This window comes from Ensifer sp. B1-9 (assembly GCF_050474445.1).
Classification (GTDB): Bacteria; Pseudomonadota; Alphaproteobacteria; order Rhizobiales; family Rhizobiaceae; genus Ensifer.
The window spans coordinates 394,416-452,086 of sequence record NZ_JBCHVG010000003.1; the positions used below are offsets into that span (position 1 = coordinate 394,416).

Consider the following 57,671-nt stretch of genomic DNA (forward strand, 5'->3'; position numbering starts at 1 on the left):
CGCACTATCTGGAGCGCTTGGGGCAGGTCGCGTCGGGGCGAGATCCCGGGCCGGATCCATGGCTCGGCCGCGACGGCGGCAGCAGCTGACCACTCTCCCCGATCAGACACATCGGCAAAAGCGCATCCGGCGTGACATCCGCCGCCGACGCGTACTGCATGTCTCCTTAAATCGACCTCGATTTAAGGACGAAGACATGCAGCAAATCAAAGTGCTACAGCGACCTTTGCGCGTCTGATAAGACGCGCGGCGCTGTAGGTATGACGGCCTTCGTCGGCATTGTAGCGCTCGGCGAAATACCGGCACCGGCTCCCGCAGGTCGTGGAGGGAACGCTACTTCTGCGCCTGCTCCGCAGGCATCGGCTTGACCGGAGCGCCGGGGAAGATCTTCTGCAGGTTTCCGGCGATCACCCGATCGCCCTCCGAAACCCCCGACGTCAGGCCGATGAGGCTGCCGCTCGTCGGGCCAAGGGAGACCAGCCGCTGTTCGACCGTGTCGCCCTTGCCGACGACATAGACGTATTTGCCGAGCTGGCTCGAACCGAGCGCCGTTTCCGGCACCATCAGCACGTTCTGCTCATCCCTGATCTTTAGCCGCACGCGGACATATTGGCCTGGGAGCAGGGTCAGGTCCGTGTTGTCGATCGTCACGCGCGCCACGACCGTCCCGGTATTGCCCTCGACCGAGTTGTTGATGAAGCTGAGGTCGCCGCGATAGCGCGGCTCGGTATCGCCGGGCAGAAGCACTTCGGCCTCCACCTTGCCTTTCGTCCGAGCCTGCTGGATGTCGGCGAGCTCGGATTCGCTCGGGTTGAACGAGACGTAGATCGGCGAAAGCTGCACCAGGTTGTTGAGCGGAGTTCCGGTCGTGTTGCTGACCAGCGTACCCTCCGGTGCCTGGTTGCGGCCCAGGCGGCCGGCGAAGGGAGCGTGGATCTCGGTGTAATCGAGGTTGATCTCCGCGGTGCGAACCGCCGCCCGCGACATGGCGAGCGCCGCCTCCGCCTGATGCACGGCACTCTGGCGCTGGTCGAAACTGTCTTTGTCGAGATAGCCTGTGGTCGCGAGCTCGTTGCCGCGCGTGAGATTGGAACGAAGGTAGGCAAGCGATGCCTCATCGCGTTCGACCTGGGCCTTTGCCTGATCGAGTTGCGCGCGGTAATCGCGGGCGTCGATCCGGTAGAGAAGGTCGCCTTGCTTGACGTCCGCGCCGTCAGGTACCGCCTGTGACTCGATATAGCCGGTGATTTTGGCGCGAAGCGTCACGTTGCGGATCGCCTCGGTGCGCGCTGAATAGTCGAAATAGATCGGGACCGTCTTTTTGACGACCGACGCGACGGGAACGGGCATCGCCTGCTGCGGCGGCCCCACCGCTGCGCCGGCATCGCCGCCTTTGATCTCAAAGCCCCCGTTCTTGTAATGATAGGCCGCGACGAGGGCGGCACTCACGACCGCTGCGGCAAGGACCAGTTTCGAACCACGCATCTCAGGCTCCAATTCCTATTCCGCCGCCTCCGGCTCTTGGCTCGCACCCACGGGCTTTGACGAGACCCCCTCCCGCCATTGCTCGATGACCGCGTAGAAGACCGGGACGAAAATGAGTGTGAGAATGGTCGCCGCCAGCATACCGCCGAAGACCGTGGTGCCGATCGACTGGCGGCTGGCGGCCCCCGCGCCCCTGGCGTACATCAGCGGCAGCACGCCGAGGATGAAGGCGAAGGCCGTCATCAGGATCGGCCGTAGGCGCAGGCGCGCTGCTTCCGCAGCCGCGGCGACCACATCCAGCCCTTCCTCGCGCCGGCGACGGGCGAATTCGACGATCAGGATGGCATTCTTGGCAGCAAGTCCTACCAGCATCACGAAACCGATCTGCGAATAGACGTCGATCTGCATTCCGCGCAGCCACAGCGCCGAAAGCGCGCCCAGGAGCGCGAGCGGCACCGAAAGCAGCACCATGAACGGCATCGACCAGCTTTCATACTGGGCGGCCAGGATCAGGAAGCAGAAGACGAGTGCGAGCGCAAAGACGAGCGCGGCGATCGAGCCTGCCCGGATCTCCTGATAGGTAATGCCGGTCCACTCGAATGTGTAGTCCCGCGGCAGCGTCGTACGGGCAACGCGCTCCATTGCCGCCACTGCCTGGCTAGAGCTGAAGCCGGGCGCTGCCGCACCGTTGATCAGCGCCGACGGGTAGTTGTTGTAGTGGGTGACGGTCTCGGGGCCGACCGTCGGCCTGAAGGTCCCAAGCGTGTTGAGCGGCACCATTTCACCCCGGGTGTTGCGCACATAAAGGCGCGAAAGATCCGTGGCCGAAGCCCGGGCGGCCTGGTCGGCCTGCAGCGTCACGCGGAACGTGCGGCCGAAGAGGTTGAAGTCGTTGACATAGAGCGAGCCGAAATAGATCTGCAGCGTGTTGAAGATATCAGGCAAAGTGAGCCCGAGGAGCTTTGCCTTGTCGCGGTCGAGGTCATAGTCGAATTGCGGGCTCGACGTGCTGAAGGTGGTGAAGAGCTGATAGGGGTTGATCTCGGGCTGCTTGCGCGCCTCGGCAATCAGTGCCTGCGTTGCGTCGTTCAGCGCTTGGGCGCTGCGTCCGCCCAGGTCCTCCACCTGAAATTCGAAACCGCCCGTAGCGCCAAGGCCCTGGATCGATGGCGGATCGAAGGCGAGCACGAGGGCGTCCGGGATCTGCAGGAGCTGCGGCTGCACGGCCTGGCGGAGCGCCGAGGCGCCCTGTTCCGGCGGCCGCTCGTCCCATGGTTTCAGCACGGCGAATTGCACGGCGGAGTTCGATTGGGCGGCGAAGGACAGGAAATTGAAGCCGACGACGGAACCGACGAAATCGACGCCTGCGGTGCCGCGGAGGATTTCCTCGGATCGCTGCGCGACGGCCTCGGTGCGTTCGAGCGAGGCGCCATCCGGAAGCTGGATGACCACGAAGAAATAGCCCTGGTCCTCGACCGGCAGGAAGGTCGACGGGGTGCGCTGCCATAGCGCGTAGGTGGAGCCGATCGCCAGCAGGAAGAGGGCAAACAGTGCCCAATGCCAGCGCACGAGCCCGGCGACGCTGCGCGCATAGCCGTGCGACAACGCATGGAAGCCGGTGTTGAACCAGCGGAACGGTGCAAAGCGCGGTTCGCCGCGATAGCGCAAAAAGGCGGCGCTCAACGCCGGGCTGAGGGTCAGCGAATTGAAGGCGGAGAAAGCCACCGAAATCGCGACCGTCAAGGCGAACTGATTGTAAAGGCTACCGGCGACGCCCGGAATGAAGGCAACCGGCACAAAGACGGCGAGAAGCACGGCCGTCGTCGCGATGATCGGACCCGTCACCTCCTGCATGGCCTTGCGTGTGGCGGCAAGCGGCGGCAGGCCGGACTCCAACTGCCTTTCGACGTTTTCGACGACGACGATCGCATCATCCACCACGAGGCCGATGGCGAGCACCATGCCGAGCAGGCTCAGCATGTTCAGCGAGAAGCCCAGCAGATACATGACGACGAGGGTCGCGATCAGCGAGACTGGAATGGCGATCGTCGGGATGATCGTGGTGCGCAGGCTCTGCAGGAAGAGGAAGACGACGAAAACGACGAGGGCCAGGGCCTCGAGCAGCGTGAAGACGACGTCCTTCATCGCCGCCGAGACGAACCGCGTGGTGTCGTAGAACATGTGATAGGCGATGCCTGCGGGGAAGCGCTGCGAAAGCTCGTCCATTTTCGCCTGCACGCGGCTCTGCAGATCGAGCGCGTTGGAACCCGGCGCCTGGAACACGGCAAGCACCACGCTCTCCTTGCCGTTGAAGGTGACGGAGGACGAATAGAGCAGTGCCCCGAGTTCGATGCGCGCCACATCGCGCAGCCTGGTCGTCGCCCCGGTCGTCTGGTCGGCCCGCAGCACGATATCGCCGAACTGCGAGGGGTCGCTCAACCGGCCGAGCGCATTGATCTGCATCTCGAAAGGCGTGCCGGCTGGCGCCGGCGATTGCCCGACCTTGCCGCCCGCGACCTGGATGTTCTGCTCGGCGATGACGTTCTGGACGTCGACGGCAGTGATGCCGAGATTGGCCATGCGGTCGGGATCGAGCCAGACGCGCATCGAATAACGGCGCTCGCCGAAAAGCTGGACGTCGCCGATGCCGGGCAGGCGCTTCAGTGGATCGAGTATCTGCAGGTAGGCGTAGTTGCTGACCGAGGCGAAATCGACCGAATTGTCCGGCGAATCCAGGCTCACCAGCACGGTGAAATTGGGGATCTGCTTGGCGATGGTGACGCCGGTCTGGTTGACGAGCGCGGGAAGCGAGGATGCCGCCTGCGAGACGCGGTTCTGCACGTCGAGCGCCGCGACGTCGATCGGATAGCCCACCTCGAATGAGATGATGATCCGCGACGAACCGTCGTTCGAACTCGTCGAGGTCATGTAGAGCATGCCCGGCACGCCGTTGATCTGCTGTTCGAGCGGCGTCGTCACCGTGTCGGCAACCACCTGGGCGCTGGCACCCGGATAATTGGCGGCGACGACGATCTGCGGCGGCGTCACGTCGGGAAACTGCGAGATCGGCAGCAGGAAATAGCAGATGCCGCCAGCGAGCGTCATGATGATCGCTATCGCCGATGCGAAGATCGGCCGGTGAATGAAGAAGTCGATCATGGCAGGATCGATCCTTTTGGAGCGCCGCCAGCCCGTCGGGCGGCAAGTCGGAACGTTTTGAAACCGGTCACGCGCGCGCCTGCCACGCAGACCATCAGGTCAGCGACGTATTTTCCAGCCTTAAGCCCATCCAGCATGCGCATTGTCAGGCTCCAGCACGAGATCATGATGGGCCGGATCGACCCAAATCACGAGCGTTATCGAATTTTAAAAGTCTCTTCGGTGTGCGCTCTGGATAGAAGACGTCTGACGACCGCGCCCGCCGACACTGCGCTAGAATTATTTTCGGTTACCGCCGTCTCTGAAAGGGCCTTTGCGGCAAGCGGCCATTCCTCGACGTGCCGCGCTGGCGAAAATGTTACTGGTCGGTAACATCGCTGCATGTTATCGACCAATGCCAGGGCGTCAAGGGGCAAGATTTTCCCCGCCGACCACGCCGGGCCAGTGCGATGACAACGGATACCTGCAAGCCATCACGTCGTTCGCCACGCGATCGTATCGTCGCGGCTGCGCGTGACCTCTTCCGCCGGCACGGCATTCGCGGGACCGGCGTCGATGCGATCGCCGATGCCGCCGGCAGCAACAAGATGACACTCTACCGCCACTTCAATTCGAAAGACGAGTTGATCGTCGAATGCCTCCGCCACGCGGGAATGGAGATGGACCACTTCTGGCGCGAACTGGAAGACGCGTATCCCGGCGACGGGATGGAACAGCTCAGGGCCTGGGTCCGGCGGATTGCCGAGCATCTCGGTGACGACAATTGCCACTGCGAATTGATGAACGCCGCCGTCCAGCTTACGGACGAGGATCATCCCGGGCGCTCGGTCATCCGGATGTTCAAGGATGCGCAGCGTGACCGTGTCGTGGGGCTTTGCCGCAGGGCCGGCATCGCCGATGCGGACCTGCTTTGCGACACGCTGCTGCTTTTGATCGAGGGCGCGCGCGCCGCTCAGCAAAGCAGCGGCGCCGAAGGGCCAAGCGCCCGCTTTGCGGAGATCGCCGACGCGGCGATTCTGTCCTTTGCCGGGAGCCGCGCTGCTTTGGAATAGGTGGTGAGGCCGCTGCGGAGATTTCAGTCGGCCATGATCGAACTCGCGACAACAAGCGGTGCGCCGGCGCTGCAGTTTATGCAGGAAAGGTCAGCCGCACAAACTGCTGCTGTCTTCCGATGATCACGATATTGAGACGGGAGACTTGTGCCTGACCGCGCTCCTCCGGGGTGGCCCGTTGGGACGCTCTATCCCCGACACTCGGCAACTGCTGCCGAATGCCGGCGGCTACAGCGCCGCGCATCGGACCAGACGCGCAAAGGTCACTGTAGAATTTTGATTTTCTGCATGTTTCCGTTGGTAAATCGAGGTCGATTTAGGAGACATGCAGTAGTGACAACCGACACTCCGCTGCATCATATCGCGACTTCAGGCAGCGATCGGCGAAAGCCATGACGCCGATGCAAGCGACCAAAGGTCGGAGAGACCAGATTGGTGCCGCGGGTCATCCGGTAACATTCCTTTTCGCAGCGCGTGCCTTGCGCGACATGGGCGACGGCTTCGTGGGGATATTTCAGGCAATGGCTGGTTGGGGCAGTTGAGGCGCCAGCTTGCTCGGCCCGTTCAATCTCGCGCGAGCTTGCCGGTGAACGAAGCGGTCGTTCTCACATTGTATGCAATTGTAGGGCAGTCCCCTTCGGGCATCTTTTGCTGATCAGGGTCGATTTGGCCGCTTCGTACCCGCAGCATTGCCGAGGTCTTGCTTCGGCAAGCGTCGGGAGATGGCACTTTCGTAGCCATTTCGGGCCATCGTAATCGGCGAATTTTCACTCAATGTTCAAACGTGTCTTCAATATAAAATACGATATTGACGCCAGATTGCATACATGAGAGAGTCTTTTTGTCTATACAAAACGGTGTGGAGGCCGATTGTGTCGACGGCGCGAGGAGCGCCAAAAAGGAGGAGAAAATCCATGTCAGTGAAGAGACGTACGTTCCTGCAAGGGGCGGCCGGCGCTATCGGTTTGGCCATCGCGCAGGGTGCTTTGTCGAAGATCGCCTATGCGCAGGGAGCGGCCGGCACGCTCCGGGTCGCCATCGCCAAGCCCGCCGGCAACCTCGATCCGCAGAGCCACTACGCCATCTGGGCGATCCAGGACCTGATGTTCGAACCGCTCGTGAAATATGGCAAGGGTGGCCAGATCGAGCCGTGCCTTGCAACCGACTGGAAGATCGAGGACGGCGGCAAGACGCTGCATCTGACGTTGCGCCAAGGTGTGACGTTCCAGGACGGCACCAAGTTCGATGCCGCCGCGTGCAAGTGGAACCTCGAGCGCTGGATGGGTCTCGACCAGTTCAGCTGGATGAATTGCTCCAAGCACTTCCAGTCGCTGGACGTTGTCGACGACTACCACATCACCCTGCATTTCAAGGAGCCGGTCCTCGCGCTGATGCAGGAGCTTTCCTACACGCGACCGACGCGCTTCCTTTCGCCCAAATCGGTTGGCGCCGACGGCAAGTTCAAGGATCCGGTCGGAACGGGACCGTGGGTCCAGATTAGCGCCGACGACGCCCAGAGTGTCTTCGAACACTATGACGGCTATTGGGGCGACAAGCCGACTTATGAGCGTCTCGAGGCCAAGGTCATCCCCGATGCGCGGTCGCGGGTTGCGGCGTTGCGTGCCGGCGAGATCGATCTCATCGGCGGTTTCTGGATCGCGCCATTGACCCCAGAGGAGGGCAAGCAACTCGAGTCAGCCGGCTTCAACGTCGTTGTCGATCCGGGCAACGTCACGCTGGTGATGGCGTTCAACCCCGACCGTGCCGAGGCGCTCAAGGACCCGCAGGTGCGCAAGGCCGTCAGCATGGGCATCGACCGCGCGGCGATCTCCAAGGTGCTCTACCACGGCTACGCCAAGCCCGCCGGCAACATGTTCTCCGCCGCTCTGCCCTATGCCGGGACGCAATATGATGCGCCCGTCCGCGACGTCGCGGCTGCATCGGCGCTGCTCGAAAAGGCCGGCTGGACGGGAAACCCCATCCGATCGAAGAACGGCAAACCGCTGACGCTCGAACTGGTCGTCAGCCCGGATGCGGTGCCGGGATCGCGCGTGATCGCCGAAGTCATCCAGTCGGAGATGAAGGAGATCGGCATCGACCTGGTGATCCGCTCGGTCGACCATGCCTCCAAACACACCGACATGCTGGAGCAGAAGTACGATCTCGGCTTCTTCCTGACCTATGGCGCGCCTTACGATCCGTTCGGCTCGATTGTCGGGCTGTGCCTGTCGACTTTCAAGAATGACGTCGAGGGCAAGCTGGTCACCGATCCGACCAACCTGGACCCGTTGATCAATGCGGCGATGGCTGCGACCGGCGACCAGATCCAGCCGACCATTCAGAAGGTCTTTGACTGGCTCAGGGACAATGACGCGATTGCGCCGCTGGTCTACGTGCCGAGCATCTGGGCGCATTCCAAGCGAGTCCAGGGCTTTGGCAGTCCGGTCACCGAATATGACATGCCTTATGAAAACATCGTATTGGCCGAATAGCGGGAGGGTGCCTTGATCCACTTCATCAGCAAGCGGCTGAAGCACTCCCTGGTCCTTTTGTTCATGGCGTCCCTGGTTTGCTTCACACTCGTCGTGTCGGCACCCGGCAATGTTGCCGTCCTGATTGCCGAACTGCGGGGAGCCGTCGCCACGCCTGGTTACGTTGAACAGGTTGAGGAAGAGATTGGACTGAACAAGCCACTGCTGATGCGCTACGTGGATTGGCTTGGTGACGCTGTTCGCGGAGATTTCGGTATCTCCTATAGAACCGGTCAGGACGTCAGTGCGGATCTCGCAAACCGGATGCTCGTGACCGGAACGCTGATTGCGGGTTCGGCCGTGATCGCCACCCTCATCAGCATGGCTCTGGGATTTCTCGGTGCCTTCTGGCCCTACAGACTGCCGGACCGCGTCTCGCGCGGTCTGGCGCTCCTTGGCGCGTCCACACCGACGTTCTTCGTCGGCGCTCTGATGATCTACGCCTTTTCCGTCACCTTGCAGCTCCTGCCCTCGTTCGGTTTCGAGGGTCCGAAAAGCTGGATCCTGCCTTGGCTCACTATCGCGGTCTTGCCAGCGGCCGTACTCAGTCGCGTTGTGCGGGTGGGCCTGGAAGAGGCGATGACCAGCCCCTTCGTTCTGACCGCAAAGAGCAAGGGTCTCGGTCGCACCGCCATATTATTCCGCGAAGCGTTGCCCAACATCACGCCGATCTTCATCAACGCGCTCGGCACCCAGGTCGGCTTGATGACCGCGACGGCAATCATCGTCGAGCCGTTGTTCGCCTGGCAGGGCGTGGGGGACTACTTCCTCGCTGGCGTACGCTTCCGTGATTTCATGGTGGTGCAGGCGTGCCTGCTCATCTTTCTCACTTTCTTCATCGTGGTGAACCTGGTCGTCGATCTGGCAGTCCTGCTGACCGATCCGCGCATCCGCCGCCAATGGAGCTGACCATGAACATGCTCAATCCCATTCTGGCCCGGTTGAACAAAATGCCGCGCGCGGCGCTGATCACCATCGGCCTCTTCGTTGCTCTGGGAACCTTCGCGCCCTGGCTTGCACCCCAGGATCCGAGCACTCAGAACCTGCTGGACGCTGGACTTGGCCCGTCCGCCGCCCACTGGCTCGGAACCGATCACCTCGGACGCGATACCTTCAGCCGCTTGATCATCGCCGCAAACACCTCGCTCGTCAGCGTCGGTTCCGTTCTCGGCGTCGCCATGACCATCGGCATCCTGCTCGGAACGATCGCCGGTTATCATCGCGGCTGGGTCGACGACCTCCTTATGCGCGTCGTCGATGTCGGCCTATCCGTGCCGAGCCTGATCATCTCGCTGGCGGTGATCGGCATTGTCGGCCCTGGATACTGGACGATGGTGCTGGCGCTGGCGCTCGCCTGGTGGCCGATGAGCGGCCGCATCAGCCGCGCGGTTGCCGTCAGCATCATGAGCAAGCCGCATATCGAAGCCTTGCGGGTACTGGGCGCCAGCCCCTGGCGCATCTATTTCGGCCACCTTCTGCCTGGCACGATCGGCTCGGTGATGGTCTATGCGACGGCCGATGCTGGCACCGCCGCACTCGCCGTCGCGACGCTGAGCTTCCTCGGTCTCGGCATCCAGCCGCCGACGCCGGAATGGGGTCAGATGCTCGTGGATGCGCTGCCCTATCTCGAATCCGACCCGCGCCAGGTTCTGCTGCCGGGCCTCGCCCTCACGGCCGCCGTTATCGGCTTCAACACGCTTGGGGAATCCATCGCGCTCAACCGCATTCCGAAACCGCTCACCCGGCGCATGCTGGCAATCCGTCGTGCCGAGGTCGCAAGCTGGGGCAAGGAGAATTCCGATGCATGACGAACCCCTCCTGAACGTCAGCAATCTGACCGTCAATTTGCTGACTGCGAAATCGGCGGTTCGCCCCGTCGACGGCGTCAGCTATTCGGTCCGCCAGGGTGAGTGTCTCGCCATCGTCGGCGAAAGCGGCAGCGGCAAGACGGTGATGAACTTCGCACCGCTCGGCCTGATGCCAACAGGCGTGACGACGATGCTCTCCGGTTCTGTCAAGCTGGAGGGCCGCGAACTGATCGGCTTGCCCGAAGCAGAGATCCAGAAGCTGCGTGGCAAGTCCGTCGGCTTCATCTTCCAGGACCCGATGAGCGCCCTCAACCCGGTGCGTCGGATCGGGCGGCAGATTGCCGAGATGGCCGAACTGCATCTGGAGATGACGCCGAGGGCCGCGGAAGCGCGGGCGTTGGAACTGGTGAAGCTCGTCGGCATATCCGATCCCATGGCACGGCTCCGGCAATATCCGCATGAGCTCTCCGGCGGCTTACGGCAACGCATCGTCATTGCCATTGCGCTTGCCGGCGAACCGAAGCTGTTGATTGCCGACGAGCCGACGACCGCACTCGACGTCACGGTACAGGCGCAGATCCTGCGATTGCTGAAGGACGTGCAGCGTCGGCTGAACATGGCGATGGTGCTGATTACCCACGACATGGGCGTCGTGGCGGGCGCGGCCGACAACATCGTCGTCATGTATGCCGCGCGCGCCGCAGAATGTGGTCCGGTGGACAAGGTTCTGGTGAGCCCGCGTCACCCCTACACCCGGGGCCTGATCAACGCGATCCCGAGGCGGGAGGACCCGATCGGTTCGCAGTTCCGGGGGCTTCCCGGCATCCCGCCGACGCTCGGTGCACCGATCAAGGGCTGTGCCCTTGCGCCGCGCTGCGAACTGGCCGTTGAGGCATGCGGCGACAGCCGCCCGCCGCTGGTCCGGTCCGACGACAGCGCCGTTCTCGTGGCTTGCCCCGTCGTCAATCAAGGAAAGGCTGCCGCATGACACAAGCCCCCGTTCTCAAAGTCGAAAACCTGCAGACGCGCTTCAAGAGCGTTCAGCGGGGCAAATATGTGCATGCCGTCGACGACGTCTCGATCGAACTCTATCCAGGCGAGATCGTCGGCTTGGTCGGTGAATCCGGCTGTGGCAAGTCGACCCTCGGGCGCACCATCGTCGGGCTCGAGAAGGCAAGCAGTGGCCGCGTTCTGCTCGACGGCGTCGATCTCAGCGCCCTCTCCGGAGCTGCCCTGCGTGACAGCCGCCGGGCGCTGCAATACGTCTTTCAGGATCCCTATTCGTCGCTCAACGATCGTCAGACGGTGGGCGAGGCGATCGACGAAGCGCTCGTGATCGCCGGCACCCGGTCACCGGAAGAGCGCGATCGTCGTACGAAAGAACTCCTGGATCAGGTGGGTCTCGCATCTGCGGTCAGGGACCGTCATACGCGCGAGCTTTCGGGAGGTCAGCGCCAGCGCGTGGCGATTGCGAGATCGCTCGCCGTGAACCCGCGGGTGCTGATCTGCGACGAGCCCGTGAGCGCCCTTGATCTTTCGATCCGGGCGCAGGTGATGAACCTCTTCCTGCGCTTGCAGAAGGATCTCGGCGTCGCATGTCTTTTCATTGCCCATGATCTTGCGCTGGTGCGGCAGGCGGCCTCACGCGTCTACGTCATGTATCTCGGCAAGATCGTCGAACATGGGCCGTCCCAGGAGCTTTACGACCGTCCGAGCCACCCCTATTCGCAGATGCTGCTGGCTTCGGCTCCCGAGGTGGATCCCCGGATCGAAAAGAACCGCAGGGGACCGCTGATGATCGGGGAGGTGCCAAGCCCGACAAATCCGCCGTCCGGCTGCCGGTTCCGAACGCGCTGCCCTCTTGCCGTCGACGATTGTGCCAAGGCGCTGCCACCATCCCGTGTGCTTTCGCCGGGTCATACGGCGGCCTGCACCTTCGCGGCGGATCTTCATCGCGGTAAGCGATCGGCTCTCCTTCAGCAGGAGGTGTCGGCCGCATAGAGCCGGGAAAGGCTTGCCGATGCGTTGCTCTCCAAAGAGCGGCGCCTCGGTCCCTACCGGACCCACAGTTCCCTCGCATCCTTAAAGCTGGGGATGCGCGACTGCCCCGCCATCGCGCGGGGCTCTTTTTTGTCAGCCGCTACCGGCCAGGCGATGCTGGAGGCCGCGTCGGCCACGTTCCATCACCACGCCGTGGTTCCAGCGGAACACGGGTTTCAGGACGAACGAAAGCCTGATCATCCAAGGTTTGGTGATCTTGACGATCCAGTCGTAACGCACCTGGCAGCGGGGGCCGTCGCTTTGGAGCGTCCAACGGCCGATACCCTCCAATTCTCCGGAGGCCCTGCCTTCGATGAGCGATAGCGGCTCAACCTTCACTGTCTCCATGTCAAAGGCCAGTTCATAGGGCAAAGCCGTCACCCATTCCAGGCGACGAACCGCGCCGACGCCGTGCTCATCTCCCTCACGCAGGAGGGAGACCCGCTTGACCGAGGGCCACCATTCGGGCCAGGCCTCCGGCGTGCTCAGTTCCCGCCAGACATCCTCCACCGGCGCATCGATGGCCCATTGGGTGACAAGGTGGAATTCGGTGAGAGACATCGCCGGTCCTCTTCAGAGCCGGACGACGCAGGACGCCGGCGGCAATGCTTGAGCAAGGCGCAGGCCGCGCACATGACCCGGCCAGTCATTCAATAGTCTCGGTAAAAGATCCGCCTCTTGGCTTGCTTGTGCAAGCTCGGATCGGCGGAAGGGGATTTGCAGCCCGCTGCCAACAGACGTCTTGCAGGCGTCGCTTGACCGATGGTGGCCGTACACCTTGTCGAGCGGGCACATGCGGGCGGTCGTGACCCGCATGTTCTTCCCCACTGCATGTCTCCTTGAATCGACTCCGATTTAAGGACAAAGACATGCAGCAAATCAAATTCGTACAGCGACCCTTGCGCGTCCGAAAAGACGCGCGGCGCTGTAATAGCGTTAGGCTGCGCGGGCGGCCGCCGCGAGCGGCTCGAGGTCGTCGACGGCCTTGTCACCGTTGTAGATGGTCTCGTCGAGAATCCCCTCGCGTTTGGAGACGATTGTCGGCACCAGCGCCTGGCCGGCGACATTGACCGCCGTACGGCCCATGTCGAGGATCGGGTCGATGGCGAGCAGCAACCCGACGCCTTCGAGCGGCAGGCCGAGTGTCGAAAGGGTCAATGTCAGCATGACGGTCGCGCCGGTCAGGCCGGCCGTTGCTGCCGAGCCGAGCACCGAGACGAAGACGATCAGCACATATTCCTGGATCCCGAGCGGCAGGCCGAAGAACTGTGCGATGAAGATCGCCGAGATTGCCGGATAGATCGCGGCGCAGCCGTCCATCTTGGTGGTTGCGCCGAGCGGCACGGCGAAGGCGGCGTATTCGCGCGGCACGCCAAGGCTCTTTTCGGTCACGGTCTCGGTGATGGGCAGGGTGCCGACAGAGGAGCGCGAGACGAAGGCGAGCTGGATGGCCGGCCAGGCGCCGGCAAAGAAGCGCGAAGGCTTCAGGCCGTGGCCGACGAGCAGTGCCGGATAGACGACAAAGAGCACGATAGCGAGGCCGATATAGATGGCGGCGGCATACCAGCCAAGCTGCGCCAGCGTTTCCCAGCCGTATTGCGCAACGGCGCGGCCGAGCAGGCCGATCGTGCCGATCGGCGTCAGGCGGATAACCCACCAGAGGATCTTGCGGACGACTGCCAGCAGCGACTGGTTGAGGGCAAGGAACGGCTTGGCGGCGTCACCGACCTTCAGCGCGGCTGCGCCAACGGCGATCGAAACGACCAGGATTTGCAGCACATTGAAATTGAGCGAGGTGCTCGCGCTACCTTCGGTGATCTTGGTGCTGGCCTCGAGGCCGAGTACATTGGCAGGCACGAGACCCTTCAGGAAATCTAGCCAGGAGCCGGAGTAGGAGGGCGCCTTGGCAGCTTCCTGTGACACGGCCGAGCCGACGCCCGGCTGAAGGATCAGGCCGAGTGCGATGCCGATGACAACGGCAATCAGCGAGGTGATCGCGAACCAGAGCAGCGTCTGCCAGACGAGTTTCGCGGCATTCTGCAGTGTCGCGAGATTGGCAATCGAGGCGACGATCGCGGTGAAGACGAGCGGCGGCACGAGCGCGCGAAGGAGCTGGACGAAGATCGAGCCGACCGTCTGGAGAGTAACGGTCAGCCAATTGGCATTACCGGCGGCATCGACGCCCATGTTGCGGGCGATCAGGCCCAGTAGCAGGCCGATGATCATGGCGGCCAGGACTTGGAAACCGAAGGAGGCGTAAATCGGTTTCGGTGAGGATTTGGTGGTTGCTTGCGACACGTCTTGCACTCTCATTGGATGGCTGGCGGCCGAAATTTTGGGCCATGGCCGCCGCACGTGCTCGAAAAATAGTCGAGTGTCCGGTTCGGGGTAAGAAACTCTTTGTCTCGAAAACCACTCAGAGTGGAATAATTTCTCCGGCAAATTTCCTGGGTTGCTCAAGTGCGTAGCCGAGGCCCGGACAGCAACGATAGCCGCGCCCAAGCAGCCTGCGCAGCGGCGCGTTCCGCTGATTCCTCGGCTCGTTCGCGCAGCAAGGTCACGCCGACCGACTTCCTTTGACGCGCATTCAGTCCCGGGGCTGCGGCGACTGATCCCGCTTTCTGCGTCTGTGTCGAAAATCATTTCACTTGCTTCCGGCGCGAGGGAAATACTCTTTCTCTATAAATATAATGGATAATGTAACTTGTCTGTATGACGTGCCCGAGATCTGGGTCTGGCTTCAGGCGATCCTTCATCCGGTCGCGCAACGCATTTGCAGCGAGAAGAGGAGAGGATTGAGATGACACGCAAGATCCGGCTTGGAGCATTTCTTCCCGGCGGTGGACAACATATCGCCGCCTGGCGCCACCCTGACCAGCCAGCCGACGGGGCCACCAGTTTCGAGTTTCACAAGCAACTGGCGCTGACGGCAGAACGTGGTCTGTTCGACGCCTATTTTCTGGCCGATGGGCTGGCGATCGGCTTCGGCGGTGCGCGTGAAGGCGGCAACGCCCGAGTGGCGGGCTTCGAGCCCGTGACCCTGTTCTCGGCACTTGCGCCACTGACCACACATCTCGGCTTCATCGCTACGTCGTCGACGACCTATGAAGAGCCCTACACCACGGCGCGCAAGTTCGCCTCGCTCGACCTGATCTCCGGCGGTCGCGCCGGATGGAACGTGGTGACGACAACCGGCGACCCGACGGCGCAGAATTTCAATCGCGATACCCAGCTTCCGCATGCCGAGCGCTATCGGCGCGCCGCCGAGCATGTCGAGGTGGTCAGGAAACTCTGGGACAGCTTCGAGGACGACGCCTTCATTCGCGACAAGGAAACGGGCGTCTTCTTCGATCCGACTAAGCTGCACGACACCGACCATCGCGGCGAACATTTCAAAGTGCGCGGCCCGCTCAACATCTCGCGCTCTCCTCAGGGCCACCCTGTGATCGTACAGGCAGGCCAGTCCGATGACGGCCGCGGGCTGGCAGCCGCAACGGCAGAGGTGATCTTCACCGCCCACCAGCACATAGAGACAGCGCAGGAATTCTACCGTGACATCAAGGCCCGCGCCCGGGGACTTGGCCGCAACCCGGACCACATTCTGGTCATGCCGGGCGTCTCTCCGTTCGTAGGCAGAACGGAGGCCGAAGCGCGCGAGAAATATGATCGCCTCACTTCGCTTATCGTCGAGGAGGACGGCATCGGCCTGCTCAATGGCCTGACCGGCGGCACGCTTGATCTGCATGGCTACGATCTCGATGGGCCGCTGCCGCCGGCACCGCCGACCGAGGGCATGAAGAGCCGGCAGGCGCTGATCCGCCAGATCGCCGACGAAAACAACTTCAGCATCCGCCAGCTCTATCAATGGATCGCTTCGGCGCGCGGCCATTACACGATCGTCGGAACCGCGGAGCAGGTCGCCGACACCCTGCAGGAGTGGTTCGAAAACGAAGCGGCCGATGGCTTCAATATCCTGCCGCCCTGGTTCCCGACGGCCCTCGACGATTTCGTCGAGCTGGTCATCCCGGAACTGCAGCGCCGTGGCCTTTTCCGCACCGCCTACGAGGGCAGGACGCTCCGGGAAAATCTCGGCCTGCCCGTTCCCGTCAACCGCTGGGCCGCCGCGCGAACGGCCGTCCAGGCAGCAGAGTGAGGTGCGATCATGTCCTACGAACACGTCAACACGTCGCTTGCGGCAGGCTTTGGGCTCGGCCGCGCTGAGGGGCATTCCACGGCAATCCCGGCGATTGCCTCGCGCTGGCGCGCCTTGCTTGGCTCGATCGTCGCGCGTTATGGCCTGGTGCTCGGCTTTCTCGCCTTCTGGCAACTCTCAAGCACAGTCGGCTGGGTCAATCCGGCGGTCTTTCCGCCTCTCGACGTGATCCTGTCCGCGCTCTGGAGCGGTCTTGCCAGCGGCGCGCTGCTGGACGATATCGCCATCAGCCTGCAGCGATCGGGCATCGCCTTCGCGGCCGCGGTTGCGGTCGGTATCCCGCTCGGATTGTTCATGGGGCAGGTTCGCCTCGTCGAGCAGGCGCTCGACCCCATCCTGCAGCTCTTCCGCCAGACTTCAGCCCTGGCGCTCTACCCGGTCTTCATCCTGCTGCTCGGCCTCGGCGAGACCTCGAAGGTATTCGTGATCTTCTGGGCCACGTTGTTTCCGATCCTCCTTTCCACCACCGGCGGCGTCAAAGAAGTCGACAACAAGCTCATCGAGATGGCACGGACCTACGGTGCCGGGCCGCTCACCGTCTTCCGTCGCGTCGTGCTGCCGGCCTCGGTGCCGGCGATCTTCGTCGGCCTGCGCCTCTCGGCCACCACGGCGCTTCTGCTCTTGATCGCCGCCGAGATGATTGGCGCAAACAAGGGCATCGGCTTCCAGGTCATGAACGCCCAATACAACTTCCAAATCCCGCTGATGTTCGCGGCGATCCTGCTGCTCGCCCTGCTCGGTCTCGCCGCCAACGCACTGCTCGTTCTCGCCCAGCGCAACCTCTGCCGCTGGTCACAGCCCAACGCCTGATCGTCACCTCCCATTCTCTCCTTTGAAAGGACAAAGCGATGACTTTCCATCCCCGCAATCTTCTTCTGTCTGCCTTACTCTCCCTCGGCCTGGCCGCACCGGCGGCTGCCGCTGACGCGGTGAAGCTGCGCTACCTCGCGAGCCAGGGCGGACTGTCTGCCCATGAACTCGCCCAGGAACTTGGCTACTTCGATGGCACCGGGATCACGCTCGAGAATGTCGGCTACGCCACCGGTGGTCCGGCATCGCTGATTGCATTGGCCTCGGGTGATGTCGAGATCGGCAGCGCGGCAACGTCGGCCGTCTTGAACTCGATCATCAGCGGTAACGATTTCGTCGCCGCCTACCCGTCGAACGGCATCAATGACGAGGTGCAGTCGATCTTCTACGTGCTGGAAGACAGCCCGATCAAGAGCATCAAGGATATCGCCGGCAAGAGCATTGCGGTGAACACGCTTGGCGCGCATCTCGACTATACGATCCGCGAGGCCTTGCATTCGGTCGGCCTGCCGACGGACGCCGCCAACCAGGTGGTCGTGCCTGGTCCGCAGCTCGAGCAGGTGCTGCGCTCCCGCCAGGTGGACATTTCCGCTTTCGGCTATTGGCAGACGACCTTCGAGGGCGCAGCGCGCAAGAACGGCGGCCTGCGGGCGATCTTCGACGACACCGACGTGCTCGGGGAAATTGCCGGCGGCTTCGTGGTGCTGCGCCGGGATTTCATCAAGGCGCATCCCGAGGCCGCAAAGACTTTCGTTCTTCAGTCGGCCCGTGCGCTCGATTACGCGCGCGAACATCCGGAGGAAACCAAGGCGATCCTGGCAAAGGCTTTGCAGGCGCGCGGCGAAAACCCTGAGATCGCCCAGTATTTCCGCGGTTACGGGGTGCGCGCGGGCGGCCTGCCCGTCGAGCGCGACGTCCAGTTCTGGATCGACGTTCTGGTACGTGAAGGCAAGCTCAAGGAAGGCCAACTGGCGCCCAAGGATGTGCTCTTCGCCGTCGACGCTCCGGTCAGCAACTGAGGAACGGCTATGAGCGCTTCCCAGAACCTTCGTCGTGGAGAGGTGGCAATCCGCCACCTCTCCAAATCCTATCGCCTGAACGGCACGCCACTGCCTGTCCTTAGGGATATCAGCCTCAACATCCGGTCCGGTGAGACACTTGCGATTGTCGGTGCCAGCGGCTCGGGCAAGACGACCCTGCTGCGGGTACTGGCGGGGCTCGAGGACCCGGATGCCGGCGAGGTGCTGATCGACGGCAAGCGAACGAGAGGCGTCGGCACCGACCGTGCGGTGATATTCCAGGAGCCGCGGCTTTTGCCCTGGCTGACCGTGCTGGACAATGTCGGCTTTGGGCTGGAGACGCAGGGGCTTTCCCGCGGTGCGGCGAGGGAGCGGGCACGGCGCTACGTCCAGCTCGTCGGCCTGCAGCAGTTCGAAGGCGCCTATCCCCGGCAGCTCTCCGGCGGCATGGCGCAGCGCGTCGGCATTGCCCGCGCGCTCGCGGTCCAGCCTGAAATCCTTCTGCTCGACGAGCCGCTCGGTGCGCTCGACGCGATGACCAAGATCGGCATGCAGCAGGAACTGGCGCGGATATGGCGTGACGAGGACGTAACGACCGTTCTCGTCACGCACGACCTCGAGGAGGCGATCTATCTCGCCGATCGTATCCTGATCCTGCCGCGCGAGAAGGGCGGTGAGCCCAGGCTGATCGAGATCGGCTTGCCGCGACCACGCGATCGCAGCGCACCCGAATTTGTCCGTCATCGCGAAGAATTGCTCCACCTCTTCGGTCTGCATTGAGGCTTTAGCGGAACGGTTGCAGCGATCAAGCGTTACCCCCTTCAAGGCCGCATCCGACAGGAGGCGCAGCCTGCTGGGCCTCCTGTGCAGGGCCGGATGCCGAGTCGAGACAGGAGTAACGCTATGAGAATTTCCAAGAGAATGTCATTCGCCGCAATCGTCATTGCCCTAAGTGGGGCGGCCGGGCCGGTGCTGGCCCAGTATAGGGTGATGTCGGGTCCGTATTACGTCGAACCCGCGCCTGCACCGGTCTATGTGGCGCCGGCGCCAGGGGCGGTATATGTCGATCCGACGCCGACCGGCAGTATCTATGCGGCTCCGGCGCCAGGTTACGTCTATCGCCCACCTGCACGGACTTTGGGCGATGCCCGCCAGCGCTACACGGGTGAGTACCAGGGCGCCCACGAGGGCGACTACTATCTCGGTGTCGCGCATCCGCCACAGGTTCCTTAAGCCGGCGGCGGAGCCAACCGACAGTGCCTACTGCATGTCCTCCTTAAATCGACCTCGATTTAAGGAGGACATGCAGCAAATCAAAGTCCTACAGCGGCCTTTGCGCGTCTGATAAGACGCACGGCGCTGTAGAGGCGACGCGTGAGATAGCGATCTCGCGCGTCTGTCGGTCGGTGTGCCCTATTCGGGCAGGTCCAGCAGGCGGTAGCCTTCCACGAAGTGCTGCAGCATCTTCTCGTCCCGGAACGGTTGAGAGGCGGCCCATTGCGCGATCGTGAAGTTCGGATTGTTCATCAAGAACAATTGCGCTTCCGTCCGCGCTTCGTCCAGGCGACCAAGCCGCGCCAGGCTGGCAGCGAGCAGGCGGCGTGATGTCGCCCGGTAGGTCGCAGGGTGGCGCAAGGTTTGGATAGCGGCCTCGTAATCCCGAATGCCATATTGAGCCTGACCAAGCATCCAATAGTACCAGCCCGGTGGGTGCGGGTTGAGGCGTAGCGCCTTGTGAACATGCTCGATCGCCTGCGCCGGTCGACCGCAAAGGACGATGAGGTCGGAGCGCATCGCCCAGGCATCGGCATGGTTGGGATCAAGCGTCAGGGCGAGGTCGAACTCGGCGTCGGATTCCTCCCAACGGCGCTCGTGACCGAGAATGATGCCGAGGACCCAGCGGTTCCCGGCGTCGTTGGGGTCGAGCGCTACCGCCTTTTGCGCTTCGTCGACGGAGCGCTGCCGGTAGGGAACGATCGGCTGATCCCAGAACTCCCAGCTCAGCCAGAGGTTCAGCGCCAGCAGTCGATGCGCCTCCGCATAGTCGGGATCGAGTGCGAGTGCCCGCTGGAGAAGAAAGATCGCTTCCCTTGCTGCCCCTGCTGTTTGCAGGCCGAGCGAGCGCGCTCGCACGCAATAGTCGTAGGCTTTCAGGTTCGATGGGCGGTTGCGGGCCGGCGCGTCGGTGAGGCGCCCGACCAGGGCTTCGACGATCCTGCTCGTCACCTCGTCCTGAACGGCGAATATATCCTCCAGGCTGCGGTCGAACCTCTCCGCCCACAGATGATCGCCCTCCAGGGCATCGATTAATTGGGCGTTGATGCGAACGCGGCCCGCCGCCCGTCGGACGCTGCCTTCCAGAACATAGCGAACGCCGAGTTCGCGCGCGATGCGGCGCACATCCTCATGCCGGCCCTTGTAGGCAAAAACCGAATTGCTGGCGATGACGAACAGCCCGCCGGCCCTGGAGAGATCGGTGATCAGGTCTTCGGTCAAGCCGTCGACGAAGACCTCTTGCTCCGGCTCGTTGCTCATATTGGTGAAGGGAAGGACGGCGATGGATGGTTTGATGGGCAACGGCAAGGACGCCCTGGCGTCGCTGCCTTGGTTCAAGGTCGCCGTACCGATGCGATAGAGAGATACCGGCTCGACAATGTTCTTGATCGCGTGGGGGCCAAGCGCATCGAAATCGCAAAAGAGGCGTCGCCTCACCTGGTCGTATATGTTGCCGGAGACATAGATTTCGCCGGGACCGGCCATGGTCTGAAGCCGCGCGGCGACGATAACGCCGTCTCCATAGAGATCGCCGCTTTCGACGACGACATCACCGAGGTTGATGCCGATGCGCAGGAGAATTCGGCGGTCGTCGGCAAGCCCCTGATTGGCAACTGCCATGCCCTTCTGAATGTCGATCGCACAGGTGACCGCATTCACGGCGCTGGCAAACTCCACCAGCACGCCATCGCCCATCGTCTTGACGATGCGGCCATTGTGTTCGCGGACGAGGGGATCGAGGATCTGCTTGCGGCGTTCTTTCAACGCTGCAAGCGTACCACCTTCGTCCAGTTCGACGAGGCGGCCGTAACCGACAACATCGGCAGCCACGATTGCGGCGAGACGCCGTTGAGCGCGTTCTTCAGCCATGTCGCGCGCTTCCGCAAAATGGGATGCACGGAATTGTAGGACGTCCGCCGGAAATGTCTATCAGGGAATGCTTATGGGTCCGGTCAACGGCAACCGGAGTTCCGCCGCGGCGGGTTGCCCGCCTTTATCGCCAGCCGAGGGCCGGCGCGACGTGCTTCAGGATCGCCTCGATCACATGGGCGTTGTAGTCGACGCCGAGCTGGTTCGGGACGGTCAGGAGCAGCGTGTCGGCCTCGGCAATCGCTTCGTCCCTTGCCAGTTGCTCGATGAGAACGTCCGGTTCGGCCGCGTAGCTGCGCCCAAAGATCGCCCGCGTCTTGTCGTCGATGAAGCCGATCTTGTCCTCGTGCTGATTGCCGTGCCCGAAATAGGCGCGGTCGCGCTCGTCCACCAGTGCGAAGATGCTACGACTGACCGAGACGCGCGGCTCGCGCGTATGGCCGGCGGCCTTCCACGCCTCCCGGTAGGCCCGGATCTGGTCGGCCTGCTGGACATGGAAGGGCAGGCCGGTCTCGTCGTCCTTCAGCGTCGAACTTTGCAGGTTCATGCCGAGCTTGGCGGCCCAGACGGCGGTGGCGTTGGAGCTGGCGCCCCACCAAATGCGCTCTCTGAGACCGGCGGAGTGAGGTTCGATGCGCAGCAGGCCGGGAGGATTGGGAAACATCGGCCGCGGGTTGGGCGCAGCGAAGCCTTCGCCACGCAGAATGTCGAGCAGCACTTCCGCGTGCCGTCTCGCCATGTCGCTTTCGGTTTCGCCCTCGGCCGGCTGGTAGCCGAAATGGCGCCAGCCATCGATCACCTGTTCCGGCGAGCCGCGGCTGATGCCGAGCTGCAGGCGTCCGCCGGCGATGAGGTCGGCCGATCCGGCATCCTCGGCCATGTACAGCGGGTTCTCGTAGCGCATGTCGATGACGGCAGTGCCGATCTCGATCCGGCTGGTCTTGGCGCCGACCGCCGCCAGGAGCGGGAACGGCGAGGCGAGCTGGCGGGCGAAATGATGGACACGAAAATAGGCGCCGTCCGCGCCCAGTTCCTCGGCCGCAACGGCGAGATCGATCGACTGCAGCAAAGCGTCGGCCGCGGATCGCGTCTGCGACTGGGGCGAAGGTGTCCAGTGTCCGAAGGAAAGAAAACCGATCTTCTTCATGGTCGTGCCGCCTGTCGAATGAAACCGACCGCTTCATGACACGATTCCGGTTTTGGATACAGACGGCGGTCGGTGACTTCGCCGTGAACAGAGTGGACCCTGCCCTCTAAGGCACAGGGTCCTTCCGGTTTTATCGCACTTGCAGTCGCGCCTTCATGTTCGGGTGAAAGCGGCAGTAATAGTCGAAGGTGCCGGCCTTGGTGACGGCAAGTGTCGCCGTTTTTCCGGGTGGTATCACGATGTCGAAATCACCCTTGGCCGTTGCCGTATGCGCCATGACGTCCTTGTTCTGCCACTCGATCACGTCGCCCACGGCGGCGCTGATCTCGGCGGGCGAAAAGACGAGTTTTTCAATCGTGACCCGGATGGTTTCGGCCCGCACCGGCGATCCGGCCAGCATCAGGGTCAGACCCCCAATGGCACCAAGCCTCAGCTTCGAGATCATGACGCGGCCTACTTCATCATGGCCGCGACGTGCTCGGCATGTTGCTGATGGCCCTGAAACAGCTTGAGGCCGGTCTCCAGCAGATCCTTCAGCTCGGCATTCTTCGCAGACGGGATCAATAGGGTTTCGAGCGCGCCGTTGACCTGCTTGTGGTAGGCAACCTCGTTGGCGACATAGGCCTTGTCGAAGTCGGCGCCGCTAAGCTTCGCCAGCTTTTCGCGCTCCTGCGTGGCTGCCTTCGTCAGCGAGCGGCTGGTGTCATTGTCCTCGGGCTTCACCTTCAGTTTCTTCACGAGATCGAGCGCCTGTTTGTTTACGGCCTCGTGGTCGCGCAGCATGTCGTTGGCGAAGGCGAGCACCTCCTTGTCCTTCGAAATCTTCAGGGCCTGTTTGGCCGCCTCGATGTCGATGACGCCGGCGGTATAGGCGATATGGGCAATCTGGGGATCGGTGATCTTGCTCCCTGCCGCAAGGCTGGAGCCACTGATGAGGCAGGCGAGGGCGAGGGCTGAGGTCAGGCGGGCATACATCGGGAACTCCTCTCCGGCGGCGCGTTGCCGCCGGTTTCTGTGGATGACACCCATTGGATGCGCGCTATCGACGAAGGTTCCCGAGAAATTATCCGACGAGCCCGAGCCGGCTCATGACGGCTGCCGTCAGCCGTTCGCAGCGGCGACCGGCAAAGGGAAAGGCATTCATCAGCACGGGTCCGATCTTGCGGTCGATATGTTGGCGCAGGAGCTGGCGGGCCCGGTGCAGGCGGCTTCTGACCGTCTCCGGCTTGAGGTCCAGCAGGGCGGCGGTTTCCTCGACGCTCATCGCTTCTATGACGCGCGCGGTGAAGACCAGGCGAAACGCTTCCGGCAAGGCGTCCATCGCTTCTTCCACCAGACGCAGAATTTGCCGCTGGGCGAGGGCTCGCTCCGGATCGTCCGAACCTGCCGCATTTGGAAACGGCACGATGTCGGCGCTCGCCTGTTCGGTTGCCAGGGGAACCTCATGTCGCGTGGACGACTTGCGCAAGCGTCCGAGCGCCTCATTGAGGACCACGCGGTGAAGCCAGGTGGTGAGACTGGCGTCACCACGGAAAGTTTCAAGGTGCTCGAAGGCGCGAAGGTAGGCCTCCTGCACCACATCCTCGGCGATGCTGTCGTTGCGCACGACCGAACGCGCGATGCGGAAGAGCCGTTGATTGTGCCGACGCATGATGGTGCGGAACGCCTCGGGATCATTGGCGAGCGCGCGCTGGACGAGATCGTGGTCCGTCAAGTGATCGGCCTGAGCCGCGAGCCGTGGCATTTGCAAGAGAACATCCTTCATCATCCACCTCCAAACCAACGTTTGATGCGGATCCGGCAAAATCGTTCCCGATCGATCGGCGGAAAGAATACCCCTTGCCAAGGGCGACCGGAACAGAAAACCAGTCTGCGATTTCCGGTACGCGCGGTCGCGTGATTTTGCCTGCGTGGAGGGGAAAATCCGGGCATCTTCGCCAGTGATAGTTGGAGGCCGGGCTCGGTTTCGCGCGGGGGTACGCATCAGCGGTCTTTTTTTTATCGAGGAGGGAACTGTGGTTCCTGCTGGCGAGTTGGTGGAGCGGCGATCTCTGTGTGGAGGGGCGCGCACTGAGGTCGCATCTTCGGACCAGGAGAGACGACTATGAAGCATCAATCGATTGAACAATTGCAAGCGCTCGCCGAAATCCGTCCCGATCCCGTGATGACGAGAACGGAACGGCTTCAACGTTGGGCCGAACTCTTGGAGAGCAATCCCGATCGCCGATTGGGCACGCTTTCCGGTACCGAACGTGCGACCGCTGCCGTTCGGCAGGCCATGCAGGTCAACGGTTCCCCCATGACCGTTGCATTCGAAGATCCGCAATTGCGGCTCGCAGGACTTGCCGATGACAGCTATGGCGAAGCAAAACGGTTCTTCGAAATATCGGACCACCAATTGCACGACATCGTCTGCGACTGCAATTTCGGCAGCTCGGTACGTGCTGCCTATGCGGCCCGGCGGGTTCGCTCAGCCATCGGCCTCTGGCCGCGACTGAAGGCGCTCTTTAGCTGAGCCAGATCGGCCTCACTCAGGGAAGCCAGGGCGCCAGTCGGAAGCTTCCCTCACCTCCCGTCCTTGATGCCCGGCGACAGGACTTGATCGCCGGGAGATAGGCTGCGGTGAATCATGGCGACCAGCCATGGCCAATTCCGGTCGCTGGGCTCCGCGCTCGCAGCGAGGTAGCGTGATCGTGCCGCTTCTTAAGGTGCGCGCGGATTGGCGGCCTCACCTCAGCTTCGACCCGGCGCAACGGGCTTTGCCGTGATGCCTCGACGCTTCGATGGAGGCATCCGTGAGCATGGACGACGGGCAACCCTAGCCCGAGGGAGTATATCGCTACCTTCCCGACTTGCAGCATCATCCACCCACGCCGGTGTCGCGCGGCTCGCCGGGGCTTGGAGGGATGCAGTCGCGGGAGGAGGATTTCATGACATTGGCAGCAACAACCCGGGCGCTGAGCGCGACCTCGGTCCTGGCGATCATGGTTTGCGCAGCGCAGCCGGTTTGGGCAGCGCCCGATCTGATCGTGCTGAATGGCGACGTGCGCACGGTCGATGAAAGCAAAGCCAAGGCGCAGGCCTTCGCCGTCGAGAACGGCAAATTCAGCGCGATCGGCAGCAATGACGAGATCAAGGCGCTCGCCGGTGCCGGGACCAAGGTGATCGATGCCGGTGGCAAGACCGTCACGCCGGGCTTCATCGACGGCCATACGCATCTCACATCCGGCATGGACATGGTGACCGGCGTCGACCTCTCCTACATCCCGGACAAAAAGACCTGGCTCGAAAAGATCAAGGAGGCCGATCGACGCCTGCCCAAGGGCGTCTGGCTGATGGGCGGCGGATGGGACTACACGCTTGGCGAAGGCAAGTTGCCGACCAAGGAGGATCTCGACGCGGTGGTGCCGGATCGCGTCGTCGTGCTGCGCGATATCGATTTCCACTCCGTATGGGTCAATTCCAAGGCGCTTGAAGTCGGCGGCGTGACGGCAACGTCGAAAGTCGAAGAGGGCGGGCAGGTGCTGTTGAACGACAAGGGCGAACCGAGTGGTATCCTGCTCGAAAAGGCCGGTGATCTTGTCGAGAAGCACCGCCCGGTCGCCAGCGATAGCGAACGGCGCGAGGCACTGCTGCAGACGATGAAGTTCGCCAACAGCCTGGGGATCACCGGCGTCAACGACATGTCCGACCTTGCCGCCGTGCACGACTATGCGGCGATCCTCGCTGAGAAGAAGATGCCGCTTCGCGTCTGGTACGGCTTCTTCGAGGGCGACCCGAAGAAGATCGCCGCCGCCGTGAAGGATCGCGACGAGGTCGATAAGGTCGCCGCGGATTCCGGCGAGCAGGAAACGAAAGGACCGCTGCTCAAGCTCGGCTACACCAAGTCGGTGATCGACGGCGTGCTCTCGACGCGCACGGCCTATATGCATGAGGACTATTCCGACCAGCACGGCTGGAAGGGCAAACCTTTCGAAACCAAGGAGCAGCTTGCCGCCGCGATCAAGGCTTCCAACGAAAACGGCTTCCCGACGGCGGTGCATGCGATCGGCGACGGCGGCGTCAGTCTCGTGCTGGATGCGTTTGCGGAGGCGTCCGTTCCGCGGCCGCAACCGAACCGCATCGAACATATCGAGGTGGTCGAAACCAAGGACATTCAGCGCTTCAAAGAACTCGGCGTCGTCGCCTCGATGCAGCCGAACCATGCAACCGGCACGATCGGCAAATACATCACCGAACGCATCGGTACCGAACGCGAGCCGCGGGCCTATGTCTGGCATTCGATGCTCGATGCCGGCGTGCCGCTGGTGTTCGGCTCAGACTGGCCGACCTCGCCTTTGAGCCCGCTGACCCAGATCAACGACGCCGTCTTCCGCGAAAGCCCGTTCGGCCTTGGCGATGGACCCTGGCATCCCGAGCAAGCGGTGAGCTTCGACCAGGCGCTGCACGGGTTGACGCAAGCGGGTGCGGACATGACACCCTGGGGCAACCAGATCGGCTCGATCAGCGTCGGCAAGTGGGCGGATTTCGTCGTGATCGACGGCACGCTGCCGGATCCGCTTGATCGTTCCATCCGGGAACGCAAGGTCGAGGCGACCTATCTCGCCGGAAACGAGGTCTATCGCCAGCCGTAAGTCGAAGAGAGCTCACTAGTATTGCCGGTCGCCTTGTGAGCCAAGGCGATCGCGCTTTCATTTTCGGCGGGCGCCTGTGGCGCCAGGCGATTTGGCGCGCGGGCTTTGCCGCTACGAGTTTTCGGAGCTGTTCGGTGCTCATCTGAAGTTTGGTAGGCTGTTGCCACGGGATCGTCGCGGCCCGCCCTAGCTTAGTGCCTGAATATGCATAATAATCGCGCTTCACTTGGATTTTTATCAAGGTAAGGGCGCGTTGTAATGGCACTGGACTCGTTGGACGTGAGGCTGCTGCACATCTACGTCACGATCGTGGAGGCGGGCGGCTTCGCGGCCGCGCAGGGCGAGCTCAACCTCTCGCTGTCGACGATCTCCAACCATATTTCGGCGCTGGAGGGCCGGTTGGGCCTCACCCTTTGCCAGCGCGGCCGGTCCGGCTTTCGTCTCACGGAGGAGGGGCGCGCCGTCTACGAGGAAGCCAAGCGCCTCTTCGGCTCGATCGACCAGTTCGACATCCGCATGAAGGGATTGCAGCACCAGTTGAATGGCACGCTCTGCGTCGGCCTCATCGACAACACGCTCTCCGATCCGTCCTCCCGCCTCAACCGTGTCTTTGCCCGCATGACGGACGAAGCGCCGGAAGTGGCGCTTTCGATCGTCACACGGCCACCGCACGAACTCCTGAGGGACGTGATAACGGGCGAGCTTCACATCGCGATCGCCAGTTTTCCGCGCACGACGCTGGGGCTGGAATATTTCGACCTCTACGAGGAGACCCAGCGCTTTTATTGCGGCGCCGAGCATCCGCTTTATTCCCGGGATGACAGCGAGATCGAGATCGACGACATCCGCTCCTACAATCTGATCGGCCGCTCCTATTGGAACGCCCGCGACCTCAAGATCTTCTCGATTGCCACGCCACGCGCAACGGTCAGCGACATGGAGGCCGAAGCGCGGCTGATCCTTTCCGGCCGCTACCTCGGCTACCTGCCCGACCACTTCGCCAGCCGTTATGTCAGCGAAGGGTTGCTGCGGCCGATCCGTCCGGATCTCTTCACCTACAAGGCACCGTTCCAGGCCGCTTTCGACAAGTCGCGTGCAAAGTCGGGCCTGGTCCCGTTTTTCGTGAAATTGCTCGTCACCGAATTCGGCGTCTCACAGACGGGGCGAGGCGCTTCGCGCCCGGGGGCCGGGCGATAGCTGCGTCCTTGAACAGTTCAGCGCTGACATACAGACAGGGCGAAACCGGTAAAACCGGTTCCGTCCCTGTCCACTCTCTTGCTGGAGAGAGCGTCAGCTCAGCGGGAAGCCCATGGCGGAGACCATTTTCAGCCAGGGCTTGCGCCAGCCGCCGGATTTGTCGGCCGTGTCGAGCGCATACATGGTGACCTGCGCACCGAGCCAGCGGAACGGCTCCGGCGGGATCGTATTCGGCAGGCTGGTGGCGAAATCGAGCCGGCTCTCCGGCGTCTTCGAACCGTCGAGGATATCGAGCGCGATGCGCGCGCCGAAGCGGGAGGCCGAGACGCCGAAGCCGGAATAGCCGCCGGCATAGACGACCTTTTCGCCGTAATACCGCTGGAAGTGCACTGCCATGCGGGTGCTGAGATCGATCGGCCCGCTCCAGGCATGGGTGAAGCGCACACCTTCGAGCTGCGGGAACGTGTCGAAGACGGCGGATGCCAGGGGCTCGTAGGTTTCGAGTTCCTTGTCGACGGAAGGGAAAGGATTGCCGGCAAAGGCATAAGCCAGTCGGCCGCCAAAGATGATGCGGTTGTCCTTGGTGAGCCGCATGTAGTTCATCTGCGTGCGAGTGTCGTAGACGCCCTGCCGGTGGCTCCAGCCGATCGACGCCATGCGTTCTGCCGACAGGGGTTCCGTCGCCAGGACCCGGTCGCGAACGGCGACAACCCGGTGCTTGATCTTCTTGTGGCCGGAGGCAAAGGCATTGGTGGCGAGAAGAACCTTCTGTGCCGTGATGCTTCCCGAGAGCGTCGTGGCCTTCATCCGGTCGCCTATATCTTCAAGGCCAGTGAGCTCGGTGTTCTCGAAGATCTGAACGCCGAGGGTGAGCGCAACCCGCTTCAGCCCGAAGGCAAGCAGCGCCGGATGCACCGTGCCGCAGATATGCTTCGACCAGACGCCAGCCTTGTAGCGCGGCGAATTGATTTCGGTGCGCACGGCGCTCTGATCGAGGAAGTCGGCCTGGTGGCCATATTTGAGGTGGAGTTCGTGCTCCTCGTGCAGCGCTTCGATATGGGCATCGTCCACCGCCACCGTCAGCTCGCCGCCCCATTCGGCGTGGCAGTCGATCTGATGTTCCTCAAGGGTCCGCAGGAAGCCATGCATGTTCTCCTGGCCAAGCCGCTCCAGCGCGGCGATGTCCTTGGGAAAGATGCGCACGGCATTCGAAAGCCCGTGCATCACCGACGTCGAGACGACGCCGCCGGGCCGACCCGAAGCGCCATTGGCAACCGAGCCCTTCTCGATCAGCACCACGTCGATTTCGGGCTGGCGCTGCTTGGCCTGGATGGCACCCCACAACCCGGTAAAGCCGCCGCCGACGACGAGCAGATCCGCCTTCAGATGGCGCGTCAGCCGCTCTCGCGGCTCGGGCGCATCCGGCCGATCGAGCCAGAACGGCGTCATCTTCACATCTGCAAGGGCTTTGCTACTTACCTTGGTCATGGGCGCGCCTCACATCACTTCGCGGCCGGTGCGGTGTAGAGGACGTAAACCTTGCGCATCGTCTCGAGCACTTCGAAACGCACTTCGACGCCAGCCGGCAGGACGTAGCTTTCGCCGGCTTCGAAGGTCTCGACCGAACCGTCCGAGCTGGTGATCGCAACCTTGCCCGAGAGGATGACGCTATATTCGCATCCCTCAGGATAGAAGAGCATTTCCGCATAGGGTGTCGACTGCCAGGTGCCGATCACGACCGCCTTGTCGGGGCTTTCGAAATGAACGTCGCCGAGCTCGTCGGCAAAACCGGAAAGGATCGCTTCCGGGGGCACGACGCTGCATTTTTCAAGCTCGCGCAGGCCGACACCGTTGCGCCCGAGTTTGATGACCTTTGACATAATCACTCCAGTTCAGAAGGACGAGCGGCAAGATGATCGGCCGCGCATCAGGGGTTCGTTGCTTCAAATCTTAGCAATACAACGCAGTGCCAAAGATCAATTTCGTCTCGGCCGTCGCGGTTTGCTTCGCAAGTCGGCGTCTACTGCACGGCTTGTCCTGCTTTTCTAAGTGGTTGAAATGACCTTAGGTATACGCCAAAGGGCTAGGTTGCGGGTGTAACGGCGCCCCGCCACTGGACTACAGGCCTTGTCTTGCCGGGCTTTGGCGGCGATAGCCATTGTTTTGCCCGGCCCAAACGATAGTTTTGGGAACTCCGTAGTGAAAATCCGTTACTTGCGGCAAGTTCAACCTTCGCCTAGTCTGCGCTTGGAGGAGAACAACATGAACGACGATACGATCATCAAAGTCTGCGCGCCGACGCAGCAGACCCCTGCTGTTGGCGATCTGGCGCTATCCCTGATGGAGGGGGTTGGGCGTTTGGATTTCCAGGATCGTCTGGCGCAATCGCTCAAGCGGCACATTGCCATCGATGCAGGCCTGATGCTCTTGTATCGGCGAAACGCGGCGCCGAAGATCCTGTTCAACGATTGGCGCACGGACAAGGGCTTGTCCGATATCCGCGCCTATCTGCAGGGCCCGTACCGACTCGACCCGTTCTACCGGCTGGCGCTCGACAATGGTGACGACGGTCTTTACCGCCTGAGGCAGATCGATCCGTTCTTCGACCGGTCGCAATATTACCGCGACTATTACCGCCACTCGGGCCTGCACGACGAATTCAATTTCTTCATCGGTATCGATGCCGACACGAAGATCGCGATCTCGCTGGCGCGGCGCCATTCGCGCGCGGCCTTCAGCGGAGAAGACCAGGATTTTCTGCAGAACGCAGCACCGCTGCTCAGCATGGCCGTGCTCCGGCACTATCGCGACCTCAGGCCCGAAAGCCTTGGCGATGACGGTTCGCCGCTGCAAAGCGCTTTGGCGCAGGCGATCCGGAACTTTGGTCGCAGCCTGCTCACCGATCGCGAGTGCCAGGTCGCGCAAATGATCCTGCGCGGATATTCGGTCAAGGGTGCTGCTGAAAAGCTCGGCATATCACCGGCAACCGTCAAGCTGCATCGCCGCAACCTCTACGCCAAACTCGACATCACCTCGCAAACCGCCCTGTTCTCGCTGTTCATCGACGCCGTGTCGTCGGCGAGCAATGCCTTCGAGGATCCCCTGGTCTCATACCTGTCGCCGGGCGGCGTGCCGGTGCAGCACTAAATTAGCCTTCGTGACGCAATTCCAATGTGGACGGCGCCCACTTGCAAGGTGGGCTTCAGGCCGATCAGGTGCATCCCGCCGTTTCTTCCGGGGCAGGACCATCGGATGTTTTCTTGACCCGGAAGCGCCGAAACCAATTAACCCCAAATAGGCGAACGAAAGTCGATCAGCCGAGATTGTCCGCGATTTGGTGAAACGGCTGTCTGGGATTTATCGGAATGGCTGTCCCGGGAAGTGACGGCACAGTTTCATCCAGAAGGTACGAACGCGGCTTATTGGCGCCCCAGGCCGGCCAATCCGCCACGATGAGGTTTTTCGACAGCACTATCCAATGCGCGTCTCGAAATTGCCCGTTTATGCTCGCTGTATATAATGGTTTATGAGCGCGCCAACGGCTTGCTGCCACTCTTCGGTAAACCGGTGACATCAGACGACTCGTCAAATTCCATACTGCACCCCCCGACCGGGGCCGTGTTTGAACAGGGGAATGAGACGTGATGTCGGCAACGTGGAGGAAACAATGAATAGGAAACACAGCGTTTTGTTGGCGACTATTCTCGTAACGGTAACAAGTGTCGCGCCCCTTTCTTCCTTTGCGCAAGAATGCGACGGAGATTACTACGCGGGCATCGGTGCAAACCAACACTATACTGGTGACAAGCGCCAGCGCAGCGATGCCTATCTCCTTAAGCACAGGACTAGCCAGCAACAGCCTCAACGAGCTGCAGATGCCGTACGAAATCGTTCGCCAAGTTAGCGACATAGCCAGTCCACCAGTCGATAGGACCGTTACGGCAACGGTTCATCCGGACGCCATCGGCAGATCGCATTTCGCGGGATGGCCTTCCAATCGTCTGTCCAATTGCTTCAAGCTGCGGCGCTTCCCCCTCGTTCTGGTCGCCGCGAAACCAGTTGCGCGGCGACCAAGCCAAGCACCACGATGCCGAGGATGATCGTCGAGATCGCGTTGATCTCCGGTGTCACCCCGAACTTGATCTGCGAGTAGATCTTCATCGGCAGGGTCGAGGCGCCCGGGCCCGTCGTGAAGCTGGAGATAACCAGATCGTCGAGCGACAGGGTGAAGGACAGTAGCCAGGCGGAAACGAGGGCCGGGAACATGTTCGGTAGGGCAACACTGACGAAAGCCTTGGCCGGCGTGCAGCCCAGATCGCGCGCCGCCTCTTCCAGTGAGGAGTCGAGTTCGACCAGCCGTGATTGCAGCACGACCGTGGCAAAGCAGAGCGTGAAGGTGGTGTGTGCCAGCGTGATGGTGAGCGGCCCGCGATCGATTCCGAGCGTCACGAACATCAAGAGCATAGACACGGCCATCACCACTTCCGGCATGACCATGGGCGCGAGCAGCATGCCGTTCAACAGCGCCCGGCCACGGAAGCGGCGAAGCCGCACCATGACAACGGCCGCGAGCGTTCCGAGAATGGTCGCTGCCGTCGCCGACACCGCGGCCACCAGGAAGCTGACCTTCGCGCCCTCGATGATCGAGGGGTTGGCGAGAACCGTCGCATACCACTGGGTCGAGAAGCCGCCCCAGACGGTCACGAGCTTCGAGCCGTTGAAGCTGTAGACGACGAGAACGACGATCGGCAGATAGAGGAAAGCAAGGCCGAACAGGATCGACAGCCGATTGAACCAGCTTGGTTTCGTCATGGCCATCTCCTTAGGTCCGGGTGCGCGCCTGGCGCGACTGGAAGCAGACGATCGGAACCACCAGCAGGGCGAGCAGTACAATCGTCACGGCGGCGGCCATTGGCCAGTCACGGTTGTTGAAGAATTCGAGCCAGATGGCGCGGCCGATCATCTGCGTATCGGCACCGCCGAGCAGATCCGGGATGACGAATTCACCGACGACCGGGATAAAGACCAGGGCGCAGCCGGCCAGGACACCGGGAAGGCTCAAGGGGAAGGTGACCCTCCAGAAGGCGGAGATGCGGGAGCAGCCGAGGTCGCGCGCCGCTTCGATCAAGGTGCGATCGGCACTGCTCAAGTTCGAGTAGATCGGCAGCACCATGAAGGGCAGGTAGGTGTAGATGATGCCGATATAGATCGCCGTCTCGGTGTTGAGGATGCGCAGCGGCTCGCCGATCAGGCCGAGCTTCAGAAGCAGCGCGTTCAGAAGACCGTCGTTCCTGAGGATGCTCATCCAGGAATAGACGCGGATCAGCATCGAGCTCCAGAAGGGCACGATCACCAGGAAGACCAGCAGAGACCTTGAGGAGGGCGAGCAGGACGCAATGCCATAGGCGAGCGGATAGGCGATGAAAAGCATGGCGGCGGTCGATATCGCCGCGATCTTGAGGCTGGTCAGATAGGCAAGCAGATAGGTGTCATCGGTGAGAACATAGAGGAAGTTCTCGAAGTTGAGCCTGAGGTTCAGGATCGAGCCGTCCCAGGCCGTCAGCGGTTCGAAGGGTGGCATGCCGAGCCGCACGGTCGAGAGGCTGATGCCCGCAACCAGCGCAAAGGGTGCCAGGAACAGGACCAGAAGCCAGGTATAGGGAATGGCGATCAGGAGACACCTGCCCCAGTTCGTCTTTGCGGACGGTGTTGCTGCCGTGAGCATGGGACCTCCTATTCGGCCAAGAGCCGGCTTGCCTGCGGCGACCAGCTCGCGAACACCCGGTCGCCGACGCGAAGGTCGCTCTCGGCGCCGAGATTGACCCGACGCGCGTCGAGCGTCGCCCCCGATTTCAGCCGCACCCGGTAGTGCCGCTCGACGCCGGTATAGGTGAGTTGCTCCACGGTGCCTTCGAGGCCGCCGCCCGAAGTCGCAAGTTCCACCCGCTCGGGGCGAACCGAGACCCAGAACGGCCGATCGAGCGCCACTCGGTCGGTGAGAGCGGCGCGGACGCGTCCGCCGGCTTCGTCGCTGTCGATCTGCAGTTCGCCGCCGCTGCGATCTGCGCGGCTGCCGGCAAACACGTTCGTTTCGCCAAGAAACTTCGCGACATAGCGAGACTGCGGCGTTTCGTAGACCTCCGATGGCGTACCCACCTGCAGCACCTGCCCCTGCCTCATGATGGCGATGCGGGTTGAAACCGTCATCGCCTCATGCTGGTCGTGGGTGACGATGATGAAGGTGAGGCCGAGTTCCCGTTGCAGGCGGACGAGTTCGAGCTGCGTTTCCGTTCGCAGGTTCTTGTCGAGCGCGCCGAGCGGTTCGTCGAGCAGCAGCACCTTCGGCCGCTTGACCAGCGCGCGGGCGAGCGCCACGCGCTGGCGCTGGCCGCCGGAAAGCTGCGCCGGCTTGCGATCAAGCAGTGCGGTCAGTTGCAGCTTTTCCGCGACCTCGTCGATACGCTTCTTGATCTCACCCTTGTCGAGGCCGTCCTGCTGCAATCCGAAGGCGATGTTCCTGCCCACCGTCAGATGCGGGAACAGGGCATAGGACTGGAACATCATGTTGGTCGGACGCTTATGCGCCGGAACGTCGGTGACATCCGCCCCCTCCAGCTTGATCGCGCCGGATGTCGGCGTCTCGAAACCGGCGATCATCCGGAGCAGCGTTGATTTTCCGCAGCCCGAGGGGCCGAGAAGCGAGAAGAACTCGCCCTTCTCGATACCGAGATTGATGTTGTTGACGGCGGTGACGACGCCATAGGACTTCGCCAGGTTCTCGATCGAAATATAGGATTGCACGGGGTCTGGTCCTGCTGTTGACGGTTCGCGCTATTGGCCGGCCCTGAAGGCCGACCAGACGCGGGTACGCTCGCGCGTCTGGCGCGGCGGCAGCGACTTGTCGACGAAGAGCTTGGAACGAACGTCGGCAGGGGGATAGATGTTCGGGTTGTCGCGGATCGCTGCGTCGACTTCCGGTGTCGCCGCGGCATTGGCGTTGGCGTAGAAGACGTGGTTGCTGATCGCGGCGACCGTCTTCGGCTCGAGGATATAGTCGATGAAGGCCAGCGCCTGCTCCGGATCCGGCGCGTCGGCCGGGATCGCCATCGTGTCGAAGGAGATGATCGTGCCTTCCTTCGGGATAGAATAGTCGACCTTGACGCCAGTCTCCGCTTGCTCCGCGCGGGCTGCCGCAATGCCGGCATCGCCACTCCACATCAGCGCCAGGCAGAGCTGGCCCGACGCCATGTCGGCGACGAGCTGTCCGCTCTGCATGTGGCGGATATAGGGGCGGAGTTTGAGTAGAAGCTCTTTCGCCTTGTCGAGATCATCCGGTTTGGTGGAATAGGGATCGAGGCCGAGATAGTTGAGCGCGATCGGGATCACCTCGTTCGGCGCGTCGACGATGCCGATGCCGCAGTCCTGGAACTTCGCGGCGACCTCGGGCTTGAAGAACATGTCGAGGCTGTTGACGGGCGCATCCGGCAGCCGCTCGGCGACGAGCTTGGCGTTGTAGGCGACGCCCGTCGTCAGCCACATATAGGGCACGAGGTATTTGTTCTCCGGGTCGTGCTCGGCGACGAGCTTCAAGAGGTCCTTGTCGAGATTGCCGTAGTTCTTGAGCGCCGTGACATCGATCGGCTTCAGCGCGCCGGACTGGATCAGCCGCTCTCCGACCGTGGCGCTCGGGAAGGCGATGTCGAAGCCGCTGCCGCCGGCGAGCAGCCGCGTTTCGAGCACTTCGAGCGAATCGTAGAAATCGACCCGCGTTTCAACGCCGGTGCGCGTCTGGAAGTTCGAAACCGTGTCTTCGGCGAAATAGTCCGAGAAATTGTAGATGAACAGTTTGTCCTGCGCCTGGGCGGTCGTTGAGACCGCAAGGGCGGCAAGCGACGCGGCAAACATGGAGCGCAACGTGGTGCAACGTAAGTTTTGCATGGTTCCTCCCAAGAACGGCGTATTTTTGTTTTCGCCAAAGTGATCGGCAGGCCCGAAGACGGCAACACTCCCTTTGGCTAGGTGCGGGAGGCAGAGCGGCGTCGTAGATGGCAATCGACGCCTGCCTTGGCTACATCAAGCCATGTTTGTTTGACCCGCGTCGAAGTAACATTCGATCAATGGGTATTTCTCGGCCTGCTGTGGCTGCTAGGGTTCGGCGAAATAAGAGGGAGAGCTTCCATGGAGCAGAAATTCAATCAGCCGCTCGGCGGCAACGACATGCCCCGCTTCGGCGGTCCGGGCACGATGATGCGCCTTCCCGCTGCGACATCGGCTGAAGGCCTCGATGCATGCTTCGTCGGCATCCCCATGGATATCGGCGCGTCCAACCGATCCGGAACGCGATACGGACCGCGCCAGATCCGCGCCGAGTCCGTGATGATCCGCCCCTACAACATGGCGACCGGTGCAGCACCCTTCGAGAGCCTGCAGGTCGCCGATCTCGGCGACATCGCCATCAACACCTTCAACCTGCCGGCCAACATGGAGATCATCGCCCGCGGCATCGGCGAGATTCTCAAGCACGATTGCATCCCGCTGACGCTTGGTGGCGATCACACGATCAGCTATCCGATCCTGAAGGCGGTCGCCGAAAGGCACGGGCCGGTCGCCCTCATCCATGTCGACGCCCATGCGGACATCAACGACACGATGTTCGGCGAGAAGATCGCGCATGGCACGCCGTTCCGCCGCGCCTATGAGGACGACTGCCTCAATCCCAATCTGGTGTTCCAGATCGGCCTGCGCGGCACCGGCTATGCCTCCGACGATTTCGACTGGTCGCGTGACAAGGGCTTCACCGTCGTCCCGGCGGAAGAATGCTGGCACAAGTCGCTGGTGCCGCTGATCGAAGGCATCCGCGCCAGGATCGGCAACCATAAGACCTACCTGACCTTCGATATCGACAGCCTCGACCCGGCCTATGCGCCGGGTACCGGCACGCCGGAGATCGGCGGACTGACCGTCATCCAGGCGATCGAAATCATTCGCGGCTGCCGCGGCCTTAATCTCGTCGGTGCCGATCTCGTCGAGGTGAGCCCACCCTTCGACACCACAGGCACGACGGCGATTACGGCGGCAAACCTTCTCTACGAGATGCTCTGCGTACTGCCGGGCGTGAAGTACAAGCGGTAGGCCGCTGGATAGCGCGGAAACGAAATAGCTGGAGGCCCGGAGTGGCCTCCTGGCCGAACACGCGTGCGAGCTGTTCTAGCTTCTTGCCGGCCGCAGGCGGCTCCAGAGCGGCGCGACCACATTGCCCATGACGATGATGGTTGCGGCGCCGACGGCGATGGCCAGCAGGGCCTGGAGCGCCGAGGTCGTGAGCCAGCCGACGACCGCCGGGGCGAGAGCCAGGGTGTGGGCGACGCTCTCGGAGACATCATGGATGAGGTGTTCCGGACCGGCTTGTCCCAGTTGCGCCATGCCGTGCACGAGGATGCTGCCGCCGACCCAGAGCATGGCGGCGGTGCCGATCGCGGCAAGAACTTTCAGGAATGCGGGCATGCCGAGAACGAGGCCGCGACCGAACAATCGCAAGGCGGACAGCGGGCTTTGCGCCAGCGCGACGCCCACATCGTCGGCTTTGACGATGAGCGCCACGACGCCATAGACTGCAAGCGTGATCAGGATGCCGACGCCGGCGAGCACCATGCCCTGCGTGTAGATGCCGGCGTCGGAGACCGTTGAGAGCGTAAGCGCCATGATTTCGGCAGAGAGGATGAAGTCGGTGCGGATGGCGCCGGAGACCTTCTCGTTTTCCAGCGCCACCGGATCGCTCTTCTCGCCGAGCACCGCTTCCTCGTGCGCGTGGGCCGCATGCGGAAAGACTGCGCCGTAAAGCTTCTCGGCGCCCTCGTAGCAGAGATAAATGCCGCCGAGCATCAAAAGCGGCGTAATTGCCCAGGGTGCGAAATAGCTGAGCACCAGTGCGCCGGGCAGCAGGAAAAGCAGTTTGTTCTTCAGTGAGCCAAGGGCGATCCGCGCAATGATCGGCAGTTCCCGCTCAGGCGTTAGCCCGACCACATAACGCGGGGTCACCGCAGCGTCGTCGATCACGACGCCGGCCGCCTTGGCGCTGGCCTTCGCGGTTTGGGCCGCCACATCGTCCAGCGAAGCGGCCGCCATCTTGGCGATGGCCGCGATGTCGTCGAGGAGGGCGATGAGACCTGTGGCCATAAATTGCTAACCCCTTGAGAAGAATCCGAGAAAAGCGGCTCCAGTAGCGGCAGTAACCACCATAGCGTGTCGAGTCAACGATCGCCGGGTGCCGTTCGCGGGCTGTCGGCCGCGCGCGGTGGGCACAGTCTTGGTTATCAAATCGTGATCGTGGGGACGGATTCTATCGTTGACGGGTGTCTCATTTCGATTTACGACTGACGAAATACGAAATTCGTCAGTCGTAAATCGAAAGGCAAACAATGCCGGTGAGCAACGATACCGCCGTGGACCAGACGCGCCAGGACAACATCACGCGGATCCTCGATGCCGCGGAGCGGCTGTTCCGGCATTTCGGCTACAGCAAGACCAATGTCGCCGACATCGCCAAGGAACTCGGCATGTCGCCGGCGAACATCTACCGGTTCTTTGCCTCCAAGACGGAGATCCATCAGGCGCTCTGCGGCCGCATGCTCGCGGCCAGCTATCAGATGGCACAGGAGATCTGCTCCTTGCCGTTGAGTGCGACGGAGCGCCTGCGCCGGTACGTCCATGCGCAGCATCAGATGACCGTCGAGCTCATGCTCGACGATACGAAAGTGCACGAGATGGTGGTCGTTGCCATCGAACGCGAGTGGCACGTCATCGACAAGCATATCGACAGGATCGATGCGCTTCTCGCCAACGTCATCCGCGAAGGCATCGCCGCCGGCGAGTTCCCGCAACAGGACGCCGATGCGGCGTCGCGCTGTTTCGGTGCGGCGACGGTCACGCTCTGTCACCCGCAAATGGTTGCCCAATGTCTCAGCAAGACAAACCGCGCCGCGCCGGAAGAACTGGTCGAATTCGCGATCAAGGGATTGAAGGTCTAGCCGGACTGTATCCGGCGCAGCCAATGGCGGCGTCGGCCTATTTTCAGGAGTGTTACCATGTTTATGCCTATTGAATTTCGCCGCCGTATTTCATTCGTTGCCACCATTGCGCTGATTTCAACCCTCTCGGCGGCGCTCGCCGGCTGCTCGGAAGAAAAATCCGAAACTGCCGACGTTGTGCGCCCGGTCAAGGTCGTCGAGATCGCTCAGGCCGACGCTGCGCGCCAGCTCAGCTATTCCGGTGCGGTTCGCGCGCGAACCGAGATGAACCTCGGCTTCCGTGTCAGCGGCAAAATCGTCGAGCGGATCGTCAATGTCGGCGATCGCGTCAATGTCGGCGATCTCCTCGCCCGCATCGACGCGACCGACTACGAGCTCGCGGTGCGCAGCGCCACCGCCAATCTGGAGGCGGCCGAGCGCCAGGTCGAGACGGTCGAACTGGTGCGCGATCGCGCCAAGCAGTTGCTCGCCAGGAAATTCGCCTCGCAGGCCCAGTTCGACCAGGCGGTGCTGAGCTACAACCAGGCCGTTGCGACGCGCGATGCCGCGAAGTCGGCGCTATCCCAGGCGAAGAACCAGGTGATCTATACGAACCTCGTCGCCGACCGGCCGGGTATCGTGACCGCCATCAACGCCGATGTCGGCCAGGTCGTCGGCTCTGGCACGCCTGTTGCCACGGTTGCGGTCGAAGGCGAAAAGGAAGTCCAGGTCGCAGTACCCGAGACGGAAATCGGCAACTTCAAGGCCGGTCTGCCAGTCAAGGTCGGGATCTGGTCCGATGCGGGCCTGTCGCTCGACGGCATGGTGCGCGAGGTCGCCGGCAGCGCCGACCAGCAATCGCGGACCTTCTCGGTGCGCGTCAGCCTGCCGAATGACCCGCGGGTCCTGCTCGGGATGACCGCGACTGTCGAGGCTTCCGCTGGCAGCGGCACTCCTTTCGTCTCCGTTCCCTTGAGCGCGTTGGCCGAGAAGGACGGCTATCCGATCGTCTGGGTCGTCGATCGCGGTACGGAAACGGTCCGCAGCCGGCCGGTCATGCTTGCGGATTTCACCACCGATGGCGTGCGGGTCACCGAGGGCCTCAAATTTGGCGACCTCGTCGTTGCCGCCGGAACGCAGTTCATGACGGACAATCTCAAGGTGACCATCTCCAACGATACGACGCGCCAAGCTGCTGCGGCAGCCGAAACCAGCCTCGTGCGCTGACGTTGCCAGGATAGCGGAACCGAGCCAATGACGACCTCCTCTTCCGAAGAAAAGCGGCCCTTCAATCTTTCGCGCTGGGCGATCGCGCATCCGAGCATGGCGCGTTTCCTGTTCGGCCTCATCATTCTCGCCGGCGTCTTCGGCCTGATGCGCATGGGGCAGAAGGAGGACCCGGACTTCACCTTCCGCGTCATGGTCGTGCAGGCCTTCTGGCCAGGCGCCTCGATCGAGGAAATGCAGGATCAGGTCGTCAACAAGATCGAGCGCAAGCTGCAGGAAACGCCGCATCTCGATTTCGTCCGCTCCTATACGCGCGCCGGCAGCGCGATCATCACACTGCAGGTCGAGGGTGATACCAACGCCGAGCAGGTGGCTGATGCCTTCTACCAGGTCCGCAAGAAGGTGGGCGACATCTCCAGCGAGTTGCCGGAAGGCTTGCTCGGTCCCTATTTCAACGACGAGTTCGGTGACACCTTCATCACTCTGCATTCGCTGAGCGGCGAGGGATACAGCTATCCGGAGCTGAAGAAGTTCGCGATCCAGGCGCGCGACATGCTCCTGACGACGCCGGGCGTCGAGAAGGCCGTCATCATCGGCGACCAGCCGCAGAAGATCTTCATCGACGTGTCTTCCAAGGTGCTGGCCGAGCGTGGCCTGACGCTGAACGATTTGCGCAGCACCATTGCCGGCCAGAACAATATCGACCCGGCGGGATCCGTCGACACCGGCTCGCGCTCGGTGCGCATCTCCGTCGAGGGCGGCCTGGACAAGGTCGAGGACCTGAAGAACCTCAGGCTTCGCGCTGGTGGCCAGATCACCCGGCTCGGCGATATCGCGACGGTAAGCTCCGGGCTCGAGGATCCCTTTTCGCGCAAGTTCCGTTTCAACGGCCAGGATAGCGTTCAGATAGGCGTGGTCATGGCCAAGGGCTTCAAGGTGACGGATGTCGGTAAGGCGGTGGAAGCGACCTATGAGCGCTTCGAGGCATCGCTGCCCTATGGCGTCAAGGTCGACCAGGTCTCCAATCAGCCGGAGGTCGTCAAGGAGGCGGTCGGCGAGTTCATGAGGGCGCTCGGCGAAGCTTTGGCGATCGTTCTCGTCGTCTCGTTCCTCTCGATCGGCTGGCGTTCGGGCCTGGTGATCGCGATCACCATTCCGCTGGTGCTGGCTGCGACATTCGCCATCATGTACGAGCTCGGCATCGATTTGCAGCGCATCTCGCTTGGCGCGCTGATCATCGCGCTCGGGCTTCTGGTCGACGACGCCATGATCGTGGTGGAATTGATGGAGCGAAAGCTGGAAGAGGGGCTCGTCAAGGTCGAGGCCGCGAGCTTCGCCTATACCTCCACCGCCTTCCCGATGCTGACGGGCACGCTGATCACCACGGCCGGCTTCATACCCGTCGGTTTTGCGGCTTCCACCGCAGGCGAATACGTGCGTTCGCTGTTTTACGTGGTCGGGATCGCGCTCGTCGTCTCCTGGTTCGTCGCCGTTTATTTTACGCCCTGGCTCGGCAATATGCTGCTCAAACAGCGCAGCCATGCCGGCAATCATCACGATGTCTTCGACACGCGCTTCTATCGGCATCTGCGTTCGACGGTCGCCTGGGCCGTGCGCCATCGCATCATCGTGCTCTCGACGACCCTTGTCATTTTCTTCGTCAGCCTCTGGGCTTTCCAGTTCATTCCGAAGAACTTCTTCCCGCAGTCGTCTCGGCCGGAAATTCTCGTCGATCTGTGGCTGCCCGAGGGTACCAGCATCAAGGAAGTGGAGAAGCAGGCGAAGGCGCTCGAAGCTCGCATCATGGACGACGAGGACAAGCGCTTCATCGCCACCTATATCGGCGAGGGCGCACCGCGCTTCTTCCTGCCGCTTGATCAGCAACTGCGCAATCCGAACTTTGCCCAGCTTCTGGTCATGGCCAAAGATGAGCCGGCGCGCGAGCGGCTGATTGCCAAGATGCGTGCGATCCTCGCCGCCGACTTCCCGTCGATCCGGGCCAAGGTCGATCGCCTGTTCCTGGGTCCCCCAACCGGCTGGCCCGTACAGATGCGCGTCATGGGACCGGATCGTGAAGAGGTCAGGCGTATCGCCGACCGGGTGAAGGCGAAGTTCCACGAAAACCCGTTGTTGGGTGCCGTGCACGACGACTGGCTGGAGCCGGTGCCGGGCATGAAGCTGGTGATCGACCAGGATCGTGCCCGCGCGCTCGGCGTGACCTCGCAGCGCATCCGCCAGATGCTGCAGGCGAGCGTCACCGGTGCGCCGCTCGACAACTTCCGCGACGGCGAGGAAACGGTGGCGATCGTCGCGCGTGAGCCGGCGGAAAGCCGCAAGTTCCTGAGCTCGGTCGACTCCATCTACATCCCGACCGATTTCGGCGGCTTCGTTCCGCTCTCGCAGGTTGCCAAGGTTGTGCCCGTCCTCGAACAGGGTATCGAATGGCGCCGCGACCGCCTGCCGACGATCACCGTGCGCGGTACTTTGCCGGACGGCGTGCAGCCGAATGACGTGGCGATGAAGATGTTCGGCGAGATGCAGTCGCTGCGCGACAGCCTGCCCGCCGGCTACAGCATCAGCATTCAGGGCGGCGCCGAGGATTCGGCGGAGAGCCAGGCCTCGATCGCCGCCAAGGCGCCGATCATGCTCGGTGTCATCGTCGTGCTGCTGATGATACAGCTCCAGCATTTCGGCAAGGCGATGCTGGTGCTCGCCACCGGGCCGCTTGGCATTATCGGTGCCGCGGCCGCACTGCTGATCAGCGGGGCGCCCTTCGGTTTCGTCGCGATCCTCGGCGTTATCGCGCTGCTCGGCATCATCATGCGCAACTCGATCATTCTCGTCGATCAGATCGACCAGGATATCGCCGCCGGCATGGACCGGGCCGAAGCGATCGTCGGCTCCGCCGTCCGACGCTTCCGCCCGATCACGCTGACGGCGCTGACGGCGGTGCTGGCCCTGATCCCGATCTCCCGTGGCGTCTTCTGGGGACCGCTCGCCTACGCCATGATGGGCGGCATCCTGGTCGCGACGGTATTGACCATTCTGGTGTTGCCCGCCGGCTACGCCCTGTTCTTCGGGCGCGAGCCCAAGAAGGAGCACGCCGATCCGCAGAAGGCGGAAGAGGTCAATCCGAATGCCGGGCGCGACGAGCCGCTCGTTTATCCTCCGGCCGTGGCGGCGGAATAGCGCCACGGCCCCTTCAAGCAAAGCCGGCTATCGAGCTTGTCCCCTCAGCGGGATGCTCCAAAACCGCCTGGGTCAGGCCTTGACATACATCGCCTGACCCTGCGCCAGATATTGGAACAGCTCGTAGCTCATCCAGATATAACCCCGACGTCCGTTCCATTCGCAACCCCAGTCCTGTCCGAAGCTGTTCTGGATGAGGATTGCCTGCTGCTCGTCGTCGTAGCCGATGATCAGCATGCAATGGCCGACATTCGGGATCTTGTTGAGGGGACCGGTCATCGGGCCGGGGCCCTCGTATTTCATGAAGCCGTCGTTCAGCGAGGTGCCGTAACACAGTGCACCACCGGCGGCGATGATCGCCTTGATCGCTTCGAGATCGCTGGTTTCGACGATGGCCCAGCCGGGGATCTGGAAGCTGGCATCGACGGCGGCGTTGGGATCGTAGCTCGACCACAGTTCGGGGCAGTTCGGATAATAGGGCGCGGTCTGCCAGTTCGGCGTACCGTTTTGGGTGAGCAGGTTGAGGTAGGATGCCAGCCGCGATCCTGCACATCCCTTCTGCCCGTAACTCTTCATGACCTCGATATAGATATGGGCGGGGCTCGCCTGCTCCGCAGTGCGGGATGGCGGCTGGCCCGCCGCCGCGGCCGCCGTGTAGGTCGCAAGCCCGTAGGTCGAAGCCCAGGCGGCGCAGCTTCCGGGACTGCCGACGTGACGCGGCGTCCCCTGCGCCTTCGGCGGCGGCAGATATTTCGCATCGACGGTGGCCGAGCTCGGTAGCGATGCGGGGATCGGCGGCCGTACGAGCGGCCCGTCTTCTCTGATGGTTGGATCGTAGCCGAGATCGAGAATTGCTTCATGCACGGACATGTGGGCCTCCTGTCGGCAGCTTCAGCTGTGAAGGTTGAAGGGTTCTGATGTCACTGGCTTGTTCCGGCACTGCCCGCCGGCATTTCTCGGCGTGTCCTTTCTTTGTCGAAGGTGCACGCCGGTTGTCTGACCCCTATGCGGGGCATTGGGGAATCGTCGTCGGATGAGGGAAGTTCGAGGGCTCCGCCGGCAGGCCGCGCAGTTCGCCCAACAGTTTGCGGCCGGTTCCGGTCAAGACACCGCCGACCCTGCCGCCGCTGGTATTGCCAAAGACGAAGACGCCGACCTTGCGGCTCGGATCGAAGGCCATGTAGGTTTGATAACCGCCAAGCCCGCCATCCTTGTCGAGATAATCGTTGCCAAGCTGCCAGCCGAGCCCCATCGAAAGCGTGTCGCTGCCAGGATAGGCCTGTTGCGTCGTCTTGATCGCCGTGCCGAGCGCGCCCTTTGGTGGACTGATCTCCATCTCTAGGAACGTCAGCATGTCGTTAAGGGTGGATGACAGGGCGCCGGCACCCAGTCCCGCCGACGTCATTACCCAGTTCGGCGGTGAAACGGGGTTATAGACGGGCGTACTGCCCTTATCGCTGTAGTTGTAACCTTGCGCGACCTGGGCGGCGACCGCCTGATAAGCGACCTGTGTCGTCTTCATCCCCAGGGGTGACGTCACCTTTTCGATCGCGAGTGTGGGCCAGTTCTCATAGGTTTCATCCCAGTCGGAACTCGTCTTCCCGCCGGCATAGGCGTGTGAGAGGAGCACACCCAGAAGCGCAAAGCCTTGATTGCTGTAAACCCAATATCTGCCTGGCCCGTAGGACGGCTCGAAGGTATCGAGAAACTGACCCATCGAAGAGAACGGATAGTCGCCAAATGCAGGCCGCGGGCCGCAGACCCCATCCGGGAAGCTCGCGCTGTGGGTGGCAAGATGCCAGAGCAGGATGTCGCCATAGGGCTGCCGCACCGTGACATCCGACGGCAGAAGCGAACTGACATGGGTGAACGGGCCGACCGGACCGTTGGTTTCGCCAGGCGCGAGCGCCAGCAACGTCGCCGTGACGACTTTGCTGTTCGAGCCAATGAAAAACACGATGTCTTTGATATCGACGCTGCCGCTATCGTTTAGGTCGACCTTGCCAAATCTGAAATAGTATCGTTGGCCGGCAAGCGTGACGCCGACGAGTATTCCGACCGATTTGCCGGGTTGCGGATCGGCGGGATTGGCCGTCAGCGGTGAAAAGAGGCGATCGACAGTTTCACCAACCACGCTCTGGTCTCGCATCGCAGTTCCTCCTCGTTTCATAATGATACACGTATTGGTAGAGTGTATCACGTGTATACACGCAATCTATCCTGAGTTTAGCGGGGTATTTCCGGATCCTTTGATCCGCAGCCTTGCGGGCAACCGCGAGACAGCAAAGTCCGCGAGCATTCGGTGATCCCCTACGCACTATTTCTCGGCGCGGGTGGAGTCAGACGTACGAATTGTCGCCATCAAATGAAATGTGCATTTCGATATTGACTTTGCATGGAACACGAATTCCATTCGGGACCATTGACCATCGCTCTTTGGGGGATTTCTGAATGAAGAAGCTGCTATTTGTCGCCATGTCGGCTCTGCTCGCTGGCACCGCTCATGCCGAAAACATCGGAATCACCATCGCGCGTTCCGATAGCGCGTTTCTGACGATCCTGCGGCAAGGCATGGAGGATCGCGCCGCCAAGCTGGATGGCGTCTCGGTTCAGGTCGAAGACGCCCAGAACGATCCCAGCAAGCAGATGGATCAGGTGCAGAACTTCATCTCCTCCGGCGTCGACGCAATCGTCGTGGTCGCCGTCGACGGCGACAGCACGCCGGCGCTGACGAAAATGGCGAGTGCCGCCGGCATCCCGATCGTCTATGCCAACCATCCGCCGGCCGACGTCGAGACCCTGCCGGAAACCGCCGCCTTCGTAGGGTCCAACGAGACGGATTCGGGCACGCTCGAAACGAAGGAAGTCTGCCGGCTGCTTGGCGGCAAGGGCGCGGTCTATGTGCTGATGGGGCCGCTCAACAATCATTCGTCGCTGACACGCACCAAGGATATTCACGACGTCATCGCCACCGACGAATGCAAGGGCATGAGCGTGATTGAGGAGCAGAGCGCCAATTGGGATCGCCTCGAAGCCACCAACATCATGACCAACTGGCTTTCGACCGGCCGGGAATTTAATGCCGTCATCGCCAACAATGACGAGATGGCGATCGGTGCGATCCAGGCGATGAAGGCGGCAGGCACCGACATGTCGAAGGTGGTGGTTGGCGGCGTCGACGCCACGCCCGACGGGCTCGCCGCCATGGCCGCCGGGGATCTCGACGTCACCGTTTTCCAGAACGCGATTGCCCAGGGTGCGACGGCGATGGATGCAGCCGTCGCGCTGGCGCGTGAGGAGAAGACGGAGCGCCAGATCTGGGTTCCCTTCGAACTGGTCACGCCGGCCAACATGAAGGACTACGCAAAGGCGAACCAGTAGGCCGGGGATATCGACCGCGAGCCAGGATTGCGGCGACTGAAGATTGCCGCTGGTATCCTCGCTGGACAGCCAGGGAAGCCGGTGGGCTGCTGTGCGCCCGCCGGCGTTTCGTGCGTGCGCTCGGACTTTCTCAAAGCATGCTTCCGTCAAAATCGGTCGCCGGCTGGCGTCTCTCCCTGTGCCCGCGGCGGGCCGAGGCCATTCCTTGCCTGGGGCGTGCGCGTTCCGAGGGGACCGGCTGCGACGGCGTCGCTAACCGTTGGCAATTGTTAACCGAACGACAAAAGCACCTAATTCTGAGGGTTGCCCGCCGCGCCTTGGCGGACGATCTTCATAGCCTAGCCGGAGCCGTGGACAGCCAGGACTACGCTCTGGCGTTTGTCGCGCTAGGCAACGTAGTGAGCGGGAACGGTTTGAATGCTTCTGAACCATCGCATCACACGGATCACCGTCGGCATCCTGCTTCTGACGCTGGCCGTGGTCGTGCTTCTGCCCGGATTGACCGGCTTTACCAGCCTCGACGGCACAGTCAATGCACGCTTAGCGGTGATCAACGCCCCGATCGACGGCGAAATCGGGCAGGCGCCGCCGCGTATTGGAACGCCGGTTGCCGAAAAAGAGACACTTCTGACAATCCGCAATGATCGGGTCAATCGGACGGTCCTCGCTTCTCTGCATGTCGAAGGAAAAACCGCGGCCGATCGCGTCTCGGCACTGGAGCGGGAACGGGACGAACTCGTCGCTCTTCGCGGCCAGCTTGCAGACCGGCTGGAGATCTTCAAGAGCGCGACCATCGCCAGCCTGGAGCGGGAGCTTCGCATTCTACGCAAGCGGGTCGAGGTGTCACAGGCTCAGGACCTGGTTGCCAAGGTCGACATCAACAGGCGACAGGAACTGGAATCCAAGGGAATTTTCACGCGAAAGATGGTGGAGGCGGCCGAGGCCGCGGGCGCTGCAACCGGCGGGGAGGTCGAGATCAGCAATCTGTCGCTCGAATTGCTGGAGCAGCGTTTGGCCGCATTGCGCCAAGGGATCTTCGTTGTCGGTGACGGCCAGAACGATGTGCCCTATTCGCGTCAGCGCCAGGACGAAGTGATCGTGCGCATCAATGACCTCAATACCCGCATCGCCGAAAACAGAACGCGTGCCGAACAGACCGAGCGTCAGTTGGCCGAGGAGGAGAAACGCGTTCGCAGCCTCGAACTCGCAGAAGTTTCTTCGCCTTTCAGCGGCGTCGTGTGGAGCCGCAATGTCGTCAACGGTTCCAATGTCATTTTGAACAACGAGCTGATGCGCATCCTCGACTGCCGCGAACTGTTCGTCGACATCCTCGTTCCAGAAGTCGATTACGACGAGATCTATCCGGGGCGCGAAGCGGAGGTTCGGCTGCTGGGTCGGAGCGAAGTCTTCAAAGGGAAAGTGCAGGCCGTGAAGGGCTCGTCCGCCGTCGTCGAGAAAGACAACCTCGCGGCCAAGGAGCCTGAGGCTGAGGAGCGCGATGCCAGGATCCGCGTCCAGCTTCTCCCCTCGGCGCTCAACACCGATTTCGGCAATTTTTGCCAGGTGGGACGGACCGCCCAGGTACGCATCTCCCGCCAAAATCTGCAACTGACGCAGTGGATCAAAGGACTGTGGTTCAACCTCTTCTAGCGCTCGCGCCCACATTGCTGGTGATTGCCTTCTTCCTGCTTGGGCCATCGAACTGGTCCCGGCATCAAAGTTGGGCGCGCACCATCACCTGCACGGTCGTTGGGGTGGTCGCATTGCGCTACATGGTCTGGCGTCTCTTTGAAACCGTTCTTCCCTATCCAACCGATGGCGCGAACGTATGGTGGGTTTGGATTGTCTTCGTTATCGAGTTCCTTGCCTTCACCGAGGTCGTTCTTTTCCTCATTCTGATGAGCCGATACGTTGACCGAAGTTCAGAAGCGGATCGCTTGGGAAAAACGTTCTTTGCGCGCGAGCAGCAGGATCTGCCCACCGTCGACGTTTTCATTCCGACCTACAATGAACCGCTTGATGTCCTGGAGCGTACGATCGTCGGGGCCTTGGCGCTCGATTATCCGAAGGACAAGTTCAAGGTCTATGTCCTTGACGACGGTCGGCGTGATTGGCTGAAGGCCTTCTGCGCGGAGCGGGGCGCCGTCCACGTGACGCGGACGGACAATACACACGCGAAAGCCGGGAACATGAACAATGGGCTACGCGCGAGTTCGGGCGACTTCATTGCCATTTTCGATGCGGACTTCGTTCCCTATCGCCACTTCCTCAAGCGCACTTTGCCGTTCTTCTCGGACGAGGCGATCGGGATCGTCCAGACCCCGCAGCATTTCTTCAATGTCGATCCGGTCCAATCGAACCTTGGCCTGGAGAATATCTGGCCGGACGAACAACGCCTCTTCTTCGACGAGATTGCACCGAGCCGCGACGTCTGGGACGTCAGCTTCTGCTGCGGATCGTGCTCGATCGCCCGCCGCAAGGCCGTAGATGCGATTGGCGGCTTCCCGACGGAGTCGATCACCGAAGACCTGTTGACGACGCTGTCGATGCTCAACAAAGGCTACAAGACGCGCTATCTGAACGAGCGGCTCTCGATGGGATTGGCGGCAGAGAACCTGACCGGCTATTTTGTCCAGCGAGAACGATGGTGCCAGGGCGGCATCCAGACGCTCTATCTCCACAACGGCCCGTTACGCGGACCGGGCTTGTCGCTGTTCCAGCGGATCATGTTTCTTCCGATGTCCTGGCTGGTGCAGTACGTCGTGCGCCTGATCGTCCTCATCGTGCCGATCGCCTACCTCTGGTTCGGCGCCTTGCCGCTGCATTTCACCGGTGTTGCCGACTATGTCTCGAACCAGCTCCCGGTGCTGGCGGCCTATTTCCTCCTGATGCTCTGGATCACGCCGACGCGTTATCTCCCCGTGGTGTCGAGCGCCGTCGGGACCTTCGCGACATTCCGGATGCTGCCGACCGTTCTATCCAGTCTCATGCGGCCCTTCGGCAAGCCATTCAAGGTAACCCCGAAAGGCACGGGCAACGAGGCCAACGCCTTCGATGCCTACACCTTCACCTGGATCGCCGGCTTCATCGCCGTTACGGCGTTAGGACTTCTGATCAACCTCGTGCCGGAAACGGCACAGGTCAAGGGATCGTTCTCGGCGATCGGAGCGGTCTGGTCGGGTATCAACATCGTCGTGCTCGTCATCGCCTCGCTGATCTGTTTCGAGAAACCGCGCCGCCTATTCCAGGCCTTTAAACTGGACGAGCCGGCCAGTGTCGATGGCACGCCCGGCCGCATCGTCAGCCTCTCGCTCGACAAAGCGGTGGTCGCGGTTCCGACGGAGGTGCGCTTCCAATCCACACAGGTGACGCTGAAACTTGATGGCTTCGAGCCGCTACATGCGGACCTCAGGCAAGTGACACAGCGGCGCGGCGACATCTCGCGCGCCGGAGACAAGAGGCGCTTTTACCTCCATCTTCACTACGAACTCAGCGGCAGGGAGCGCGACAAAATGATCGTCAAGCTCTACACCGGCCGCTATTCGCAGGACATCCCCGACATCGACAAGGTCGCCGTATCCGTGAACCTGTTGCTGCGCGCCTTTGGTCGCACACGCACCGTCTCCTAGCTGCAAGACAATGGGGTTTCAGATTTCGCCGGTGCGTGCCCTGGTGGCTGATACGGACAGGGCACCGCGGAGCTATCGCCGGATGCAGGAGCAGTGATACTTCCCCTCATCACTCGACCACATGCTTTCCGCAAGGAGCCTAAACCAGCCGGCTGAGTGACCGCGAGAATGCCGCTTTTTCGCAAGTGGTATTCAACTTCAAAATACCACTCGACGGCTTTTCGCAAAACTTCGGCAGGGGCGAATAGACCTGCATTGACAGGTTCTCTTTGCGGGACCTATCGTTAAGTCAAATTACTTGACTTAATAGTTCGGTCAACGAAGCCTGAGGGGGAATTCGTCATGACGGCAGTCGAGGAAATGCGGCTTTTGCGCAATGGGCCGGGGGGGCGGGAGAGCTTCTGGCGTGCAGCAAATGCGAGCGGAATCTCGCGATGCTCTACATCACCCATGACATCGCCAGCGCCGCGCGCATCGCCGAAGAGGTCGTGGTGATGTTCGCCGGACAGATGGTCGAGTGGGGCGAAACCAATGCCATCTCGGCAATCCACGCCATCCCTGTACCCAGCTTCTCTTTCGGCCGTCCCCGCTCCAGATCGTCCGTTCGTGCTGGGGCAGAGCGCCCGCTTTCTGGCGCAGGCCTACGAGATGCGGCGCTTGAGCCGCCCGGCATCGGACGCGGTGGAAGAGGACGCCGAAAACCATTTCGTCCGTGCCCTTGGCCAAGCTCCGGCGTGAGCTATGTGACCGAGGACAGCCCTGCCTCAGAAACCCCGCTGGCCCTCCGGCCGCAGAGATCAACTTTCGTGGAGCCATTTGATGACGTTCGCCGCCAAATCTGACTATCTGCTGGAAACGCTCTGGGTGTCGGTCGGTACTGCCGACAAATCGGTCTATGCGCTGACCCTCACCAACAATTCGGACGGGCCGCTCAAAGGCTTTCGCCTCGGCGTCTCCGGGCCTGCGCGCATCGATCCCGCCGCGGAGATCGAAGGTGGCAGGCTTCTGATCCGGCTATCCAACTACGCGGAGTTCGCGCCGCCGGAAGGTTTTGAGCTGAAGCCGGGGGCGACCTGGACATTGAAGGCGTATGGCATGAGCTTCGAGCCGCGCCACTGGACCGACGGCGCCAATGCCGCCTTCCTGGTACTGTCCGACGGCACGATGGCGCCAGTCGCGGTGCTGGCCTCGCGGGCGCATGGCGACAATGCCGAACTGAAGCGCGGCGCTGCCGTCTATCCGGTGCCGAAGGTGGCGCCGGTTCCTGTGTCGATCGTGCCGTGGCCGCAGGCGGTTTCCGTTTCGGGGCAGGTGGTTGCGCCTCCCGGTCTCGACCTCAAGCCCGAGGGCGACGAAGCCGCACACGCCGCGAAGGCTTTTGCCGACCTCACCGCAAGCCTGTTCCCGGTCGAGGGTATCGTTCGATCTGCGTCCGAGGGCGGTTTCCCCGTCGCCGTGTCGAAGGCGGCCGATCTCGGTTCGGAGGCTTATTCGATCCGTTTCTCTCCCGCAGGCGTTGCGGTTTCGGGCAGCACGGAGACGGGCTTGCTCTATGGTCTGATCACGCTCGGTCAGGTCCTGCGCGGTGCGCGGCTGCATCCGGGCACCTTCCTCTTCCCTTCGAGTGGGGAGATCAAGGACGAGCCGGCACTTGTCTGGCGCGGCACGCATCTCGATGTTGCCCGGCAGTTCTATAGCACCGCGGAGGTCGGGCGCTTCCTGCGGCTGATGGCCTGGAACAAGCTCAATCGCTTCCACTGGCATCTGACCGATGACGAGGCCTGGCGCGTCGAAATCGACGCCTATCCGGCCTTGACCGAGATCGGCGCCTGGCGCGGCCACGGCCGCAAGATCCCGCCGCTGCTCGGTTCCGGTCCGCAACCGACCGGCGGTTACTATTCGAAGGCGGCGATCCGGGAGATCGTGGCGCTGGCATCAAGCCTCGGCATCGAAGTGATGCCGGAAATCGATGTTCCCGGCCATTCCTATGCGATGCTGCAGGCAATCCCCGAACTCCGTGACCCGCAAGAAGCTGGAAGCTATTATTCGGTGCAGGGCTTCCCCGACAATTGCCTCAACCCGGCGCGCGAAGAGACCTATCGGGTTCTGGAGACGATCTTTGACGAACTGATCGAACTGTTTCCGATGCGTGCCATCCATGTCGGCGCCGACGAGGTGCCGTTGGGCGCCTGGTCCGGTTCGCCGGAGGCGCTCGCGCGGCTTCGTGCGCTTGCCGGAGACGAGGTCGCCGATACGCACGCCAAGCGCTTGAACGTCGTCACCAACACCCACGGGGCAGATGAAATCGACGGTTCGGGTGCGGCGGTGCTGCAGGCCGAGTTCCTGGCGCGCGTCCAGGCCTATCTCGCCAGCCGCGACTGCGTCACCGGCGGCTGGCAGGAGGCAGCGCACGGCAACGTCATCGACAAGGCCAAGTCGCTGCTCTTCGGCTGGCGCACGGTCGAGGCTTCGGCGGCCCTTGCCGAGGAAGGCTACGACATCGTCGTCTGCCCCGGCCAGGTCTATTATCTCGACATGGCCAACAGCCCGGCCTGGTCGGAGCCGGGCGGTAGCTGGGCCGGCTGGTCGGACCCGGAAAAGCTCTACACCTTCGACCCGGTGGAAGGGTGGACCGACGAGCAGAAGAAACATCTGCTCGGCGTGCAGTGCTGCATCTGGTCCGAGCCGATGACCGACCGCGCCGTTTTCGACCGGCTGGTCTTTCCGCGGCTTTCGGCGCTGGCGGAAACCGGCTGGACGCGACCGGAACGCAAGTCCTTCAAGCGCTTCGAAGCACTGGTCGGGTTGATGCCGGTTCTCTACGGCTTTTATGCCGCGGAGTAGGCGTTGAAGCAGCGCCTGGGCCACCGCTGTCGGTAAGACCGAAAGGCAGCGAGATCCAAAAGCGAACGGCGGTGAAGGCAGCCGTTCGTCGTTCTGCGATCGTTGCGCCCGAGCGCGCTCTCTGGCGGTTCGGGGCCGTTTGGATTTTCCTGCTTGTGCGCCAAGGCGTGGCACGCAAAAGTGCGCGTCGATCTCGCGTTGGCGTCTATGCAGATGCCAGCGCTCCCTGTCCCGAGGCTAAAGTAGCGATGCGAAGACTTCCTGGATTGTCGGCGATGAAGGTCTTCGAAGTGGTCGGGCAAACCCGCAGCTTCACGCGGGCCGCCGAGCGCCTCAACCTGACGCAGAGCGCCGTCAGCCGGCAGGTCCGCAACCTCGAGGACGAGCTTGGCGAGGACCTCCTCATCCGCCGCCACCATCATCTCGAATTGACGCCCGCCGGTGCCGAACTGCTGGCGACGATCCAGGCGGCGTTTCACAGCATCGAAGTCTCGCTGCGCAGCATCACCGAGAAGAGCAACCAGAATCGCTTACGGATCAACGTACCGCCCACCTTCGCCAAGCGCTGGCTGCTGCCGCGTCTCGCTCGATTGCGTGAGGTCATGCCGGATGTGGATGTCAGTATCAGCACAGAGGCCACGGACACGCTTGCCGAACGCGGGCTCTTGGATTGCGCCATCCGCTTTGGCGACGGCGAGTGGCCGATGCTGGATACGAGCATTCTGATGACGGAGCGGCATGTGGTCGTGTGCGCGCCTTCCCTGCTCGATGGGGTGAAAGTCGAGGGGCCGACCGATCTTCAGCGCTTCACCTTCCTGCATGTGCTGGCCTCGCCCGACCGGCGCTATCTGACCTGGCGCCACTGGCTGGATGCGGCGGGTTTCCACGATGTCGACACGCGCGGCGGCCTCGAGTTCGACCTGCTCGATCTCGCGATCGAGGCGGCTTGTGCCGGGCTGGGTGTCACCGTCGCCGACCGCTCGATGGTGCGTGGGCAATTGCAGTCGGGACAATTGGTACAGCTCTTCGACGTCGAGGTCGAAGGCCATGAATCCTACTGGTTCGTGGCGCGACCGCAATCCGGAAGCGATCCCAAGCTGCAAGCGTTCCGCGCCTGGCTGCTGGCGGAGGTCGCGACTGAGCGAACCGCCTGAGCCAAGCATTCCTTTTTGGAATGCTCTCATCGAAAATTACTCGCTTGTGCCCTCGTCTTCATCGTCGCATCAATTTTCGGGACGGTTCCGGTCGGGGAGGGAGCCTGGGCCGTCGCTCGTAATGCGCTCTCCCGCCAATCTGCTTTCCCGCGTTGCCACGGGCGCGCGGACAGCGGCGAACCTTTCCGAGATGCCATGGGCCCCTATCGCAACTTCTCCGGCGGTCGTTTCATCGAAAGCGCGTCCGCGGCCCTGATCGAGGTCCGCAATCCGGCAACAGCCCAGGTCTTCGCGTCGGTGCCGGCGGCAACGGACGACGAGGCGAGGGCGGCGGTCGATGCCGCAGCGAAGGCGCAGCGCGCCTGGGCGGCGCTGCCGGCGATCCAGCGCGGTGACGCGCTGCGCCGCCTTGCGGCAGCGCTGGAAAGTCGGGCCGAGCACATTGGTGCCGCGCTCGCAAAAGAGTCGGGCAAGAGCCTTGCCGACGCGACGGCCGAAGTGATCTACGGCGCCGAACTGATGCGCTACCACGCCGAGTGGGCCCGTCGCATCGAAGGTGAGGTGATCGAGAGCGACAATCCAGGCGAAACGCTTCTCCTCAAGCGCACGCCGATCGGAGTGGTCGCCTGCCTGATCCCGTTCAACTATCCGATCTACACGCTGGTGCGGAAGATCGCACCGGCGCTCATCGTCGGAAACGCCGTTGTCGTGCGGCCGAGCAACAACACGCCGACCTCGGCCTTCGTCTTTGCCGAGGCCGTCGTCGAGGCAGGCTTGCCGGAAGGGCTCGTCAACATCCTGACGATGTCGCACGACGTCGCGAAGACGCTCTGCACCCATCCCGGTGTCGGCATGATCACGCTGACGGGAAGCGTGCCGGCTGGTCGTGTCGTGCTCGAATACTGCAAGGAAAATATTGCCAAGCCGTCGCTCGAACTGGGCGGCAAGACGCCCGTCATCGTCGAGCCGGACGCGGATCTTGATGCCGTCGCGCAGATGATCGTCGCTGCCAAGACCACCCATTGCGGCCAGGTCTGCACCAGCGCGGAGCGGCTCTACGTGCACGAAAGCGTGCACGACCGGCTGCTCGCCAAGCTGCGCGAAGGTTTTGCCGGCCGCGCCTTTGGCGACCGCGCCGTGGATGCTACCCGCATGGGGCCGCTCGCCAACGCTGCCGCACAGAAGCGGGTTCACGCCATGGTGGAGCAGGCGCGGGCGCAAGGCGGCGTCGTTGAGACCGGTGGCCACCTGCCTGAGGGAGACGGCTATTTCTATCCGCCGACGCTGATTTCCGGCTGTCGCCAGGAGATGGAGATCGTCCGCGAAGAGATCTTCGGTCCGGTGCTCGCCGTTCTCCGTTACTCCACCTTCGAGGAAGCGCTTGCGAAGGCGAGCGACCATCAGTTTGGCCTGAGTTCGGTGCTCTTCACCGAGAACTATCGCACGGTGATGCGCGCCAGCGAGGCGATCGAGGCCGGCGAACTCTATGTCAACCGCTTCCCGGCCGATCCCTATCAGGGTTTCCACGCCGGTTGGAAACGTTCGGGTCTGGGCGGCGACGACGGCAAACACGGCATGCTGGAATTCACCCAGACGCGCCTTGTGGTGCTCAAACACTAGACCTTTCGAGATTGCGCAAGTCCGGCCGGAAACCGGAATTGCTCTGACACCGACATCAATACCGGGCCGTTGGCAGAGCTCCCGCCACCGGCGGGGGAGACGGCCTGTGAGTTCAATCGCTGAAACCGAAATCGCCACCCTGGTTCTGGTGGCCCGCCTCAAGAAAAAGGGATGACACATGAAAATCGCGTCTCTCAAGACCTATGCCGTCGCCGTCCCGCCGCCGCATGTGGGCGGAATGTACTGGATCTTCGTATGCCTCACGACCGCCTGCGGCATCGAGGGCATCGGCGAGATCTATGCGACCTCGTTCCATCCGAGCGCCATGACACCGCTGATCGAGGACGTCTTCGAGCGGCATCTGCTCGGCCATGATCCCCATCAGATCGAGCGTTTCTGGCGCTCGGCCTATTCGAGCGGCTTCACCCAGCGCCCTGATCCGACGATGATGGGCATCGTCTCCGGGCTTGAGATCGCTTGCTGGGACATCATCGGCAAGGCAGCCGGCCGGCCGGTCGCGGATCTCATTGGCGGCACGGTGCACGAGAAGCTCCGCGCCTATACCTATCTCTATCCGAAGAACGCCGCCGGCGAGTTTGATTTCAACGACCCGGATCTTGCGGCCGAATGCGCCGTCCAGATGGTCGAAATGGGCTTCACCGCCGTCAAGTTCGATCCCGCGGGTCCCTACACCAGCTATTCCGGTCATCAGCTTTCGCTCGGCGTGATGGATCGCTGCGAGGAGTTCTGCCGCAAGATCCGCGACGCGGTCGGCAGCAGTGCGGATCTCCTCTTCGGGACCCACGGCCAGATGGTGCCGTCCTCGGCCATCCGGCTGGCGCGGCGCCTGGAAAAATATGACCCGCTCTGGTTCGAGGAGCCCGTTCCTCCGGGACAGGAAGTGGCCATGGCCGAAGTGGCACGCGCAACCCCGATTCCCATTTCGACCGGCGAACGCCTGACGACAAAGTACGAATTCCAACGCGTGCTTGAGCTCAAGGCGGCGTCGATCCTGCAGATGAACGTCGCACGCGTCGGCGGCCTGCTGGAGGCGAAGAAGATCGCCGGCATGGCCGAGGCCTATTACGCCCAGATCGCCCCGCATCTCTACAACGGTCCGGTGGGCGCCGCGGCGAGCATCCAACTCTCGGCCGCGACGCCGAATTTCCTGATCCACGAGGCGATCCTCGATTTCTCCGGTTTCCATGCGGAGGTGCTGACGACCAAGCTCGCCTTCGACGATGGCTATCTGATCCCCTCGCGCGAGCCGGGGCTCGGCATCGAACTCGATCTGGAGGTTGTCGAAAAACACACGCCCTATACTGGCGAGCGTCTGCACCTGCAGATGGACAGCCGGCCGGCCGACGTGAAGGCCTTTGCAC

General features: G+C 62.4%; 46 protein-coding genes and 2 pseudogenes (2 of these 48 cut by a window edge). 29 read left to right on the forward strand and 19 right to left on the reverse strand.

Features of this window, described 5'->3' with window-relative positions; translation table 11 throughout:
• Nucleotides 1-89: the 3' portion of an SRPBCC family protein gene (locus ACQ5BM_RS07580; RefSeq protein ID WP_429809725.1), read on the forward strand. Its footprint begins 370 nt before the window's first position; 89 of the gene's 459 nt are visible here — the last part of the coding sequence; its start codon lies off the left edge, out of view; it ends in the stop codon at nt 87-89.
• A gap of 244 nt (nt 90-333) precedes the next feature.
• Here ACQ5BM_RS07580 and ACQ5BM_RS07585 read toward each other — a convergent pair whose 3' ends face one another.
• Together ACQ5BM_RS07585 and ACQ5BM_RS07590 are read right to left on the reverse strand one after the other, a co-directional pair.
• Nucleotides 334-1,485: an efflux RND transporter periplasmic adaptor subunit gene (locus tag ACQ5BM_RS07585; RefSeq protein WP_429809726.1), complete on the reverse strand. Its 1,152-nt coding sequence runs from the start codon at nt 1,483-1,485 to the stop codon at nt 334-336.
• 15 nt (nt 1,486-1,500) lie between these two features.
• Nucleotides 1,501-4,644 carry an efflux RND transporter permease subunit gene (locus ACQ5BM_RS07590; RefSeq protein ID WP_429809728.1) on the reverse strand — a complete coding sequence of 1,048 codons (3,144 nt, stop codon included), beginning with the start codon at nt 4,642-4,644 and terminating at the stop codon, nt 1,501-1,503.
• Nucleotides 4,645-5,093: 449 nt separating this feature from the next.
• Here ACQ5BM_RS07590 and ACQ5BM_RS07595 point away from each other — a divergent pair, with 449 nt between their 5' ends.
• The 6 genes from ACQ5BM_RS07595 to ACQ5BM_RS07620 all read left to right on the forward strand — a co-directional run bounded on the left by ACQ5BM_RS07595 (nt 5,094) and on the right by ACQ5BM_RS07620 (nt 12,036).
• Nucleotides 5,094-5,696: a TetR/AcrR family transcriptional regulator gene (locus ACQ5BM_RS07595; protein WP_429809730.1), complete on the forward strand. Its 603-nt coding sequence runs from the start codon at nt 5,094-5,096 to the stop codon at nt 5,694-5,696.
• 914 nt (nt 5,697-6,610) lie between these two features.
• Complete coding sequence (locus ACQ5BM_RS07600; RefSeq protein ID WP_429809732.1) at nt 6,611-8,188, forward strand: nickel ABC transporter substrate-binding protein; 1,578 nt, start codon at nt 6,611-6,613, stop codon at nt 8,186-8,188.
• A gap of 12 nt (nt 8,189-8,200) precedes the next feature.
• A complete protein-coding gene (locus tag ACQ5BM_RS07605) occupies nt 8,201-9,136 on the forward strand; it encodes an ABC transporter permease (RefSeq protein ID WP_429809733.1) in 936 nt (311 codons plus the stop codon).
• A complete protein-coding gene (locus ACQ5BM_RS07610) occupies nt 9,127-10,035 on the forward strand; it encodes an ABC transporter permease (protein ID WP_334197833.1) in 909 nt (302 codons plus the stop codon). The genes ACQ5BM_RS07605 and ACQ5BM_RS07610 overlap by 10 nt, the downstream gene beginning before the upstream one ends.
• Complete coding sequence (locus ACQ5BM_RS07615) at nt 10,028-11,023, forward strand: ABC transporter ATP-binding protein (RefSeq protein WP_429809735.1); 996 nt, start codon at nt 10,028-10,030, stop codon at nt 11,021-11,023. Before ACQ5BM_RS07610 ends, ACQ5BM_RS07615 begins: the two co-directional genes overlap by 8 nt.
• Nucleotides 11,020-12,036, forward strand: coding sequence for an ABC transporter ATP-binding protein (locus tag ACQ5BM_RS07620; protein WP_429809737.1), 1,017 nt, complete (start codon nt 11,020-11,022; stop codon nt 12,034-12,036). The genes ACQ5BM_RS07615 and ACQ5BM_RS07620 overlap by 4 nt, the downstream gene beginning before the upstream one ends.
• A 132-nt stretch (nt 12,037-12,168) precedes the next feature.
• Here the strand turns inward: ACQ5BM_RS07620 and ACQ5BM_RS07625 are convergent, their stop codons facing one another.
• The 3 genes from ACQ5BM_RS07625 to ACQ5BM_RS07635 all read right to left on the reverse strand — a co-directional run bounded on the left by ACQ5BM_RS07625 (nt 12,169) and on the right by ACQ5BM_RS07635 (nt 14,373).
• Nucleotides 12,169-12,636: an SRPBCC family protein gene (locus ACQ5BM_RS07625; RefSeq protein WP_429809739.1), complete on the reverse strand. Its 468-nt coding sequence runs from the start codon at nt 12,634-12,636 to the stop codon at nt 12,169-12,171.
• 12 nt (nt 12,637-12,648) lie between these two features.
• Nucleotides 12,649-12,903 (reverse strand): hypothetical protein, encoded by a 255-nt coding sequence (locus ACQ5BM_RS07630; RefSeq protein ID WP_429809741.1) that lies wholly within the window; start codon nt 12,901-12,903, stop codon nt 12,649-12,651.
• A 108-nt stretch (nt 12,904-13,011) separates the two neighbouring features.
• A complete protein-coding gene (locus tag ACQ5BM_RS07635; RefSeq protein ID WP_429809743.1) occupies nt 13,012-14,373 on the reverse strand; it encodes a dicarboxylate/amino acid:cation symporter in 1,362 nt (453 codons plus the stop codon).
• A 502-nt stretch (nt 14,374-14,875) separates the two neighbouring features.
• Between ACQ5BM_RS07635 and ACQ5BM_RS07640 the strand changes: the two genes are divergently transcribed.
• The 5 genes from ACQ5BM_RS07640 (at nt 14,876) to ACQ5BM_RS07660 (ending at nt 19,350) form a co-directional block, all read left to right on the forward strand.
• On the forward strand, nt 14,876-16,228 hold the full coding sequence (locus ACQ5BM_RS07640) for an LLM class flavin-dependent oxidoreductase (protein ID WP_429809745.1): 1,353 nt from the start codon (nt 14,876-14,878) through the stop codon (nt 16,226-16,228).
• A gap of 9 nt (nt 16,229-16,237) precedes the next feature.
• Nucleotides 16,238-17,098, forward strand: a complete 861-nt coding sequence (locus tag ACQ5BM_RS07645; RefSeq protein WP_429809747.1) for an ABC transporter permease — start codon at nt 16,238-16,240, stop codon at nt 17,096-17,098.
• 38 nt (nt 17,099-17,136) lie between these two features.
• Entirely contained in the window at nt 17,137-18,117 is a 981-nt protein-coding gene (locus ACQ5BM_RS07650; protein ID WP_429809749.1) for an ABC transporter substrate-binding protein, read from the forward strand.
• A 9-nt stretch (nt 18,118-18,126) separates the two neighbouring features.
• Nucleotides 18,127-18,897 (forward strand): ABC transporter ATP-binding protein, encoded by a 771-nt coding sequence (locus ACQ5BM_RS07655; protein WP_429809751.1) that lies wholly within the window; start codon nt 18,127-18,129, stop codon nt 18,895-18,897.
• A gap of 123 nt (nt 18,898-19,020) precedes the next feature.
• A complete protein-coding gene (locus tag ACQ5BM_RS07660; RefSeq protein ID WP_429809753.1) occupies nt 19,021-19,350 on the forward strand; it encodes a hypothetical protein in 330 nt (109 codons plus the stop codon).
• Between the two features lie 180 nt (nt 19,351-19,530).
• Here ACQ5BM_RS07660 and ACQ5BM_RS07665 read toward each other — a convergent pair whose 3' ends face one another.
• From ACQ5BM_RS07665 to ACQ5BM_RS07685, 5 genes are all read right to left on the reverse strand, one after another.
• Nucleotides 19,531-21,261: an adenylate/guanylate cyclase domain-containing protein gene (locus ACQ5BM_RS07665; RefSeq protein WP_429809755.1), complete on the reverse strand. Its 1,731-nt coding sequence runs from the start codon at nt 21,259-21,261 to the stop codon at nt 19,531-19,533.
• A gap of 124 nt (nt 21,262-21,385) precedes the next feature.
• A complete protein-coding gene (locus ACQ5BM_RS07670) occupies nt 21,386-22,408 on the reverse strand; it encodes an LLM class flavin-dependent oxidoreductase (protein ID WP_429809757.1) in 1,023 nt (340 codons plus the stop codon).
• 130 nt (nt 22,409-22,538) lie between these two features.
• The gene (locus tag ACQ5BM_RS07675; protein WP_429809759.1) at nt 22,539-22,853 is read right to left on the reverse strand and encodes a cupredoxin domain-containing protein; all 315 of its coding nucleotides are present in this window, start codon (nt 22,851-22,853) and stop codon (nt 22,539-22,541) included.
• 8 nt (nt 22,854-22,861) lie between these two features.
• Complete coding sequence (locus ACQ5BM_RS07680) at nt 22,862-23,383, reverse strand: DUF4142 domain-containing protein (protein WP_429809761.1); 522 nt, start codon at nt 23,381-23,383, stop codon at nt 22,862-22,864.
• An 88-nt stretch (nt 23,384-23,471) separates the two neighbouring features.
• A complete protein-coding gene (locus ACQ5BM_RS07685; RefSeq protein ID WP_429809847.1) occupies nt 23,472-24,152 on the reverse strand; it encodes an RNA polymerase sigma factor in 681 nt (226 codons plus the stop codon).
• A 360-nt stretch (nt 24,153-24,512) separates the two neighbouring features.
• On the opposite strand from ACQ5BM_RS07685, the gene ACQ5BM_RS07690 reads away from it, so the two are divergent.
• From ACQ5BM_RS07690 to ACQ5BM_RS07700, 3 genes are all read left to right on the forward strand, one after another.
• A complete protein-coding gene (locus ACQ5BM_RS07690; RefSeq protein ID WP_173518918.1) occupies nt 24,513-24,923 on the forward strand; it encodes a hypothetical protein in 411 nt (136 codons plus the stop codon).
• A 415-nt stretch (nt 24,924-25,338) separates the two neighbouring features.
• Nucleotides 25,339-27,042 carry an amidohydrolase gene (locus ACQ5BM_RS07695; RefSeq protein WP_429809763.1) on the forward strand — a complete coding sequence of 568 codons (1,704 nt, stop codon included), beginning with the start codon at nt 25,339-25,341 and terminating at the stop codon, nt 27,040-27,042.
• Nucleotides 27,043-27,300: 258 nt separating this feature from the next.
• The gene (locus ACQ5BM_RS07700) at nt 27,301-28,239 is read left to right on the forward strand and encodes a LysR family transcriptional regulator (protein ID WP_429809765.1); all 939 of its coding nucleotides are present in this window, start codon (nt 27,301-27,303) and stop codon (nt 28,237-28,239) included.
• A gap of 93 nt (nt 28,240-28,332) precedes the next feature.
• Here the strand turns inward: ACQ5BM_RS07700 and ACQ5BM_RS07705 are convergent, their stop codons facing one another.
• Nucleotides 28,333-29,727 (reverse strand): NAD(P)/FAD-dependent oxidoreductase, encoded by a 1,395-nt coding sequence (locus tag ACQ5BM_RS07705; RefSeq protein WP_429809767.1) that lies wholly within the window; start codon nt 29,725-29,727, stop codon nt 28,333-28,335.
• 14 nt (nt 29,728-29,741) lie between these two features.
• Nucleotides 29,742-30,119, reverse strand: coding sequence for a cupin domain-containing protein (locus ACQ5BM_RS07710; protein WP_429809769.1), 378 nt, complete (start codon nt 30,117-30,119; stop codon nt 29,742-29,744).
• Nucleotides 30,120-30,381: 262 nt separating this feature from the next.
• On the opposite strand from ACQ5BM_RS07710, the gene ACQ5BM_RS07715 reads away from it, so the two are divergent.
• Nucleotides 30,382-31,386 (forward strand): helix-turn-helix transcriptional regulator, encoded by a 1,005-nt coding sequence (locus tag ACQ5BM_RS07715; protein ID WP_429809771.1) that lies wholly within the window; start codon nt 30,382-30,384, stop codon nt 31,384-31,386.
• An 867-nt stretch (nt 31,387-32,253) separates the two neighbouring features.
• Here ACQ5BM_RS07715 and ACQ5BM_RS07720 read toward each other — a convergent pair.
• The 4 genes from ACQ5BM_RS07720 to ACQ5BM_RS07735 are packed head-to-tail and all read right to left on the reverse strand — an operon-like array spanning nt 32,254 to nt 36,177.
• Nucleotides 32,254-33,051: an ABC transporter permease gene (locus ACQ5BM_RS07720; RefSeq protein ID WP_429809773.1), complete on the reverse strand. Its 798-nt coding sequence runs from the start codon at nt 33,049-33,051 to the stop codon at nt 32,254-32,256.
• A gap of 10 nt (nt 33,052-33,061) precedes the next feature.
• Nucleotides 33,062-33,964: an ABC transporter permease subunit gene (locus tag ACQ5BM_RS07725; RefSeq protein ID WP_429809775.1), complete on the reverse strand. Its 903-nt coding sequence runs from the start codon at nt 33,962-33,964 to the stop codon at nt 33,062-33,064.
• Nucleotides 33,965-33,972: 8 nt separating this feature from the next.
• The gene (locus ACQ5BM_RS07730) at nt 33,973-35,040 is read right to left on the reverse strand and encodes an ABC transporter ATP-binding protein (protein WP_429809777.1); all 1,068 of its coding nucleotides are present in this window, start codon (nt 35,038-35,040) and stop codon (nt 33,973-33,975) included.
• 30 nt (nt 35,041-35,070) lie between these two features.
• Entirely contained in the window at nt 35,071-36,177 is a 1,107-nt protein-coding gene (locus ACQ5BM_RS07735; protein WP_429809779.1) for a polyamine ABC transporter substrate-binding protein, read from the reverse strand.
• Between the two features lie 240 nt (nt 36,178-36,417).
• Here ACQ5BM_RS07735 and speB point away from each other — a divergent pair, with 240 nt between their 5' ends.
• Entirely contained in the window at nt 36,418-37,371 is a 954-nt protein-coding gene (gene speB / locus ACQ5BM_RS07740) for an agmatinase (protein WP_429809781.1), read from the forward strand.
• A 75-nt stretch (nt 37,372-37,446) separates the two neighbouring features.
• On the opposite strand, the gene ACQ5BM_RS07745 is transcribed toward speB, so the two are convergent.
• Nucleotides 37,447-38,415, reverse strand: coding sequence for a DUF808 domain-containing protein (locus ACQ5BM_RS07745; RefSeq protein ID WP_429809783.1), 969 nt, complete (start codon nt 38,413-38,415; stop codon nt 37,447-37,449).
• Between the two features lie 242 nt (nt 38,416-38,657).
• Here ACQ5BM_RS07745 and ACQ5BM_RS07750 point away from each other — a divergent pair, with 242 nt between their 5' ends.
• From ACQ5BM_RS07750 to ACQ5BM_RS07760, 3 genes are read left to right on the forward strand one after another with little or no spacing between them, the layout of a single operon-like run.
• The gene (locus ACQ5BM_RS07750) at nt 38,658-39,266 is read left to right on the forward strand and encodes a TetR family transcriptional regulator (protein WP_429809785.1); all 609 of its coding nucleotides are present in this window, start codon (nt 38,658-38,660) and stop codon (nt 39,264-39,266) included.
• 57 nt (nt 39,267-39,323) lie between these two features.
• The gene (locus ACQ5BM_RS07755; RefSeq protein WP_429809787.1) at nt 39,324-40,472 is read left to right on the forward strand and encodes an efflux RND transporter periplasmic adaptor subunit; all 1,149 of its coding nucleotides are present in this window, start codon (nt 39,324-39,326) and stop codon (nt 40,470-40,472) included.
• Nucleotides 40,473-40,499: 27 nt separating this feature from the next.
• Nucleotides 40,500-43,661 (forward strand): efflux RND transporter permease subunit, encoded by a 3,162-nt coding sequence (locus ACQ5BM_RS07760; RefSeq protein WP_429809789.1) that lies wholly within the window; start codon nt 40,500-40,502, stop codon nt 43,659-43,661.
• Between the two features lie 72 nt (nt 43,662-43,733).
• Here the strand turns inward: ACQ5BM_RS07760 and ACQ5BM_RS07765 are convergent, their stop codons facing one another.
• On the reverse strand, nt 43,734-44,531 hold the full coding sequence (locus tag ACQ5BM_RS07765; RefSeq protein ID WP_429809791.1) for a C1 family peptidase: 798 nt from the start codon (nt 44,529-44,531) through the stop codon (nt 43,734-43,736).
• A gap of 133 nt (nt 44,532-44,664) precedes the next feature.
• Nucleotides 44,665-45,810, reverse strand: a complete 1,146-nt coding sequence (locus tag ACQ5BM_RS07770; RefSeq protein ID WP_429809793.1) for a serine hydrolase domain-containing protein — start codon at nt 45,808-45,810, stop codon at nt 44,665-44,667.
• A gap of 302 nt (nt 45,811-46,112) precedes the next feature.
• On the opposite strand from ACQ5BM_RS07770, the gene ACQ5BM_RS07775 reads away from it, so the two are divergent.
• The 9 genes and pseudogenes from ACQ5BM_RS07775 to ACQ5BM_RS07815 form a co-directional block, all read left to right on the forward strand.
• Nucleotides 46,113-47,042 carry a substrate-binding domain-containing protein gene (locus tag ACQ5BM_RS07775; RefSeq protein WP_429809795.1) on the forward strand — a complete coding sequence of 310 codons (930 nt, stop codon included), beginning with the start codon at nt 46,113-46,115 and terminating at the stop codon, nt 47,040-47,042.
• A 417-nt stretch (nt 47,043-47,459) separates the two neighbouring features.
• Complete coding sequence (locus tag ACQ5BM_RS07780; protein ID WP_429809797.1) at nt 47,460-48,692, forward strand: HlyD family efflux transporter periplasmic adaptor subunit; 1,233 nt, start codon at nt 47,460-47,462, stop codon at nt 48,690-48,692.
• Nucleotides 48,674-50,671: a glycosyltransferase gene (locus ACQ5BM_RS07785; RefSeq protein WP_429809799.1), complete on the forward strand. Its 1,998-nt coding sequence runs from the start codon at nt 48,674-48,676 to the stop codon at nt 50,669-50,671. The genes ACQ5BM_RS07780 and ACQ5BM_RS07785 overlap by 19 nt, the downstream gene beginning before the upstream one ends.
• Before the next feature lie 395 nt (nt 50,672-51,066).
• A pseudogene (locus tag ACQ5BM_RS07790) lies at nt 51,067-51,409 on the forward strand (ABC transporter ATP-binding protein); the annotation flags it as partial.
• A gap of 426 nt (nt 51,410-51,835) precedes the next feature.
• Nucleotides 51,836-52,201: pseudogene (locus ACQ5BM_RS07795) on the forward strand (beta-N-acetylhexosaminidase); the annotation flags it as partial.
• A 102-nt stretch (nt 52,202-52,303) separates the two neighbouring features.
• Entirely contained in the window at nt 52,304-53,515 is a 1,212-nt protein-coding gene (locus tag ACQ5BM_RS07800) for a beta-N-acetylhexosaminidase (RefSeq protein WP_429809849.1), read from the forward strand.
• Between the two features lie 275 nt (nt 53,516-53,790).
• Nucleotides 53,791-54,669, forward strand: a complete 879-nt coding sequence (locus ACQ5BM_RS07805) for a LysR substrate-binding domain-containing protein (RefSeq protein ID WP_429809801.1) — start codon at nt 53,791-53,793, stop codon at nt 54,667-54,669.
• Nucleotides 54,670-54,864: 195 nt separating this feature from the next.
• Nucleotides 54,865-56,289, forward strand: a complete 1,425-nt coding sequence (gene aldA / locus ACQ5BM_RS07810; RefSeq protein ID WP_429809803.1) for an aldehyde dehydrogenase — start codon at nt 54,865-54,867, stop codon at nt 56,287-56,289.
• Nucleotides 56,290-56,467: 178 nt separating this feature from the next.
• Nucleotides 56,468-57,671 carry the 5' portion of a mandelate racemase/muconate lactonizing enzyme family protein gene (locus ACQ5BM_RS07815; protein ID WP_429809805.1) on the forward strand. Its footprint extends 14 nt past the window's final position, so only the first 1,204 of its 1,218 coding nucleotides appear in the window; it begins with the start codon at nt 56,468-56,470; the stop codon falls past the right edge of the window.

What these genes read in the sequence shown, in the direction of transcription:
- ACQ5BM_RS07720 (WP_429809773.1), bottom strand. Translation starts at nt 33,051, where the DNA reads ATGACGAAACCAAGCTGGTTCAATCGGCTGTCGATCCTGTTCGGCCTT.
- ACQ5BM_RS07780 (WP_429809797.1), top strand. Translation starts at nt 47,460, where the DNA reads ATGCTTCTGAACCATCGCATCACACGGATCACCGTCGGCATCCTGCTT.
- ACQ5BM_RS07645 (WP_429809747.1), top strand. Translation starts at nt 16,238, where the DNA reads ATGTCCTACGAACACGTCAACACGTCGCTTGCGGCAGGCTTTGGGCTC.
- ACQ5BM_RS07675 (WP_429809759.1), bottom strand. Translation starts at nt 22,853, where the DNA reads ATGATCTCGAAGCTGAGGCTTGGTGCCATTGGGGGTCTGACCCTGATG.
- ACQ5BM_RS07590 (WP_429809728.1), bottom strand. Translation starts at nt 4,644, where the DNA reads ATGATCGACTTCTTCATTCACCGGCCGATCTTCGCATCGGCGATAGCG.
- ACQ5BM_RS07760 (WP_429809789.1), top strand. Translation starts at nt 40,500, where the DNA reads ATGACGACCTCCTCTTCCGAAGAAAAGCGGCCCTTCAATCTTTCGCGC.
- ACQ5BM_RS07660 (WP_429809753.1), top strand. Translation starts at nt 19,021, where the DNA reads ATGAGAATTTCCAAGAGAATGTCATTCGCCGCAATCGTCATTGCCCTA.
- ACQ5BM_RS07775 (WP_429809795.1), top strand. Translation starts at nt 46,113, where the DNA reads ATGAAGAAGCTGCTATTTGTCGCCATGTCGGCTCTGCTCGCTGGCACC.
- ACQ5BM_RS07670 (WP_429809757.1), bottom strand. Translation starts at nt 22,408, where the DNA reads ATGAAGAAGATCGGTTTTCTTTCCTTCGGACACTGGACACCTTCGCCC.
- speB (WP_429809781.1), top strand. Translation starts at nt 36,418, where the DNA reads ATGGAGCAGAAATTCAATCAGCCGCTCGGCGGCAACGACATGCCCCGC.
- ACQ5BM_RS07680 (WP_429809761.1), bottom strand. Translation starts at nt 23,383, where the DNA reads ATGTATGCCCGCCTGACCTCAGCCCTCGCCCTCGCCTGCCTCATCAGT.
- ACQ5BM_RS07650 (WP_429809749.1), top strand. Translation starts at nt 17,137, where the DNA reads ATGACTTTCCATCCCCGCAATCTTCTTCTGTCTGCCTTACTCTCCCTC.
- ACQ5BM_RS07750 (WP_429809785.1), top strand. Translation starts at nt 38,658, where the DNA reads ATGCCGGTGAGCAACGATACCGCCGTGGACCAGACGCGCCAGGACAAC.
- ACQ5BM_RS07755 (WP_429809787.1), top strand. Translation starts at nt 39,324, where the DNA reads ATGTTTATGCCTATTGAATTTCGCCGCCGTATTTCATTCGTTGCCACC.
- ACQ5BM_RS07745 (WP_429809783.1), bottom strand. Translation starts at nt 38,415, where the DNA reads ATGGCCACAGGTCTCATCGCCCTCCTCGACGACATCGCGGCCATCGCC.
- ACQ5BM_RS07620 (WP_429809737.1), top strand. Translation starts at nt 11,020, where the DNA reads ATGACACAAGCCCCCGTTCTCAAAGTCGAAAACCTGCAGACGCGCTTC.
- ACQ5BM_RS07805 (WP_429809801.1), top strand. Translation starts at nt 53,791, where the DNA reads ATGAAGGTCTTCGAAGTGGTCGGGCAAACCCGCAGCTTCACGCGGGCC.
- ACQ5BM_RS07610 (WP_334197833.1), top strand. Translation starts at nt 9,127, where the DNA reads ATGGAGCTGACCATGAACATGCTCAATCCCATTCTGGCCCGGTTGAAC.
- ACQ5BM_RS07725 (WP_429809775.1), bottom strand. Translation starts at nt 33,964, where the DNA reads ATGCTCACGGCAGCAACACCGTCCGCAAAGACGAACTGGGGCAGGTGT.
- ACQ5BM_RS07700 (WP_429809765.1), top strand. Translation starts at nt 27,301, where the DNA reads ATGGCACTGGACTCGTTGGACGTGAGGCTGCTGCACATCTACGTCACG.
- aldA (WP_429809803.1), top strand. Translation starts at nt 54,865, where the DNA reads ATGGGCCCCTATCGCAACTTCTCCGGCGGTCGTTTCATCGAAAGCGCG.
- ACQ5BM_RS07685 (WP_429809847.1), bottom strand. Translation starts at nt 24,152, where the DNA reads ATGCCACGGCTCGCGGCTCAGGCCGATCACTTGACGGACCACGATCTC.
- ACQ5BM_RS07585 (WP_429809726.1), bottom strand. Translation starts at nt 1,485, where the DNA reads ATGCGTGGTTCGAAACTGGTCCTTGCCGCAGCGGTCGTGAGTGCCGCC.
- ACQ5BM_RS07615 (WP_429809735.1), top strand. Translation starts at nt 10,028, where the DNA reads ATGCATGACGAACCCCTCCTGAACGTCAGCAATCTGACCGTCAATTTG.
- ACQ5BM_RS07770 (WP_429809793.1), bottom strand. Translation starts at nt 45,810, where the DNA reads ATGCGAGACCAGAGCGTGGTTGGTGAAACTGTCGATCGCCTCTTTTCA.
- ACQ5BM_RS07690 (WP_173518918.1), top strand. Translation starts at nt 24,513, where the DNA reads ATGAAGCATCAATCGATTGAACAATTGCAAGCGCTCGCCGAAATCCGT.
- ACQ5BM_RS07625 (WP_429809739.1), bottom strand. Translation starts at nt 12,636, where the DNA reads ATGTCTCTCACCGAATTCCACCTTGTCACCCAATGGGCCATCGATGCG.
- ACQ5BM_RS07695 (WP_429809763.1), top strand. Translation starts at nt 25,339, where the DNA reads ATGACATTGGCAGCAACAACCCGGGCGCTGAGCGCGACCTCGGTCCTG.
- ACQ5BM_RS07655 (WP_429809751.1), top strand. Translation starts at nt 18,127, where the DNA reads ATGAGCGCTTCCCAGAACCTTCGTCGTGGAGAGGTGGCAATCCGCCAC.
- ACQ5BM_RS07765 (WP_429809791.1), bottom strand. Translation starts at nt 44,531, where the DNA reads ATGTCCGTGCATGAAGCAATTCTCGATCTCGGCTACGATCCAACCATC.
- ACQ5BM_RS07595 (WP_429809730.1), top strand. Translation starts at nt 5,094, where the DNA reads ATGACAACGGATACCTGCAAGCCATCACGTCGTTCGCCACGCGATCGT.
- ACQ5BM_RS07705 (WP_429809767.1), bottom strand. Translation starts at nt 29,727, where the DNA reads ATGACCAAGGTAAGTAGCAAAGCCCTTGCAGATGTGAAGATGACGCCG.
- ACQ5BM_RS07710 (WP_429809769.1), bottom strand. Translation starts at nt 30,119, where the DNA reads ATGTCAAAGGTCATCAAACTCGGGCGCAACGGTGTCGGCCTGCGCGAG.
- ACQ5BM_RS07735 (WP_429809779.1), bottom strand. Translation starts at nt 36,177, where the DNA reads ATGCAAAACTTACGTTGCACCACGTTGCGCTCCATGTTTGCCGCGTCG.
- ACQ5BM_RS07600 (WP_429809732.1), top strand. Translation starts at nt 6,611, where the DNA reads ATGTCAGTGAAGAGACGTACGTTCCTGCAAGGGGCGGCCGGCGCTATC.
- ACQ5BM_RS07640 (WP_429809745.1), top strand. Translation starts at nt 14,876, where the DNA reads ATGACACGCAAGATCCGGCTTGGAGCATTTCTTCCCGGCGGTGGACAA.
- ACQ5BM_RS07665 (WP_429809755.1), bottom strand. Translation starts at nt 21,261, where the DNA reads ATGGCTGAAGAACGCGCTCAACGGCGTCTCGCCGCAATCGTGGCTGCC.